34 protein-coding genes, 1 tRNA gene and 1 pseudogene (1 of these 36 running past the window's edge) are annotated in these 57,295 nt (G+C 65.7%); 25 read left to right on the forward strand and 11 right to left on the reverse strand.

The genetic code is table 11. The features are described 5' to 3' along the window. Positions 1–538, forward strand: partial view of a glycosyltransferase gene (locus JS531_RS08505; protein ID WP_214315059.1) — the end only. It extends 581 nt beyond the left edge of the window; the window shows 538 of its 1,119 coding nt (coding positions 582–1,119); its start codon lies beyond the left edge, outside the window; the stop codon is at positions 536–538. 9 nt (positions 539–547) lie between these two features. Here the strand turns inward: JS531_RS08505 and JS531_RS08510 are convergent, their stop codons facing one another. Both JS531_RS08510 and JS531_RS08515 read right to left on the reverse strand, forming a co-directional pair. Next, on the reverse strand, positions 548–1,411 hold the full coding sequence (locus JS531_RS08510; RefSeq protein WP_240542131.1) for a glycosyltransferase: 864 nt from the start codon (positions 1,409–1,411) through the stop codon (positions 548–550). An 80-nt stretch (positions 1,412–1,491) separates the two neighbouring features. Next, a complete protein-coding gene (locus JS531_RS08515; RefSeq protein WP_214315060.1) occupies positions 1,492–1,881 on the reverse strand; it encodes a DUF4235 domain-containing protein in 390 nt (129 codons plus the stop codon). Between the two features lie 167 nt (positions 1,882–2,048). On the opposite strand from JS531_RS08515, the gene JS531_RS08520 reads away from it, so the two are divergent. After that, the gene (locus tag JS531_RS08520) at positions 2,049–2,759 is read left to right on the forward strand and encodes a histidine phosphatase family protein (protein WP_214315061.1); all 711 of its coding nucleotides are present in this window, start codon (positions 2,049–2,051) and stop codon (positions 2,757–2,759) included. 57 nt (positions 2,760–2,816) lie between these two features. Here the strand turns inward: JS531_RS08520 and JS531_RS08525 are convergent, their stop codons facing one another. After that, positions 2,817–3,836, reverse strand: coding sequence for a LacI family DNA-binding transcriptional regulator (locus JS531_RS08525; protein WP_214315062.1), 1,020 nt, complete (start codon positions 3,834–3,836; stop codon positions 2,817–2,819). A 163-nt stretch (positions 3,837–3,999) separates the two neighbouring features. Next, positions 4,000–5,796, reverse strand: coding sequence for a glycoside hydrolase family 13 protein (locus tag JS531_RS08530; protein ID WP_214315068.1), 1,797 nt, complete (start codon positions 5,794–5,796; stop codon positions 4,000–4,002). A gap of 473 nt (positions 5,797–6,269) precedes the next feature. On the opposite strand from JS531_RS08530, the gene JS531_RS11150 reads away from it, so the two are divergent. The 4 genes from JS531_RS11150 (at position 6,270) to JS531_RS08545 (ending at position 12,499) form a co-directional block, all read left to right on the forward strand. Then, entirely contained in the window at positions 6,270–6,722 is a 453-nt protein-coding gene (locus tag JS531_RS11150; RefSeq protein WP_240542132.1) for a hypothetical protein, read from the forward strand. A 30-nt stretch (positions 6,723–6,752) separates the two neighbouring features. Next, positions 6,753–9,485: a SpaA isopeptide-forming pilin-related protein gene (locus JS531_RS11325; protein WP_346427774.1), complete on the forward strand. Its 2,733-nt coding sequence runs from the start codon at positions 6,753–6,755 to the stop codon at positions 9,483–9,485. Between the two features lie 59 nt (positions 9,486–9,544). Continuing rightward, positions 9,545–11,356, forward strand: a complete 1,812-nt coding sequence (locus JS531_RS08540; protein WP_214315069.1) for a SpaH/EbpB family LPXTG-anchored major pilin — start codon at positions 9,545–9,547, stop codon at positions 11,354–11,356. Positions 11,357–11,536: 180 nt separating this feature from the next. Next, entirely contained in the window at positions 11,537–12,499 is a 963-nt protein-coding gene (locus tag JS531_RS08545; RefSeq protein ID WP_214315071.1) for a class C sortase, read from the forward strand. A gap of 164 nt (positions 12,500–12,663) precedes the next feature. On the opposite strand, the gene malQ is transcribed toward JS531_RS08545, so the two are convergent. Both malQ and JS531_RS08555 read right to left on the reverse strand, forming a co-directional pair. Next, positions 12,664–15,012 carry a 4-alpha-glucanotransferase gene (gene malQ, locus JS531_RS08550; RefSeq protein ID WP_214315072.1) on the reverse strand — a complete coding sequence of 783 codons (2,349 nt, stop codon included), beginning with the start codon at positions 15,010–15,012 and terminating at the stop codon, positions 12,664–12,666. A gap of 209 nt (positions 15,013–15,221) precedes the next feature. Next, complete coding sequence (locus tag JS531_RS08555) at positions 15,222–17,000, reverse strand: alpha-amylase family glycosyl hydrolase (protein ID WP_214315073.1); 1,779 nt, start codon at positions 16,998–17,000, stop codon at positions 15,222–15,224. Between the two features lie 255 nt (positions 17,001–17,255). Between JS531_RS08555 and JS531_RS08560 the strand changes: the two genes are divergently transcribed. From JS531_RS08560 to JS531_RS08585, 6 genes are all read left to right on the forward strand, one after another. Further along, complete coding sequence (locus JS531_RS08560) at positions 17,256–18,488, forward strand: extracellular solute-binding protein (RefSeq protein ID WP_214315074.1); 1,233 nt, start codon at positions 17,256–17,258, stop codon at positions 18,486–18,488. A gap of 277 nt (positions 18,489–18,765) precedes the next feature. Continuing rightward, positions 18,766–20,139, forward strand: coding sequence for a sugar ABC transporter permease (locus tag JS531_RS08565; RefSeq protein ID WP_214315135.1), 1,374 nt, complete (start codon positions 18,766–18,768; stop codon positions 20,137–20,139). Continuing rightward, positions 20,139–21,035 (forward strand): ABC transporter permease subunit, encoded by an 897-nt coding sequence (locus tag JS531_RS08570; RefSeq protein WP_214315077.1) that lies wholly within the window; start codon positions 20,139–20,141, stop codon positions 21,033–21,035. Before JS531_RS08565 ends, JS531_RS08570 begins: the two co-directional genes overlap by 1 nt. A 190-nt stretch (positions 21,036–21,225) precedes the next feature. Continuing rightward, positions 21,226–23,493 (forward strand): alpha-amylase family glycosyl hydrolase, encoded by a 2,268-nt coding sequence (locus JS531_RS08575; RefSeq protein WP_214315079.1) that lies wholly within the window; start codon positions 21,226–21,228, stop codon positions 23,491–23,493. Beyond that, on the forward strand, positions 23,486–24,313 hold the full coding sequence (locus tag JS531_RS08580) for an HAD family hydrolase (protein WP_214315081.1): 828 nt from the start codon (positions 23,486–23,488) through the stop codon (positions 24,311–24,313). Before JS531_RS08575 ends, JS531_RS08580 begins: the two co-directional genes overlap by 8 nt. A 63-nt stretch (positions 24,314–24,376) precedes the next feature. After that, entirely contained in the window at positions 24,377–25,150 is a 774-nt protein-coding gene (locus JS531_RS08585) for a TraX family protein (RefSeq protein ID WP_214315083.1), read from the forward strand. Positions 25,151–25,173: 23 nt separating this feature from the next. On the opposite strand, the gene JS531_RS08590 is transcribed toward JS531_RS08585, so the two are convergent. Beyond that, the gene (locus tag JS531_RS08590; RefSeq protein WP_214315085.1) at positions 25,174–26,199 is read right to left on the reverse strand and encodes a LacI family DNA-binding transcriptional regulator; all 1,026 of its coding nucleotides are present in this window, start codon (positions 26,197–26,199) and stop codon (positions 25,174–25,176) included. Positions 26,200–26,523: 324 nt separating this feature from the next. On the opposite strand from JS531_RS08590, the gene pulA reads away from it, so the two are divergent. From pulA to JS531_RS08640, 10 genes are all read left to right on the forward strand, one after another. Next, positions 26,524–31,680, forward strand: coding sequence for a type I pullulanase (gene pulA, locus JS531_RS08595; RefSeq protein ID WP_214315087.1), 5,157 nt, complete (start codon positions 26,524–26,526; stop codon positions 31,678–31,680). Between the two features lie 285 nt (positions 31,681–31,965). Then, the gene (gene dnaK / locus JS531_RS08600; protein WP_214315089.1) at positions 31,966–33,846 is read left to right on the forward strand and encodes a molecular chaperone DnaK; all 1,881 of its coding nucleotides are present in this window, start codon (positions 31,966–31,968) and stop codon (positions 33,844–33,846) included. 11 nt (positions 33,847–33,857) lie between these two features. Next, positions 33,858–34,556, forward strand: a complete 699-nt coding sequence (gene grpE / locus JS531_RS08605) for a nucleotide exchange factor GrpE (protein WP_214315093.1) — start codon at positions 33,858–33,860, stop codon at positions 34,554–34,556. Positions 34,557–34,666: 110 nt separating this feature from the next. Further along, positions 34,667–35,695, forward strand: a complete 1,029-nt coding sequence (locus tag JS531_RS08610; protein WP_214315095.1) for a DnaJ C-terminal domain-containing protein — start codon at positions 34,667–34,669, stop codon at positions 35,693–35,695. Between the two features lie 183 nt (positions 35,696–35,878). Next, entirely contained in the window at positions 35,879–36,496 is a 618-nt protein-coding gene (locus tag JS531_RS08615) for a MerR family transcriptional regulator (protein WP_214315096.1), read from the forward strand. Between the two features lie 226 nt (positions 36,497–36,722). After that, a complete protein-coding gene (locus tag JS531_RS08620; protein WP_214315097.1) occupies positions 36,723–37,403 on the forward strand; it encodes an HAD family phosphatase in 681 nt (226 codons plus the stop codon). Positions 37,404–37,747: 344 nt separating this feature from the next. After that, positions 37,748–38,434 carry a VTT domain-containing protein gene (locus JS531_RS08625; protein ID WP_214315098.1) on the forward strand — a complete coding sequence of 229 codons (687 nt, stop codon included), beginning with the start codon at positions 37,748–37,750 and terminating at the stop codon, positions 38,432–38,434. 409 nt (positions 38,435–38,843) lie between these two features. Then, entirely contained in the window at positions 38,844–40,199 is a 1,356-nt protein-coding gene (locus tag JS531_RS08630) for a DUF4143 domain-containing protein (RefSeq protein ID WP_214315103.1), read from the forward strand. Between the two features lie 171 nt (positions 40,200–40,370). Beyond that, positions 40,371–40,443: transfer RNA gene (locus JS531_RS08635), tRNA-Ala, on the forward strand. A gap of 913 nt (positions 40,444–41,356) precedes the next feature. Beyond that, on the forward strand, positions 41,357–42,286 hold the full coding sequence (locus tag JS531_RS08640) for an AEC family transporter (RefSeq protein ID WP_214315105.1): 930 nt from the start codon (positions 41,357–41,359) through the stop codon (positions 42,284–42,286). Positions 42,287–42,314: 28 nt separating this feature from the next. On the opposite strand, the gene JS531_RS08645 is transcribed toward JS531_RS08640, so the two are convergent. Then, the gene (locus JS531_RS08645; RefSeq protein ID WP_214315107.1) at positions 42,315–43,505 is read right to left on the reverse strand and encodes an ATP-binding protein; all 1,191 of its coding nucleotides are present in this window, start codon (positions 43,503–43,505) and stop codon (positions 42,315–42,317) included. Positions 43,506–44,122: 617 nt separating this feature from the next. On the opposite strand from JS531_RS08645, the gene JS531_RS08650 reads away from it, so the two are divergent. Beyond that, positions 44,123–47,353: an RICIN domain-containing protein gene (locus JS531_RS08650; protein WP_240542133.1), complete on the forward strand. Its 3,231-nt coding sequence runs from the start codon at positions 44,123–44,125 to the stop codon at positions 47,351–47,353. Between the two features lie 64 nt (positions 47,354–47,417). On the opposite strand, the pseudogene JS531_RS08660 reads toward JS531_RS08650, so the two are convergent. Together JS531_RS08660 and JS531_RS08665 are read right to left on the reverse strand one after the other, a co-directional pair. Continuing rightward, positions 47,418–47,981 (reverse strand): annotated as a pseudogene (locus JS531_RS08660) (DUF4411 family protein). Continuing rightward, the gene (locus tag JS531_RS08665) at positions 47,978–49,147 is read right to left on the reverse strand and encodes an ImmA/IrrE family metallo-endopeptidase (protein ID WP_214315113.1); all 1,170 of its coding nucleotides are present in this window, start codon (positions 49,145–49,147) and stop codon (positions 47,978–47,980) included. Before JS531_RS08665 ends, JS531_RS08660 begins: the two are co-directional and overlap by 4 nt. A 192-nt stretch (positions 49,148–49,339) precedes the next feature. Here JS531_RS08665 and JS531_RS08670 point away from each other — a divergent pair, with 192 nt between their 5' ends. Beyond that, positions 49,340–52,615 (forward strand): RICIN domain-containing protein, encoded by a 3,276-nt coding sequence (locus tag JS531_RS08670; protein ID WP_214315115.1) that lies wholly within the window; start codon positions 49,340–49,342, stop codon positions 52,613–52,615. A gap of 124 nt (positions 52,616–52,739) precedes the next feature. Here JS531_RS08670 and JS531_RS08675 read toward each other — a convergent pair whose 3' ends face one another. Continuing rightward, positions 52,740–55,811, reverse strand: coding sequence for an Ig-like domain repeat protein (locus JS531_RS08675; protein ID WP_214315117.1), 3,072 nt, complete (start codon positions 55,809–55,811; stop codon positions 52,740–52,742). A 366-nt stretch (positions 55,812–56,177) separates the two neighbouring features. On the opposite strand from JS531_RS08675, the gene JS531_RS08680 reads away from it, so the two are divergent. Continuing rightward, positions 56,178–57,146, forward strand: coding sequence for a glycosyltransferase family 2 protein (locus JS531_RS08680; protein ID WP_214315119.1), 969 nt, complete (start codon positions 56,178–56,180; stop codon positions 57,144–57,146). Positions 57,147–57,295: the final 149 nt, after the last annotated feature.

Raw genomic sequence — 57,295 nt, forward strand, 5'->3', positions numbered from 1 at the left:
ATCGGAACCGTCCGAATCATCCGAACCGTCCGTGCCGTCCGGACCGGCCGCCTATCAGGTGCGTTCGCTCTCGTTCGTCTCCTGCCTGATGAACGCGGGCGCCATCCTGACGCTCGGCCGTCTGCCACGCGCCGCGTACTTCCTGTGGAACGACGATTTCGAATTCACCTCGGCCCTGCTGCGCCGCGGCATCGGCTACTATGTGCCGGCCAGCGAGGTGGTGCACAAGACGAAGGTGTTCGGCTCCTCGGACGCCGATCCAGGCGCCCGCTTCTACAACGAGGTGCGCAATAAAATCTGGCTGTTCCGCTTTTCGCGCGGCAATTTCTCCGGTTCGGAGCTCGTCGAGTTCCTGCTGAAGACGGCCCGTCGCTGGGTGCTGACCTGGCTGCGGTCGTCCGACCGTGCGACGATCGCCGACTGCTTCCGTCGCGGCCGTCACGACGGCTTCCGCACGAAGCCGGCGTCGAACGCCGAAATCTTCGCGGACGTGCCTGAGGTCGTCGAAGCCATTCGCGTCGTCGAACCCGAACGATAGCGCGCTCTCTCAGCGCCTCCCGCGATTGCGCAGCGCGGTGAGCGCGCGGTACGCGGCCCGACGCGCGCGCGTGGGGACGAGACGGTAGACGGCGCGGACCGTCACGTTGCGCAGGAACTGCGTGCGCGTGACGAACCCGTCGGCGAGGAACCGACGCTGCAGCCGGACCTCCTCGCGGAACATGTCGCGTCCGCCGCGGCGCTCGTAGGCGCCGGCATCCACGCGGTAGAGCACGAGCGGCGCGCCCACGTTGCGCATGCGCGCGCCGCGCAGCAGCATCCGCTCCCACAGCAGATAGTCCTCGAACCGTCCGGCATGCTCCGGATAGCCGCCGGCGGCGAGCACCGCGGATTTGCGGAACACCACGCTGGGGTGGTGCAGCGGGGATTGCAGGCGCGCGTAACGGGCCAGCTCCGGGCCGCCCGCCGGCAGCGTGCGCACCTGGCCGAGATGCGTCTCGTCGCCGCTGAATTCGCGGATGGCGCTGCCCGCCACGTCGATCGCGCCGCCCTGGAACAGCGGCAGCTGGGTGGCGAAGCGGTCCGGCAGCGAGATGTCGTCGCTGTCCGCGCGGGCCACGAGCTCGTGGTCGCAGTGGGCGAGTCCGACGTTCAGCGCGTGCGCCAGCCCGTCGTTGTGCTCGAGCGGGACGATGGTGAAGCGTGTGATGTGGCGGGCGGAATCGTCGTCCGCCAGGTCGTCGAGGTACCGCTGCATGTCCTGCGGCACCGGTCCGTCGCGCACGATGACGCATTGTTCGGGCGGCAGCGTCTGTTCCACCGTGGCCGACGCCACCGCGCGCTGCAGGTGCGCCAAGGTCTCGCCTTGGTAGACGCTCATGAGCACGCAGAACGGTTGCACGGTTTCAGTCATGCCCACCAGTGTAACCGCCGGTTCCTGTGAGCGGATAGGTCCGGGGGATGATTCACAGGAGGTCTGTGTAGGCAAGTCCGTCAGCCGCGACGGCGGCGACGGCGCTGCATCCGCGCCACCACCTGCTTCGAGCCGCGGTCGGCGAGCTGAGAGACGGCCGCGCCCACGGCGGCGGAGACGGCGGCGAACGCGATGCTCATGAGCAGGCCCTGCGGGGCGTCGGCGTCGAGCCCCTTGCGCAGGTTGCGTCGCGCGGTGCCGCGGCGCCACGTGGTGTCGAGCAGCTTGCCCGCCACGAGCCCGGCGATGGACGGCAGCGCCCAGGTGAACAGCTTGTCGCCCAAGGTGTCCGGGTCGTTGAGACGTTGCTCGCGCAGGGCGTCGACCTTGCGGTCGATGCGGTGGAGGGCTTCGACGGCGGCGTCGGCTTCGGAGGGGGTGCTGGTGGAGCGGTGTTTCGCGGCGTTCATGCGTTCCAGTCTAGTCCGCGCCGGCCCGGGTCGCGTGGCTCCGCGCCCGTTCCGCCGGTCGTTGCGGGACCCCGGCCGGTCGCCTTGACGCCCGTCCGGCCTTCCCGCGCGGGAGGAAACGGCAACAGGGTTGGAGCCGGATGCGGGGACGGGCTACAGTGGGTGTCATGAGTGAACATGTTGAAGGCGGCACTGTGGCCGTCGACGCCCGCGGTGGCTCCGGCTTCCTGGTGCTGCTGCGTCATGGGCAGACCGCGTGGAGCGAATCGGGACAGCACACCGGGCGCACGAACGTGCCGCTGACTTCGGTGGGACGGGAGCAGGCCGCGGCGGCCGGGGAACGCCTGCGCGCCGCGTTCCCCGGAGGGTTCCGTGCCGACTGCGTCTTCTCCAGCCCGCTGAAGCGTGCGCAGCAGACGGCCGAACTGGCCGGGTTCGCGGAGCACGGCACGCTGGACGGCATCGCGGAGTGGGATTACGGCCGTGCGGAGGGTCGCACGCGCCAGCGCGTGCGCGAGATGAGCGGATTCGACTGGGACGTCTGGCGTGACGGCCCGCAGTCGCTGCCGGCATCGATGGACGCCGATTGGACCGAGCGTCTGCCGGAGGGCGGCGAGGTGCAGGTGCACGCCGGTACCGGCGAGACGGTGGAGGAGGCGGCCGCGCGCGCCCGCGGCGCCATCGCGCAGGTGACGCCGCTGCTGGAGGCCGGACATGACGTGCTGCTCGTCGCGCACGCGCACATCCTGCGCATCCTCACTTCGCAGTGGCTGGGCGTGGACCCGCGGTTCGCGCGCCTGCTGCGTCTGGACACGGCCCACTATTCGGTGCTGAGCCGCTACAAGGGCGACAACGTCATCGAACGCTGGAACTGTTAGCGTCGGTATCGTCGGCCGACGGTCCGGACGGCTGACGGCACCGCCGGCCGCCGGCCGTCAGTCGGACGGCCGCGTCGTGCTGGAGCGGACGATGAGCTGCGGCGGGATCTCGTGGAACGGCTGGTCCACGTCGCGTCCGTTGATGAGGTCCATCGTCATGCGTGCGGCGGTGTGCGCCATGTCCACCGGGTCCTGGCGGATGGTGGTCAGGCCGATGTCGTCCGTGTAGAAGCTGTCGTCGTAGCCGATGAGCGACACGTCGCCCGGCACGGACAGGCCGTTGCGTTCCAGCTGGAACATGAGCGGCAGCGCGATGCCGTCCTCCTGGCAGGCGATGGCGGTGGGCATGTCCGGCAGGCTCATGAGCTGCGTGACCACGTCGCCGATGCGGTAGTGTCCGGCGTCGTCCACCTTGCAGACGATGACCTGCGGTTCGATGCCCTCCTGCCGGCAGCGTTCGGTGAACGCGTCGAAACGGCCGCGCACGGAGAAGCTCAGGGACACGTCGCGGTCGGTGCGGATGTAGGCGATGTTGCGATGCCCCAGGTTGATGAGGTGGCGTGCGGCCAGCGTGGAGCCCTGCTCGTCGTTGATGGTGACGGCCGCGGCGAAGCCGTGCTGCGCGGCGTCGGCCGTGTTGATGCCGATGATCGGCACGCCCACGGTGGCGAGCTGCGCGGTCTCCTCGTTGTCGATGTCGAAGGAGACGACGATGACGGCGTCCGCGTTGCGGCGGACGGGCAGCATGTCGAAGAACTCCTTGCGCTCCTCGATGCTGGACACCTGGAAGACGGAGATGTCGTAGCCCTCCGCGTGGAAGACGTCATTGAGGCCTTCGATGACGGATGCGGTGAACCACAGGCGGATGTGGCCGCTCATAAGCACGGCCACGCGCAGCGCGCGCCCGGATTTGAGCGCGGCCGCGGAACGGGAGAGGGAGAAGTTGAGCCGGTCGGCCGCGGCGAGCACGCGTTCGCGCGTCTTCTCCGAGACCAGCGTGGGGCGGGTGAACGACCGCGACACGGTGGAGATGGAGACGCCCGCCGCCTTGGCCACGTCCTGGATGCTGCTGCTCATGGGACCCCCTGTTCGTGCCGGTGAATCGGATGGGGAGCGCCGTCGAGCCATGCCGGCACCCCGTTATGCTAACGAATGCAGTACCAGTGTACACGCGTTGCCGTGTGCGGTCACATCGTTGGAATGACGGGGTTCGCGGGCTGTGGGGCCGAGGGTGTGCGCCTCAGTACGCGAGCCATGCGGCGGCGTCGGCCGGCAGGCGGTCGTCGTCGGTGAGCGGGGCGGAGGCGAGCAGCAGCGCGGCGTCGGCCGGCAGGGATACCGGTTCCGCACCGAAGTTGGTCACGCACACGAGCGTGCGGCCGTCGGCCGTCGGACGGGCGTACGCGATGACCTCGTCGCCGGAACCCTCGTCGTCCAGCCATTCCACCGTCGACGTGTCGCCGGTGGCGGTGAGCAGCTTCGCGCGCAACGCCAGCGCGCGACGGTACAGGTTGAGCATCGAGGCGCCGTCGGCGGCCTCGACGTCGGCCGCGAAATCCTTGAACCACAGGGGCTGCGGCAGGTGCGGCGCGGCCGCGGGCGTGCCGTCGGGACGCGTGGCGGGGGAGAAGCCGAACGACGTGGCAGCGCCGTCGGCGAACGCGGGGTCCCAATCGGCCGGAACCGGGCCGTCGTCGGACCCGTCGGCGTCCGCATCGCCTGCGGTCCACGGCAGCGGCACGCGGCAGCCGTCACGGCCCTTGTCGGTGAAGTTGCGGCGCGTGTTGAACGGCGTCGGATCCTCGAGCCGGTCCCACGGGATGTTCGCCACCTCGAACAGGCCCAGCTCCTCGCCCTGGTAGATGTACACGGATCCGGGCAGCGCCAGCTCCAGGAGCGCGGCCGCACGGGCGCGGCGCGTGCCGAGCGTGCGGTCCTCGGTGTATGACGTGCCGTCACGCAGCAGCCAGTCGTGCGCGAGCTGGTGGTAGACCGGACCCTTCACCTGCGGCAGGCCGTAGCGGGAGGGGCTGCGCGGCACGTCATGGTTGTTCATCACCCACGTGGTGGTCGATCCCTGCGTCTCCGCGGCCGATTCGAGCCCGTGGCGGATGGCGGAGCGGAACTCGTCGGCGTCCCAGTTCGCCTCGGCGAACTCGAAGTTGAACACCTGGCCCAGGCCGGCCGGATCGGCGTACAGATGCTGGTGTTCGGGCACCACCCACGCCTCACCCACGGCGAAGCGCGGCGGATCGTACTCGTCGAACACCTCGCGCCATTCGCGGTAGATGTCGTGCACCTCGCGGCGGTCCCACAGGGGGCTGGTGAAGTCGTGGCACAGCACCTGCTGCACGGTGTCCGCGGGCATGTCTTCGAGCGGCGTGGAATCGAGGTCCTTGGCCAGGCCGTGCGCCACGTCGATGCGGAAGCCGTCGGCGCCGTGGTCGGACCAGAAGCGCAGCGTGGTCTTGAACTCCTCGTGGACGTCCGGGTTGTCCCAGTTGAGGTCCGGCTGCTCCTTGGCGAAGATGTGCAGGTACCACTGGCCGTCCTCCACCCGCTGCCAGGCGGGGCCGCCGAACAGGGACTGCCAGTCGTTCGGCGGCAGTTCGCCGTTCGACCCACGCCCCTCGCGGAAGATGTAGCGGTCGCGCGCGGCCGAGCCGCGGCCGGCGGCCAGGGCCTCCTGGAACATCGCGTGCCTGTCCGCCGTGTGGTTGGGCACGATGTCGACGATCACCTTGATGCCGGCCCCGTGCGCGGCGGCGGCCATCCGGTCGAAGTCGTCCATGGTGCCGAGGCGCGGGTCGACGTTCCGGTAGTCGATGACGTCGTAGCCGCCGTCGGCGAGGTCGGAGGGGTAGAACGGGCTCAGCCAGATCGCGTCGACGCCGAGGTCCTCGAGGTAGCCCATCTTCTCGGTGACGCCGGCGATGTCGCCGAGCCCGTCACCGTTCACGTCCTTGAAGCTGCGCGGGTAGACCTGATAGACGACGGCCTGCTTCCACCAGTCGCTGCGTTGGTTGTTCGCGGTCATGCGCGTTCCGTCCTTTCCGTGCGCCTTCCGTGTGCGGCTCCTCGCCGGCGCGTCTCCCGCGTCCGGCGACGATTCGATGACAACGATAGCAGCGATGCGGCTTCCGGCGTGCGTCCGTCTTATGCGGGCGCCGTCCGAAGGGTGGGCGCGGTCTCCGATGGTGACACGCCGAGGAATGACGACGTTGTCATCGAGGGCAAACCGTTGGCATGACAGGGGTGTGACCCGTTACACGGGATTGCCACGACGGTACGTCCGATTGCTACTGCATACGTTTGCGGTATGATGTGGCACATACGAACATGCGACATGCGAGGAGCCCTGAAACTCCAATGTTTTTGAGGCTTGCAGCTGCGACTACAAGCTGTGACAACGTATGCCTTTTCGTCAAGCACACCGAGGTGCGCACGACGAGGTTCGCACAAACGACAGGACAGGATCCCTCCTTCGTGACGTCGTCGTCGGAGGTGGGCATGAGCAGATGGGAATACGTTGAGATGGGTGTGAACCTGCGGAACGATGCACGCCGCGGAGCATGCCGGGCGCTGGCCGCCATGGCGCTGGTTGCGGCCATGGTCGCGGCGCCATGCGCGTTCGCCGTGCTGACGCGCACGGCCTCCGCCGCCACCATCGACGGGCTGCCCGCCGGCGCCCTCTGCACACCCACCGAACAATCCATGGGCACCGACGTCGACATCTCCAAGGACCGCGATCCCGGCGTCGCCACTTGGGTCGGCGGCAACATGTACATCGGCAGGAAGCCGACGGACAGCGCCTCGTGGAAGAACGGCACCGGCCCCGACGGCTCGTACGCCGTGGAGGCCGAGGGTCTGACGGTCGTCAACGGCAAGCTCATGATGAAGCCGCTCAAGAACTCGTGGGCCGGTGCCGGTTTCCGCTTCGGCATTGTCGGCTTCGGCACGTAGTTCCGTCCCGCGCGGAACAGCACCGCCCTGGTGGTCGGCGGCAACACCTCCGACACCGCCCTGCCGGACTGGTCGAACGTGCAGGCATGGTCCCATACCGGCTTCCTGCGCGACAACGGCCATATCGCGTCGATCGCCGGCGAGAGCTCCGACCTCTGGGGCAAGACGGGCACGAAGTCCCTCGACAAGAACCCGGCCAATACGGACGCCTCGGTCAACTGGAACGTGGACGATCCGATGACGCACGTCACCGTCAAAAGCGGTGACAACGACACCGACACCAGCGACGATTCCAAGAACCTTTCCGAATCCGAGTACTACCAGGACTACGTCGTCGAAGACATCTCCGCCCCGCTGGCCTTCCAGACCAAGACCGGTACGGTGACACAGGACGTCTCCACGCTGGACACGCTGACCCGCCACAAGTACAACTACTACACCGAGGGGAATGACTCAGGCAGCTCCCTCCAATACGTTTTCAAGTACAACGGTGACACCAAGAACGGCACCGGCCGCGGTCTTGCGGCCACCGACTCGTACACCAACCGTGAGAAGCTCATCACGTTCACCGGCACGAACAATCCGACGATGGAAGTGTTCGACCTCGATGCGAGCATGCTCACTGATTACATCGGCAACACCCGTTACCGTGGCGTGGCGTTCGCGTTCACGAACATCGCCGACACCGCGTCCGTGGTGATCAACGTGACCGGCAACAACAAGAACATCTCCTTCCATAATGGTTGGCAGTTCTGGTGGAACGGTCAGGAGATCTCCGACGGTTATTCCAACTACAACAGCAAGAGCACCGATGCGAATCTGAAGAAGAAGTCGGAGCTGTACGCGAAGGCCGCGCAGAAGATCCTGTGGAACTTCCACGACACGAACAACCTCGCCATCTACGGCGGCATCGCCAACGAGGGCACGGATAAGTACACGGAGGACGACCCGGCCGCCGCGATGCTGGGCAGCATCATCGTGGTCGGCAACGCCGAATCCGGCGAGGACGGGAAGGACGCGGACAACACCACCGGCAACTTCGAATCGCACGTCACCACCAACGGCCGCGTGTACACCGAGGGCGACTTCTCCATGTACAACCCGTATTATGCGGCGGAATTCGGTCAGGCTGGCGCGAAAGATGGCGATTCTTCATCCGTCATCGACATGGACCAGGAACGCCACAACTTCCCGTGGAACGGCTCCTACACCGAATCCTGCGCCGCCATCGCCTGGACCAAGACCCGCGAGGACGGCACCTCGAAGCTCGCCGGCACCACCTGGGCCGTGTACGGCACGTACGACGACGCCGTGAACGGCACGAACCCGCTGCTCACCGTCAAGGACAACGACTTCCATGACAAGAACGCCAACGGCGGCGAATTCACCGTCGAAGGCCTCGCGCCGGAAGCCAACTACTTCATCAGGGAGACCGGCGCCGACGAAGGCTTCCAGCTCAACGGCGCCATCTACCATGTGACCACCGGCAAGGCCTCGGACAAGGCCGCGGCCGTCACCCAATCGGTGACGAAGAACGCGGACGGCACGCTCGAGACCGGCACGGCCGGCATGAAGAACGGCCACATCACCAACAAGCCCACCGAAGCGACCTGGAACAAGACCGACGTCAACGGTGCCAAGCTCGCCGGATCGCAGTGGAAGCTCGTCGGACAGGGCACCACCTACTGCGTGGCCGACGACGTGACCGTCGACGCGAACGGCGCGGTCAGCCCGTCCGGCACCACATTCAAGGACTGCCCCGACGGAGCCACGAAGACCTCCGACCACGCCACCGGAACGGACGGCACCGGCGTCATCACCGTGAAGGAACTGCCTGCCGGTAGCTACACGCTCACCGAGACCAAGGCCCCCGCCGGCTATCAGGTCTCCAAGGACACGTACACGCTCGTCGTCAAGGCCGACGGCACCGCCTCCACCATCACCAAGGCGGACGGCTCCGCGCTCGCCGGCGACGCCGTGGCCGACGAATCCCGGCCGGTCGCCCTGCGCGTGCCGGTGCGGAAGAGCGTCAAGTACACCGACTGGCCCACGTCCGGCGGCAAGTACGTGGCGTTCCGGTTCGCCATCACCGGCGCCTCCGCCGACACCAAGGGATGGCCCGTGCCCGAAGGGTGTGACGGCTTCGCCGACTGCGCCATCGACCTCGCCCCGGCGGACGACGCCACCGACACGACGCAGGTCGCCGCCCTGTTCGGCAAGCTCACGTTCACCGACGCGCAGCTGGGCGACAAGCCCGGCGACGACGGCGACTACGCGAAGACCTACACGTACCTCATCGCCGAAACCGTCCCCGACGCGGCCGACCGCGTGCCGGACCTGCGCTACTCGAAGGCCGTGTACCGTCTCGCCGTCACCGTGAGCCGCGCCTCCGACGACTCCGGCGCGTACGCCGGCCTCAAGGCGCACGCCGTGCTGACGCGCATGAAGGACGACGACGGGAACGCCGCAACCGGCGACGGCGTCGTCGTGGGCGACTGGACCGTCACGTCCACCGACGCCCGAACAGACACGTCCGGCGAGGCCGGCGGCGCCGCAGATGTCACGGACGCCGACGCGGCGCACGCCGCCGCCTTCGTCAATACGAAGGCGCTCACCGGACTGCCCATCACCGGCACCGACTGGACCGGGCGGCTCGTGCTCATCGTCGGCGGAGGATTCGTCCTCGCCGCCGTGGCCCTCGCCCTCGGCCGCAGGCTCGCCCTGAACCGGCGGCGCGACGAGGCGGGCGGATCGCAGCGGTGACCCGCCGCCCACATCACAGATTTCGGATTCGTAGGAACCCACAGGAAAGGAACACAGGAATGAACAAGGTACTCCATCGGGTGATCGCCGGAGCCGCGGCCCTCGGCATCGCCGTGAGCGGCTTCGCGTTCGGCGCGGCCTCCGCCTACGCGGCGGACGGCGACCCCACCACGGGAGACATCACCATCAACAAGTCGGCCAGCGACCAGATCGACCACACGTTCGACGGCTGGCACCTCGCCTCGCTGACCAACGTCACCAAGGACGCCGACGGCAACATCAAAGGCTTCCTCATCGACACCGACGACTCCATGGTCGGCACCATCGTCTCCGCGATGACCGACGCGCAGAAGACCGCGTACGAGGCCGACGCCAACTACTACAACACCGACGACGCCAAGGCCAACCCGATGGGCTACCTGGTCGACCAGGTGTTCAAGGACCAGTCCGGCGCCGCGCTGAGCGAACTGACCAGCCCGTGGGGCGGCGACAGTTCGCCGCTGCGTGCGTTCGCCAAGTCCCTGAGCGAGAAGCTCGCCGCCCAGGGCGCGCCCGCCGCCGCGTCCACCACGCTCAAGACCGGCACGAACACCGGCCTCGCCCAGGGCCTGTGGTTCCTCAAGGACACCACCGCCACGAACGACGTGAAGGGCGCCAACTCCATCCCGATCATCACGCCGACCACCTTCGATGGCGCCGACAGCTGGGGCACGGTGACGCTGAAGAACACCACGCCGAGCATCGACAAGCAGCTCGTCGACGGAGACAAGGACAACGGCTACACGCCGAACAAGCAGCCCGACTACGCCGTGGGCGACACCGTCTCCTACCAGCTGAGCTCCACCATCCCGGTCTACACCGGCTACGACATCGACCCGACCATGACCGACTCCGCCAAGACCCGCGTCTTCCAGATCACCGACACCGCGTCCAAGGCCCTGACCGTCGACGCCAAGTCCGTCATCGAATCCGTGAAGGTGGGCAACACCACGCTCAACGCCGGCACCGACTACGACGTCGCCGTCGCCGACTACGCGGGCGACGAAGCCGCCTACGCGGGCGGCCACGTGACCACCATCGACCTCAAGAAGTACGTGAACAAGGCCGCAGGCTCCACGTCCGAGAAGAACGGCATCGACGAGGGCGCCACCGTCACCGTCATCGTCAAGACCACGCTCAACAAGTCCGCGCTGCTCTCCGAGCCCGGCAACGTGCAGGGCAACCCGAACAAGGTGGACCTGACCTACTCCAACAAGCCGGAGAACGTGTCCGACGCCCACAAGGTGCCCGGTCCGGAAGTCAAGGTCTACGCCTACAAGTTCGGCATCCACAAGACCGACAAGGCCGGCACCACCGTGCTGCCCGGCGCCAAGTTCACCATCAAGGCCGTCTCCGGCACCACCAACCATGACGGTCAGTACCTCGGCTCCTACGGCGAGAACGGCTGGAGCTACGTCGGCACCACCGAGCCGGCCGCCGACGCCACCGAAGGCGTCTTCGTCACCGACAAGCACGGCGACATCGCCGTCGAAGGCCTCGACGCCGGAACGTACGAAGTCCACGAGATCGCGCCGCCCGCCGGCTACACCGCGCTCGGCCTGCCGACCTTCCAGTTCACCATCACCCCGAAGGTGGGCTCCGAATCTGGCGGCCACAAGACCATCACCGAGGAGCAGTTCGAGATCGCCAAGACCAGCGACTACGTGAAGCTCAACGACCAGCACGGCACCCAGCTCGACGTGTGGAACGCCAAGAACATCACCGAGCTGCCGAAGACCGGCGGCGCCGGCCTCGTCATGATCGTCGGCCTCGGCGCGGCGTTCATCGCGGCCGCCGGAGCGTTCGCCCTGCGCGCACGCCGCCGCGCCTGACGCGCATCCCGACGCGCAGGACGCATCGCCCGCGCATCCCGACGAGCCGGTGACGTGAGACCATTCTCCTTCCACACGTCACCGGCATCCCGCCTCCGGACCACGGCTTCCTGTACGGCCGCGGTCCGGAGGCTCTCCCATATCAGGACGACCCACGACAGCCACCACGAGGAACGCACCATGAGCAACGACATCCGCACCGCGCACGAGGCCGACGGCACGGCCGCCGCACGCCGCGCGCGGCACGGACGCATCGGACACACCCAATCGAAGGTCTTCAGCATCCTCTCCGTCCTCTCGCTGCTCATCGGACTCGTCATCATCGGCGCGCCGTTCGTCATGCGCGCCGTCAACGAGCACCGCCAGACCGCCGTCATCAGCCGCTCGGAACACACCGTGGCCGCATGGCCCTACCCCAAGGCGGAGGACGAGCTCAAAGCCGCGCGCGCCTACAACCGGAAACTCGCCGCAAGCGGACAGAACGTCATCGGCGAAGTGCACGACCCCTTCACCAGCGACACCGGACGATCCACCACCTCCGACGTCGACGCATCCCTCGCCGAACAGGACACCACCTACCAGCACCTGCTCGACACCGGCCAAGGCGTGATGGGCACCATCCGCATCCCCTCGATCGCCGTGAACCTGCCCATCTACCACGGCACGGGCGAGGACGCGCTCGCCGCCGGGGCCGGACACCTCTACGGCACCTCGCTGCCCGTCGGAGGGAAAGGCACGCACGCCGTCATCACCGGGCATCGCGGCCTGCCCAACGCGCTCCTGTTCACACGCCTCGACGAGCTGAAGACGGGCGACGCGTTCTACATCGACGTCATGGGCGAGGAACTCGCGTACCAGGTGGACCGCATCGACGTCATCACGCCGGACGACTCCAGCAAACTGCGCATCCGCAAGGGCGAGGACCGTGTCACCCTCATGACCTGCACGCCCTACGGCGTCAACTCGCACCGTCTGCTCGTCTCCGGCGTGCGCGCCTCCGTGCCGGACGACGTGCCCGCCGCGGACGACGTCCACGGCGTGAACACCACCACGCTCGTGCTGGCCCTGCTGGGTGTGGTCGTCGCGGTGCTGCTGGCGCTGGCCGCCTGGTGGGTGCTCAGGCGGCGCGGGCGCCACGGGTGAGCCGCGCTCCGTGGCCGGGCGGACCCCGGCGGCACCGCGCGCCTCGTGAACCACCGCATATGACAAAGCCCGGAATCGGCTTTCGGCCTGATTCCGGGCTTTGCGCGTGATGCGCGTTCGGTTTGCGATCCCTGAGGACGGGCGGGAATCGCAAACCGGGGGCGCTACTCTCCCCGCATCACCTCGGCCAGGGACAGCACGCGCGGATCCTTGAACACCTCGTCGGTGTGCACCACGTGGCCTTCCGCGTCCTGCAGTGGGATGCGCCAGTTCGGATACTGGTCCGACGTGCCCGGCTGGTTCACCGAGGCGTGCTGGCCGGTGCCGTCCACCAACGCCGCCTGCCGCAGCAGCGACGGCGTCTCGGTGAGCATCGCGTGCATCGCCTCCACGATCTCCTGCTCGTAGGCGGGCATGTCCTGCTCGGCCGCGTCGGCGTCCGCCGCAGGCAGCCATCCGCCCTCGACGAGCATGTCCAGCATGGCGCGGCGCTCGGCGCGCGCCAAGGCCGCGAAGCCCGCCACCGGGCCGTCCAGCAGATGCAGCCGCTCGCGCAGCTTCACATGCTCGAACTCGAGATAGCCGGCCGTGGGCGGCAGGTCGTGCGTCGTCACCGAGGCCAGGGTCTGACGGCGGTAGTCGGTCGGCGGCTTGTACGGGTCGCCTGCGTTCGGCGAATCATCCACGCGGGAGAACCAGGCCACATCCGTGCCGAACACGCCGTGCGAGGACAGCACCTCGTGCACGTAGTCGGGCACGGTGCCCAGATCCTCGCCGACCACCACGCCGTCCGCGCGCGTTGCCTCGATGGCGAGCACCGCCAGCATCGCCTCATGGTCGTACGTCACGTACGCGCCGCCCTTCGCACCCTTGCCGCGCGGAATCCACCACAGACGGAACAGGCCGAGGATATGATCGATGCGCACCGCGCCCGCATGCGCGAACATGGCGTGCACCATCTCCCGGTACACGCGGTATCCAGTCTCCTCGAGGTAGCGCGGGTGGAACGGCGGCTGGCCCCAATCCTGGCCCTGCTGGTTGTAGAAGTCCGGCGGGCAGCCCACGGTGACGCCGTCGGCCGCGAAGCGCTCCGGATACCACCAGGCGTCCGCGCCGAGGGAATGCACGCCCACGGCCATGTCCATCATGAGGCCCAGCGCCATGCCGGAATCCTTGGCGGCGCGCTGCGCGGCCGTGAGCTGCTCGTCGGCGATCCACTGCAGCCACCGGTTGAACTCGAACAGGTCCCGATGCTCCTCGACGAGCGCCTTCACCTCCGGCGAATCACGGTTCGTGCGGTGGAACCACGAGGGTTCCTCCCACGGTGCGCCCCACACCTCGAACGCCACGCACCACGTGGCGAAGGCGTCCAGATCCGGGCCGGCCGCGCGTTTGAACGCCTCGAAGCTGGCTTCGCGCTCCGGGCTGCGGGGCGCCTCGAAGATGAGGCGCAGGGCCTGGCACTTCGCCCGCCACGCCTCGTTGAGGTCCATCGGCTTCGCGTCGTCGTTGCGGTAGGAGACGAGCGCGTGCAGCTCCCGCACGCGGGCTGTGGCGCGGGCGTCCATGCGGCCGGAGGTATCATCGCCGGCCGGGTCCTCCGCCGCGGCCACGTATTCGGGGATGTCCTGCGGGCGGATGTACGTGGCGTTGAGGAACCGGCGCGATTCCGGCAGGTACGGCGAGGGTTCCAGCGGCGGGACGGGCGCGCAGGCGTGCACCGGATTGATGAGCATGAAATCGGCGCCGGAGCGCTCGCCGGCGCTGGCGAGCAGGCGCTTCAGGTCGCCGTAGTCGCCCACGCCCCACGATTCGCGCGACCGCACCGAATACAGCTGCGTCATCCAGCCCCAGCGCGGATGCTCCGCGATGGGCTTCGGCAGCGGGATGCGCTTGGGCGCCACGATGAGCGTGGCCGATTCGCCGGCGGCCTCGCCGCCCGTCGTGTCGGTTCCGGCTGTGTTGCCCGTGCCGTCCGCGGCGTCCGCATCCTCGCGCAGGGCGACGCGCAGCGTGTGGTAGCCGATCGGCAGATCGGCCGGCAGCGTGAGGAACCAGTCGGTGCTGTTGAGATCCGGCAGCAGGTCCGACTGCTCGTTGCGCAGCGTGGAGCCGTCCTCCAGTGTGAGGGTCACGGCCGGTTCCGCGCCTTCCGGGCAGTGCAGGCGGATGACCGCGGGCGTGAGGCGGCGTCCGGTCTCCGGCTGCGCGTCCTCCGAGGCCGGGTTCTCCTCCGCGACGGTGACGACGATGGTCTTCGAAGGCAGCACGCGGCTGGCGTCCCGTTCGTCGAGGGCCGCCTGCGAGCGGGCGATGGCCTCCGGCGAGGAGGCGTCGACGCCGAGCGCGGCGAGCACGTCGACCAGCACGTCGTCGGCGATCTCCACGTAGTCCCCGAGCTGGTCGATGTACGAGGTGGCCACGCCGCTCGCCTTGGCGAGGCGGATGAGTGGCCGCGCCAGTCGTTCGGCGCTTTCCGTGCGCGCGGATGGTTGATGGGATGTTGCGGTCATGAGTGCTCCTTGGGATGCATGGGTGCGGCTTCCACGCCGCCTTCCCGGTACGGTCGTCCGCGGCGTATCGGGCTGGATGATGGATTGATGAAGTGACGTTGCCCTTGACCATAGCGCGGAATGACATCGTTTGCAAAAGTGTGTGTCGGACGGGGCGGAACGGTCGGCCACGGGACCGTCGGTCCCGTGGCCGCGTCATCGGAGGGGCGTCAGCGCAGCACCGCGAAGGATTGGGGCGGCAGCAGCAGTTCTCCGGCCTCGATCGACGGCTCGCCGATGGACAGGGCGATGGAACGAACCCCGTCCGAACCGTCCAACGGCAGGCGCAGCGCATCCCGGCCCGGATTCATCGCGACGATGACCGAATCGGGGGAGGCGGCGCCGTCCCCGGAGGCGCACGCGGCCGTGCGTCGGAACGCGAACAGACGCCCGTCGCCGGAGAGCACCTCGAACCCGGCGGGCGAGGCCAACGCGGGCGCGGCGTGCCGGAACGCGAGCACCGCGCGTACCCAGTGCCACAGCGAATCCGGATCGGCCATCGCGGCCGCCGCCGTGACCGGCGCGGTCTCCCCGTCGCCGTCCGCAGGCTCCTGCACCGGCAGGTACAGGTCATCGGCCGGGGCCGTGGAGAAGCCGAGGTTCGGCAGCGAGGCGTCCCACTGCATCGGCGTGCGGCTGCCGGTGCGCACGTAGCCGCCCTCCTTGGTGGGCAGCGGGCGGTACGGCAGGCCGATCTCGTCGCCGTAATAGACGAACGGGCAGCCCGGCATGGTCAGCAGCATGCCGTACGCCACCTTGAGCTCGCGCGCGGTGAGACGCTGCGCCAGGCGCGGCGTGTCATGGTTGCAGGTGATGAGGTCGAACCGGCCGCCCGCGCGCTCGCAGTCCCTGAGCTGCGGGACGTACTGGTCGAGGAACGGGCGGATCGAGGCGCCGGAGTCCGCGTTGAAGTAGCTGGCGTCGCCCTCGTGCTCCAGCGGCGCATCCGTGTTGCGCAGCAGCATGTTGTAGCCGTTCGGCTCGCCGTTCCAGCGCCAGTCGAGGTAGAAGTCCATGTCGAACCCGGCCTGCATGGATTCGGCCGGGCGCCCCCATTCGGAGACGAACGCGGCGCCCGGGAACTCCGGGCGGATCTTCGAGAACAGGTATTGCCAGGTGCGGATCGTCGCCGGTTTGCCCCAGTCGTCGTGCTTGACGAGGCTGTCGGCCATGTCCACGCGGAAGCCGTCCGCGCCGCGGGAGAGCCAGAAGCGCATCACGTCGAGCAGCGCCTCGCAGGTGGCGAGGGCGTCCGGGCCGAGCGCCGGCTTCTGCCACGGCTGCTTGGGGTGTGCGAAGCCGTAGTTCAGGGCCGGCTGGCATTTGAAGAAGTTGAGGATGTAGGTGCCGTCGCGTTCGGTCTCGCCGCCGATGAACGGCAGCCCGTCACCGCCGGAGATCCAGCAGTCGGTCCAGATGTAGCGTTCGGACACGTCGTCGGTGGTGCCGTCGCCGTCCGTGACGACGCGGCGGGCCGGGTCGGGGCGTGCGGAGGCCCGGAACCAGGCGTGCTCCTCGCTGGTGTGTCCGGGCACGAGGTCGAGCAGCACGTGCATGCCGCGTTCGTGGGCGGCCTCGAACAGGGCGACGAGGTCGTCGTTGGTGCCGTAGCGTGCGGCCACGTGGGTGTAGTCGCGCACGTCGTAGCCGGCGTCCTTGAATGGTGAGTCGTAGCAGGGGTTGATCCACAGGGCGTTGCATCCGAGGTCGCGGATGTAGTCGAGGTGCGCGGTGATGCCGGGGATGTCGCCGATGCCGTCGCCGTCCGTGTCGGCGAAGCTCTGCGGGTAGACCTCGTAGAAGCAGGCGTCGTCCAGCCATTGCGGGCGTCCGCCGTGCGGCGTTTGCAGGTCGGTCTGCTCCGCGTTCTGCGATGCGGCGGTGGGGGCGTGCTCCCTCGGGGTGCCGTCGGAGGGTTCGTGCTGGGCGTGTCGTGTGGGTTCGGTCATGGGAAACTCCTGTGTTCGTGCGGTTTTCGGCCGGTGCATGACGGCTGCGCCGGAGGCCTGCAACCATCATATGCCAACGTATGCAAAAAACGTGCTATAGTTGCAGTCAACGATGTTCCGCAGCGTTGCAAACGAAACATTTCAAAGCCATACCGAACAAATGTGAACGTATGCAACGCGGCGTTCAGCACAGGAACTGAACACGCGGGCATCAGGAGATCGGAAACACCGAACCGAGAAAGGAACGGATCAACGATGATCAACTGGAAGAAGGCCATCGGCCTCGCCGCCGCAACCGCCATGCTGCTGCCGCTCGCCGCCTGCGGCTCCGACAACGCTTCGAACGGAGGCTCCTCCGAAGGTGGCGCCGTCACCCTGAAGGTCTGGGCCCCGCAGGAGGACCAGGACGGCAAGAACTCCTGGCTGAGCCAGGTGGAGGCCGGCTTCGAGAAGGCCCACCCCGAATACCAGATCACGTGGAAGAACGACGTCGTCTCCGAGGGCGACGCCTCCAAGACCGTGCAGACCGACCCGTCCTCCGCCGCCGACGTCTACATGTTCGCCTCCGACCAGCTCGGCACCCTCATCGACTCCGGCGCCATCGGCCAGCTCGGCACCGACGCCGCCAAGCAGGTCAAGGAGCAGAACGGCGACCTCGAGGTCAGCTCCGTCACCGGCCCCGACGGCAGCCTGTACGGCGTGCCCTACACCGACAACACCTGGTTCATGTACTACGACAAGTCCGCGTTCTCCGCGGAGGACGTCAAGAGCCTCGACACGATGGTCTCCAAGGCCGCCGTCGCCTTCCCGCTCTCCAACTCCTGGTACATCGGCGGCTTCTACGACGGCCTGAGCCTGTTCGGCGAGAAGGGCAACAACGCGAAGGCCGGCATGGTCTTCCCGAAGGACTCCGCCGACATCACCACGTACCTGGCGAACCTCGTCGCCAACCCGAACTTCCATGACTCCGCCGACAACTCCGGTCTCTCCGAACTGCAGGCCGGCACCGTCAAGGCCTACTTCTCCGGCACCTGGGACGCCGCCACCATCAAGAAGGCCCTCGGCGACAACTACGCCGCCGCGCAGCTGCCGACCTTCACCGTCAACGGCGAGACCAAGCAGATGAAGTCCTTCGCCGCCACCAAGGCCGCCGCGTACAACCCGAACGCCTCCAACCCGAAGGCCGCCGCCCAGTTCGCCGCCTACCTCGGTTCCACCGAGGCGCAGAAGCTGCACTACGAGACCCGCCAGATCCCGCCGACCGGCAAGTCCCTGTCCGACCTGACCACCGACGACATCGCCGCCAAGGCCCAGTCCGACACCATGGCCAACACGGCCATCCTGCAGTCCGGCCTGTCCGGCATGAATGACTGGTGGACCCCGGCCGAGACCTTCGGCAAGGCCCTCGTCAACAAGGAAGTCACCGCCGACAACGCCAAGGCCAAGACCGACGACTGGGTCAAGCAGGTCGGCAAGTACGCCGAGTGAGCATGACGGCCGGGACTCCGGTCCCGGCCGCACAGACCCCACCGGCCGCGCCGGCCGCTAGGCCGGCCGCCAACTGGCTTCCTCTTATCTCTTTACCTCTCCTCCTCCTTCGTGACAGGGCCCGGGCGACATGCTGTTGACGCAGACGGCGCCCGGGCCCTGTCGCGGTTCCTTCATGTTCCTTCCCATCCACTCGATCCATTCGAACCATCCATCCAATCCATTCACTGAGAGGCGGTAGGGTGCAATGACATCGGCAACCCTTTCCCCACGCGAGATGAAGCGCCGTCGCAAGCTGGGCGCGGACTACGTGGCCCCCTCGCCGTATTCGGTCCGCAACGCGCTGACCCGCGGCGACATCTTCACCAAACTGTCGGCGGTCGTGTTCGGCCTCGGCAACATCGTGCGCAAGCAGTTCGTCAAGGGCATCGCGCTGCTGGCCCTCGAGATCGCGTTCATCGTCTTCATGATCGTGGGCGGCGCGGAATACCTGAGCAAGCTCCCCGGCCTGGGCGACCAGAAGCAGGGCAAGAAGCTGGTCGACGGCTTCTGGGTCTACACCGCCGGCGACAACTCCGTGGTCATCCTGCTGTACGGCGTGTGCACGCTCGTCATCTGCGCGCTGTTCGTCTACCTGTGGACCATCTCCCTCAAGTGCGCATACAAGGCCGAATGCCTGACGCGCGAGCACGGCAAGGCCCCGAGCCTCTCCGACGACCTGCACACGTTGACCAACCAGAAGGCCAACCAGCTGCTCATGTTCCTGCCGACGCTCGGCATCCTCGTGTTCACCGTGCTGCCGCTCATCTTCATGATCTCGATGGCGTTCACCAGCTACGACCACAAGCACCTGACCCTGTTCGACTGGGTGGGCTTCCGGAACTTCGCCGAGGTGTTCTCCAACAGCGGCGGCACCGTCAACGCCGGACTGTTCATGTCCGTGCTCGCCTGGACCCTGGTGTGGGCGTTCTTCGCCACCTTCCTCAACTTCTTCTTCGGCATGTTCTTCGCGATGATCATCAACCGCAGGACCACCCGCTTCAAGGGCTTCTGGCGCGCCTGCTTCTCGATGTCCATCGCCGTGCCGCAGTTCGTGTCCCTGCTGGTCATGCGCACCATGCTGCAGCCCACCGGCGCCATCAACCGCCTGCTCATGGAATGGGGCTGGATCGACTCGGCGCTGCCGTTCTTCACGAACGCCACGTGGGCCCGCGTCACCGTCATCGTCATCAACCTGTGGGTCGGCATCCCGTACACCATCATGCAGATCACCGGCATCCTGCAGAACATCCCGGCCGACCTGTACGAGGCCGCGAAGATCGACGGCGCCAACTGGTGGCAGATCTTCGTGAAGATCACGATGCCGTACATCATCTTCGTGCTCACCCCGTACCTCATCACCACGTTCACCGGCAACGTGAACAACTTCAACGTCATCTACCTGCTCTCCGCGGGCAACCCGACGCCCGTCGGCTCGTCCGCAGGCAAGACGGACCTGCTCATCACCTGGCTGTACAAGCTCACGGTGGACAAGAACGACTACAACCTCGGTGCCGTCATCGGCATCATGACCTTCATCGTCCTCGCGGTGGTGTCGCTCGTCACCTACCGCAATTCCGGTTCCTACAAGAATGAGGAGGCATTCCGCTGATGAGTGACCACAGCGTTCAGAAGGCCGAATCGCACGGCCTCATGCACGACGCCAAGAAGCGCCGCATCCTCGGCGACGTCCTGTCGCACCTGTTCCTCGCCGTCATGGCGGTCATCTGGCTCATCCCGATCGTGTGGGTGTTCGCGGAGAGCTTCAACAAGAACACCGCGCCGTACACGAAGACGTTCTTCCCCACCGAGTTCTCGCTGGACAACTACGTGGCGCTGTTCACGGACAAGTCGGTGCTGAACTTCCCGAAGATGTTCATGAACACGTTCATCGTCGCGGTGTTCGTGTGCCTGATCTCCATGTTCTTCGTGCTTTCGGTGGCTTACTGCATGAGCCGCCTGCGCTTCCGCACGCGCCGCACGTTCATGAACGTGGTGCTCATCCTGGGCATGTTCCCGGGCATCATGGCCGTCTCCGCCATCTACTTCATCCTCAAGGCCGTGGGCCTCACCGGCGAGGGCATGACCACCATCGCCCTGATCCTGGTCTACTCGGCTGGCTCCGGAGCGGGCTTCTATGTGATGAAGGGCTACATGGACACCATTCCGACCTCGCTCGACGAGGCCGCCATGCTCGACGGCTGCACCCGTCTGCAGGTGTTCACCAAGATCATCATCCCGATCTGCAAGCCCATGATCGTCTACCAGGCCATCATCGGCTTCCTGACCCCGTGGCTCGACTTCGTCATGGCGAAGGTGATCTGCCGCACGCAGTCGAACTACACGGTGGCCCTGGGCCTGTGGCTCATGCTGGACAAGGAGTACATCCAGAACTGGTACGCCCGCTTCGCCGCCGCGGCCGTGGTGATCTCGATCCCGATCGCCATCCTGTTCATCGTGATGCAGCGCTTCTACCAGGAGTCCATGAGCGGTTCCGTCAAGGGCTGAGCCGTAATGGACAGTCCGGTGGACTGTCCGTAGGCTCAGCCTGAGTGAGGCGACAGCCGAACGAAGGCAGGATTGGGCCCGGCCGTAGGCCGGTCCGTTCTTGCAGGACTGACACTCGCTTCGCATTCGCATCATCGCGGCGCTCGCCGGCCTGTCCGGCGGGCGCCGCGTTCCATGAAAGGAGACTTCGATGGAGAAGCCCGAGCAGATTCTGGCCGTGGCCGACGGCACGCCCGCCGAGCCGGCCCTGCCGTGCCCCGACTATCCGGTGTACGCCGGCGACGACCTCGGCGCCGTGCCGGACGACGCGGGCACCACGTTCCGCGTGTGGGCGCCTTCGGCGAGCGGCGTCACGCTGCGTCTGTTCGCCGCCGGTTCCGCCGGCGAACGCCCCGACGCGTCCGATGCCGCGTCCGACGATGCCGCGTCCGTCGACGCGTCCGTCCCATTCGCCGTGCGCGACCTCGCCCCCGGCGTGGACGGCACGTGGTCGGTGCGCTGCGACGGCGTGGGCCACGGCGTCTACTACGACTACGTCGTGCGTTTCTCCGACGGCACGGCGAACCGCACGGCCGACCCGTGGGCGCGTGCGGCCGGCGTGAACGGCCGCCGCAGCATGGTGGTGGACCTGCGTCGCACGGATCCGGACGGTTGGGACGCGGACGTGCGTCCGCACATCGCCAGCCGCGACCTCGTCATCTGGGAGACGCACATCGGCGACTTCAGCAACGATCCGCACAGCGGCGTGCCGGCGTGCCATCGCGGCACGTATCTCGCGTTCACGCACGACGGCACCAGCGTGGACGGCGAGGGGGATTTCCCCACGTGCGTGGCGTATCTCAAACGTCTCGGCGTGACCGCCGTGCAGCTGCTGCCGTTCTACGACTACGGTTCCGTGGACGAGTCGGTCACGCCGCCGGCGTGCGTCGGCGCGTGCGGCGACGCCTGTGGAACGTCGCGTGAGACGTCCGGCGACGCGCGTGAAACCACCCGTGAAACACCTGCGTGCGCATGTGAAACCATCCGTGAAACACCCGACCGCCCGTTCAACTGGGGCTACGACCCGCTCAACTACAACGTGCCCGAAGGCTCGTACAGCACCGACCCGTTCCACGGCGAGGTGCGCATCAGGGAGTGCAAGCGCATGATTCAGGCGCTGCACGCCGCCGGCATCAAGGTCATCATGGACGTGGTCTACAACCACATGTTCTCCACGGACAACTGGTTCGAGCGCATGATCCCCGGTTACTGCCTGCGCCGCCGCGCCGACGGCTCGTTCGCGGACGGCTCCGCCTGCACGAACGACGTGGCCACCGAGCATCCGATGATGCGTAGATACATCGTGGACTCGGTGACGTACTGGGCGCGCGAATACCATATCGACGGCTTCCGTTTCGACCTCATGGGCCTCATCGACGTGGACACGATGAACGCGGTCCGCACGTCCCTGGACCAGCTGCCCGGCGGCGCCACGATCCTCATGCACGGCGAACCGTGGTCGGCCCGCCGCACGGCCCTCGAACCGGGCGCCGGCGTGGTGCTGGCGGACAAGCGCGGCATGCCGTATCTGAGCCCGCGCATCGGCGCGTTCTGCGATTCCACGCGCGACGCGGTGCGCGGCCACGTGTTCTTCCAGAAGGAGCCCGGCTATCTCACCGGCGCGGCCGCCGATTTCGCGGACGACATCCGCCATGCGTCGGACGCGTGGCGCGGCACGATGCACGAGGCCGCGTCCGTGGGACAGGTCATCCAGTACGTGTCCGCCCACGACGACCTCACCCTGTGGGACAAGCTGTGCGCCGCGATGCGCCGCCTGCCCACCGAGGCCGATTACGCGGCCGACGACGTGGATGCCGGAGGCCGGTGCGCGGACCTCATGCGTGCGAACCGTCTGGCCGCCGGCATCGTGTTCACCGCCGCCGGTGTGCCGTTCCTGCTGTCCGGCGAGGAGTTCGCCCGCACCAAGCACGGCGATTCCGATTCGTACCGCAGCCCCGCCTCGCTCAACCGGCTCGACTGGCGCCGCGCGCGGCGCCTGAACGCGCTGGTGGCCCATTACGCGACGCTCATCCGTTTGCGTCGCGGCAATCCCGCGTATTTCGGCGGCGCGCGCACAGTCGTGCCGCGCACCGACGAGACGGTGGCGTTCCGCGTGGGCGACGACTGTGTGGCCGTGAACCCGGTGGGGGAGACGCGCATGCAGTCCACGGTGGCGTTGGAGACGCCCGCCCCGTACGACGAGGTCTCGAGGATCGCGCCCGACGACTGGCGGTGCCTCTATTGCGCCGCCGACGGGTTCGCGTCCGGTCCGGCCGCGGCATACGATTGGACTGTTCCGTCCGATGCCGAGGGTGTGTCCGGCGATGCGGCCGTCCTGCCGCTGCCGTCCGTGGAGGATCGCGAGATGCCGTTGCCCCCGTACAGCATCACCGTGTGGAGGAGGCGCCGTCATGGTTGAGTACGTCCCGGAACGCCGTTATGACACGGTGTTCTTCGACTTGTATGGCACGTTGGTGGACATCCGCACCGACGAGGAGTCGCCGGCCGCGTGGGAGGCGCTGCGCGAGATGCTGGAGGACCATTCCGGCGTGACGTTCCGCGACGCTGCCACGCTCAAGGCCCGGTTCGACGCGCTGACCTCGTTCGTGTGGGCGCGCGAGGTCGACCTGCGCGGCGGGAACGCCGAACCCGACCTGCTGCCCGTCTACGCGGCGTTGGCGGCGGAGGACACCGTCGTCGACCCCGACTTCAGGGACCCGCGGGCGGTTGCGATGGCCGACGTGGGCGACCTGACCAACATGGGGCCGATGGTGCTTCCCGTGGCCCTTCAGCTGGCCTGGACGTTCCGTCGCGCCAGCACCAGCCTGCTGCGCCTCTACCCGGGCGCCGCGGCCATGCTCGCGCGGCTGCGCGAGGCGGGCCTCACGGTGGTGCTCGTCAGCAACGCGCAATCGGGCTACACGCGGCCGGAACTGCGTGGGCTGGATTTGGAGCCGCTGTTCGACAACATCGTCATCTCCAGCGAGGTGGGCGTGCGCAAGCCGTCGCCGCGCATCTACCGCATCGCGCTGGATGGGGTCCTGGCCGACCCGGGCCGCACGGTGATGGTCGGCAACGACGAGCGGGCGGACATCCTCGGCGCGAAGGGCGCAGGCATCGACGGTGTCTACCTGCGCACCGCGATCTCCCCGCAGAACGATCCGCAGGCCAGCGCGCACGCCGTCCTCTCCCTGGACGGCCCCGATTATGCTGGGCTCATGAAGTACCTGGGCGTCTGAACGCCCGGGCCATGCCGGCCGGACGGGCGATGCCGGAAGGCGCACGAACGCAACGGAGGAACGATGAACGACATCGAAATGGAACGGCAGCGCAAGCAGGCCGCGGGCGGCAGGCGCCGCAAGGGCCTGTCCGTGTTCCGGCTCAAGACAATCGCCGCGGTGTTCATGGCCCTGTCTGTCGCCTCCACCACGCTCGTGCCGCTGCTGGTCGGCCCGCCCACGGCGGACAACATGACCGGCCTGACCGTGGCCGTGGTGTGCGAGGTGGCCTCCTGGTGCGCGGTGCCGATCTACGCGTGGCTGCTGGTGAACGGCCTGAACCACACGCGAAGCGTCCCCCGCTATGCGCTGCGGCTGCTCGTCCTGGCCGTGGTGTGCGAGGCGCCGTACATGCGCCTCATGACCGGGCATTGGTTCGACATGCGCGCCCACAACCCGGTGTGGGGCCTGCTGGTCGCGCTCGTGGTGCTCGTGGCCGCCGATTGGATCGCGAAGCGGTACGCGGGCGCGCCGCGCGTGCTGCTCACCGTGGCGGTGGTCGCGGCCGGCGTGCTGTGGGATCTGCTGCTGCGCGTGGGCGTGAGCCAGCAGGTCATGTACACGGGCGTGCTCACCCTGGCGTTCGCGCTGGTGTTCCACTACCTCGGCGCGCATGAGAACACGATGATGTTCACCGCCGGCCTGCTGGGTGCGGTGATGTGCATCACGCCGGGCGTGGGTGTGGCGTTCCTGCACTACCGCAACGACGAGCCCGGCTGGCGTCACGCGTGGACGAAGTGGGTGTTCTACGCGCTCTACCCGGTCATGCTGTTCGCCGGCTGCCTGATGCTGGGCTGACGGGTGGGCCGCCCGTCCCGCGGCTAGTCCTCCACCGGGGCGTCGGAGCCGCGCAGGATCAGCTGCGCCTCCACCACTTCGTGCGGCTTGAGCAGCGACTTGCCCTCGATGAGCTTCAGCGCCTTGACGGCGGCGGAACGGCCCATCGCATACGGGTCCTGACGCATGGTGGTGAGGTTGATGGTGTCCGCGTAGGGGCTGTCGTCGAAGCCGACGATCGAATAGTCGCGCGGCGTGCGGTGCCCGTAGCGGCCGAGCTTGATGACGAGCGGAATGGCCATCATGTCCATCTGGCAGCAGATCGCGTCCGGGAACTCGTCCAGCGCGAGCAGCGCGGAGAGCGCGGAGTCGGCGAATGCCGGGCCGCGCGGCACGGACAGCACGCGCCAGTCGAGGTCCATGTTGCCTTTCTCCTGCGCGTTCCGGCAGGCGCGGATGAAGCCGCGGGCGCGCGCGTCGATGGAGGAGTCGAGCAGGGCGGCCTCGGAGCATGGGTAGACGATGCGTTTGTGGCCCAGGTTGATGAGATGCTGGGTGGCGGTGAACATGCCCTTCTCGTCGTCGATGCTGATGGTCGCGTCGAAGCCGTCCGCGGAGGGCGTGTTGATGCCGATGATCGGCACGTGGATGCGTTTGAGCTGCTCCACCTCGTGCGGGTCGATGGCGAACGAGGCCACGAACACGGCGTCCACGTTGCGGCGGATGGGCAGGTCGCCGAAGAACTCGCGGCGGTTGGCCTCGGTGTCGATGTGCTGGAAGAGGGAGATGTCGTAGCCGGCGGGGTGCATGACCGATTCGATGCCGGCGAACGTCTGCGTGTTGAACCAGCTGGTGATCTCCTCGTTCATGAGCATGGCCACGCGGTTGGTGCGCCCGGATTTGAGCGCGGTGGCGGAACGGGAGATGTTGAAGTCGAGGCGGTCGGCCACTTCGAGCACCTTGGCGCGGGTCTTCGCGGAGACGAGCTCCGGACGGGTGAAGGCGCGGGACACCGTGGAGATGGAGACGCCGGCTTCACCCGCCACCTCGTGGATGTCTGACTTGGCCATGGTGCTCCTCCTTGCCGTGTGGTGCGTGCCGTCGCGTGGTCCGTCCGCCGGCGCGTGCGGTTGCGCCGTGCCGTTCCGGCCGTCTCGTCCGTGTCGCCCGTACCTGTGGGGCGATGATACTTCGGTGTGTCGTCGGATGACACGACCCTCATACGCTGCAAACGTTCGCGAAACGTCGCGGGTCGGATTGTCAAGCATGTTACAGTGAGTACTGCACATTGCTGCAAACGTATGCACTCGATGGGGAGACCAATGGAGATACATCGGCCGCATCCGCGGCAGGCATACGTGTCACCGAACACCAGGGAAGGAAGGACCTCGCCGATGAGGGACAGGAAGCACACGGGGACGGGAGGATCCGTCCCCATCGTCCGAAGACTGGTCGCGGCAGGCGCGGCGGTGGCGACGCTCGCCGCCGCGCTGACGGCCACGCCGGCCGCGCTCGCGGCCGCGGACACGACGGGCGCGGCGCAGACCGTCGCGCAATCGCAGACCACCACGCAAACCGTCGCACAGACCGCCGCACGATCGGACGCCCACAGCGACGTCATCGCCATCGCGTTCCAGAACAACTGGAACTCCGTCGCCGCCGAATGCACGCAGACCTACGGGCCGGAAGGCGTGGGCTACGTGCAGGTCTCGCCGCCCATGGAAAGCATCAAGGGCACCGCCTGGTGGACCTCCTACCAGCCGGTGAGCTACAAGCTCGACTCCAAACTCGGCACCGAAGCCGAATTCCAGAACATGATCAAGGTGTGCAACGCGGCCGGCGTCGAGATCATCGCCGACGCGGTCATCAACCACACCAGCGGCGCCGACCAGGGCACCGGCACCGGCGTGGCCGGCAGCACCTACGACGGCGATGGAAACTTCCCCGCGATCCCGTACACCAAGGAGAACTTCCACAGCTGCATCAAGAACATCGGCGACTACACCAACGCCGACGAAGTGCAGAACTGCCGCCTGACCAGCCTCCAGGACCTCGACACCAGCCAGGAGTACGTGCAGGACAAGCTCGCCGACTACATGAACCACCTGCTCGAACTCGGCGTGTACGGGTTCCGCGTGGACGCGGTCAAGCACATCGCCAACGCGGACGTGAAGGCCATCAAGGCCAAGCTCGCCGAGAAGTCCGGGCGTGACGCGGACAGCATCTTCTTCGAACAGGAGGTCATCGGCAACGCGAGCGAGGCCGCCGCCATCCAGCCCATCAACTACGTGGGCAACGGCAAGGTCTCCGAATTCAACTACAACGCGCACCTGTCCGCCGCGTTCGCCACCGACATCACCAGCGAGACCAAGGGCCTCGGCAAGATCGGCGGCGACGGGTGGCTCGACTCCAGCCAGGCCGCCGTCTGGGTGACCAACTGGGACACCGAACGCAACTCGTCCGCCCTCACCTACAGGAAGGGCTCGAAGTACCTGCTCGCCAACGCGTTCATGCTCGCGTACGACTACGGCCAGCCGCACATCTACTCCGGCTACTACTTCGACAACAACGACGACGGCGCGCCCGGCGCCACCGACACGTCCGTGCCGGACGTGACCTGCCCCACCGACGGCTCCATGACCGCCGGCACCTGGCAGTGCACCCAGCGCTGGACCGCCGTCCGCGGCATGATCGGCTTCCACAACGCCGTCTCCGGCACCAAGGTGACCGACTGGAAGGCGTACGACGCGAACGTGCTCGGCTTCGGCCGCGGCACGAAGGGCTACCTCGCCATCAACAACAGCGCGAAGGCGTCCAAGCAGACCTTCCGCACCTCGCTGCCCGCCGGCGAATACTGCAACGTGTACGCCGTCGGCGACTGCTCGCAGACCGTCACCGTGAAGGCCGACGGCACGTTCGAGGCGACCATCGCCGCGAACTCCGCCATCGCCATTCACGTGGGCGCCACCCCGTCCACCTGGACCGGCACCGCCAAGTCCGACCCCACCGACCCGGACCTGACCGTCAACGACGCGGCCGTCACCGCGGCCACCGACACCAGCCGCACCATCTACTACAAGCTGCCCGCAGGCTGGAAGCAGGCCTACCTGCACTACGGCATCGGCGAGAACTGGGCCGAACAGGGCCACGAACCCATGCAGGACGCCGGCGACGGCTGGGTGAAGCTCACCGTCGACCCGAAGGGCCAGTCGTTCGAATACGTGTTCACCGACGACAACGGCAACTGGGACAACCCGAACGGCGGCGGCAACTACACCGCCAAGGGCCACTGGACGGCCGTCGCCGACCATGAGGCCAGCGCCGGCGTGCCGGAAGACCTCAACGCCTACCAGCCGAAGACCAAGGTCGTCGTCCACTACAAGGCGGCGGACGGCGACGCCGTCGCCGACCGCGGCGTGTATATGTGGGGCGCCGACAAGGACGGCAAGACGCTCGACGGCGCCTGGCACGCGTTCACCGGCACCGACTCCTACGGCCAGGTGTTCGAAACCACTGTGGACGGCGCGTACGAGGCCGGCAAGATCGGCGTCATCGTCACCACCGAGAACTGGAACAAGGTCGGCGGCGACCGCATGATCGACGGCTCCAACGGCACCGCCGAGATCTGGGTGGACGGCTCCCAGCCGGACACCACCCTCACCGCCGCGCCCGACGGCTACCGGAAGACCGCCGACGTCATCGACGTGACCATCCACTACCACCGCCTCTCCGACGACTACGCCACCGACGACGGCCTGAAGGCGTGGGACATCTGGGGTTGGGCCGACGGCGTCAACGGCGCCGCATACCCGTTCTCCTCCCACGACGACTACGGCCTCATCGCCAAGTACACCCTCAAGGGCAGCGCCATGGGCACGCCGCAGTTCATCGTGCGCTACGGCGGCGACGGCTGGGAGGCCAAGGACCCGGACGCCGCCGACCGCACCATCCCGCAGTCCGCGATCACGGTGAACACGGACGGCACCGCCTCCGCGGAGATCTGGCTCGTGCAGGGCGACGCCACCGTCTACACCAACGGCACGCTGTACAACGCCGCCGGCACCATCGTGTCCGCGCAGATGAGCGACTTCACCACCATCACCGCCAAACTCAACAAGACCATCCCCGCCGAAGGCCTCGCCGACAAGGTGACCCTCGACGGCGCGGCCATCAAGGGCGTGAAGGCGGACGGCGCCACCGTCACCATCACCGTCGACGGCGAACTGGACGTCACCAAGACGTACACGCTCGCCATCGAAGGCTTCGGCAAGCAGACCGTGACCCTCGGCGCCGTCGTGCGCTCCGACGCGTTCGACCGGAAGTACGCGTACGACGGCGACGACCTCGGCGCGACCTACACGGCCGGCAAGACCACGTTCAAGCTGTGGGCGCCGACCGCCACCGCGGTGACGCTGCGCATGTACCGGTCCGTCGACCCCTCGTCCGACGTCGTCAACGTGCGCCAGTCGCTCGACAAGGCCGGCGACAAGGGCGTGTGGACGTTCGCCGTCGACGGCGACATGGCCGGCTACGCGTACGACTACGAACTCACGTTCGCCGACGGCACCGTCAACGTGTCCGCCGACCCGTACGCCACCGCCGCCGTGGCCAACGGCTCGCGCTCCGTCGTCCTCTCCGGCAAGGAGCAGGGCAATGCGGGCAAGCGCATGAAGTCGTTCGGCGACCCCACCAACGCGATCGTCACCGAGGCGAACGTGCGCGACATGACCATCTCGCCCACCTCCGGCGTAAGCGAGCAGAACCGCGGCAAGTACCTCGGCTTCGTCGAGGAGGGCACCACGGTGAACGGCGCGAAGGGCGCGGCCGCCACCGGCGTCGACTACCTCAAGAGCCTCGGCGTGACGCACGTGCAGATCATGCCCGTCTACGACTACGGCTCCGTGGACGAGACCGGCGACCTGTCCTACAACGCCCAGGGCGCGCAGAACTGGGGCTACGACCCGGTCAACTACAACGTGCCCGAAGGCTCCTACTCCTCCGACCCGAGCGACCCCTCCGCCCGCGTCAAGGAGATGAAGCAGATGGTCAAGGGGCTGCATAAGAACGGCCTGTACGTGGTGATGGACGTGGTGTACAACCACGTGTACAACGCCTCCACGCACGCGTTCAACCAGACCGTGCCCGGCTACTACTTCCGCTACGACGCCAACGGCAACCTGCTGAGCAACTCCGGCTGCGGCAACGACGTGGCGTCCGAACGCGCCATGGCCCGCAAGTATATCGTCGACTCGGTCACGTACTGGGCGAAGGAGTACAACGTGGACGGCTTCCGCTTCGACCTCATGGGCCTGCTCGACCAGACCACGATGAAGGAGGTGCGCGCCGCGCTCGACAAGATCGATCCCGGCATCCTCGTCATCGGTGAAGGCTGGGACATGACCGACGCGCTCGGCGACCAGGAGACCACGCAGGCGCACGCCGCCAACGTGCCCGGCGTCGCGTTCTTCAACGACTCCATCCGCGACGCCATCAAGGGCAGCGTGTTCTCCGACGGCGACACCGGCTTCATCACCGGCAAGGGCGGCCAGGAGGGGCTCATCGCCTCCAACGTGCTCGGCTGCCCCAACGGCAAGTCCGGCATCGGCGGCGGCGCATGGTGCGGCAACGCCGACTACGCGAACGCCGGCCAGGTGGTGCAGTACGTGGAGATCCACGACAACCTCACCCTGTACGACAAGCTCGTCAAGAGCGCGCCGAACGACTCCGAGGAGACGCGCCTCGCCCGCGCCAAGCTCGCCGACTCGCTCATCCTCCTCTCCCAGGGCGTGACCGACATGCAGTTCGGTCAGGAGTTCCTGCGCACCAAGGGCGGCGACGGCAACAGCTACAACGCCGGCGACGCGGTGAACGCCATCGACTGGAACCGCGTGGTGGAACAGGCCGACTCCGTCGACTACGTGCGCGGGCTCATCGCCCTGCGCAAGGCCATCGGCGCGCTCCACCTGAGCGACTACGCCGACATCGCCAAGAACATGACGGTCATCGCCCAGTCCGACGGCGTCGTCGCCTACCGTCTCACCGACGGCAAGGACACGTACGTGGTGGCGTTTAACGCCAACGGCTCCGCCGCGCGTGTGACCGGCGTGGACGCCGGCGAGTACACCGTGCTCGCCGCAGGCGGCAAGATCGCGGCTTCCGGCGTGGCCTCGGGCAAGGGCCTCGGCACGGTCGCCGTGGGCGACGACGGCCTCGAGGCCGGCGCGCTGTCCGCCACCGTCGTCAAGGCCGGCGTGAGCGACGGGTCCGGTGACAACGGTTCCGGTGACGGCGACAAGGGCGACGGCGACAACTCCGGCGACAAGGGCGACGGTTCCGACGGTTCCGGCGATGGTTCCGGCGACGGCTCCGACAAGGGCGACGCCGGCAAGCCATCCGATGGCAAGCCGTCCGCCGACGGCAAGTCCGACGGCAAGCCGGAAGGCCTGTCCAGGACCGGCGCGTCCGTGGCCGGCGCGGCGGCGGTCGTCACGATCGCGCTCGCCATCGGCGGCGTCACGCTCGTGCTGCGTCGTCGCGGCCTGCGCGACTGACGGCTACGGGCCCGTCGGCTGACGTTCCGATCGCACGGCCGACGGGCCGTACGCCCACCTGTTCCGCCGGTCTCCGGCGCCGCCGAGGCGGCATCCGGGGTCGGCGGAACCCTGCTTTCAAAACCTGAGCGACATTCGCTCAGGTTTTTGTGTCGAAAGTGGGAATAAACCTTGCATGTCGGAAGTTGAGTGGTGTAGGCTCAAGTTCTGGAAGGTCCGAGAGACGGTCCCACCGGAACCCGGGCGAAGAACGTAAGAACGAACAACAACAAAGGAGCACACATTATGGCACGTGCAGTCGGTATCGATCTGGGAACCACGAATTCCTGCATCGCCACCCTTGAGGGCGGCGAGCCCACCGTCATCGTCAACGCCGAAGGCGCCCGCACCACGCCGTCCGTGGTGGCGTTCAGCAAGTCCGGCGAGATCCTCGTCGGCGAGGTGGCCAAGCGTCAGGCCGTCACCAACGTCGACCGCACCATCTCCTCCGTCAAGCGTCACATGGGCACCGATTGGACCGTCGAGATCGACGGCAAGAAGTGGACCCCGCAGGAGATCTCCGCGCAGATCCTCATGAAGCTCAAGAGGGACGCCGAGGCTTACCTCGGCGAGCCCGTCACCGACGCCGTCATCACCTGCCCGGCGTACTTCAACGACGCCCAGCGCCAGGCCACCAAGGACGCCGGCAAGATCGCCGGCCTGAACGTCCTGCGCATCATCAACGAGCCGACCGCGGCCGCGCTGGCCTACGGTCTGGAGAAGGGCAAGGAGGACGAGCGCATCCTGGTCTTCGACCTCGGCGGCGGCACCTTCGATGTGTCCCTGCTGGAGATCGGCAAGGACGACGACGGCTTCTCCACCATCCAGGTGCAGGCCACCAACGGTGACAACCACCTGGGCGGCGACGATTGGGACCAGAAGATCATCGATTGGCTGGTCTCCGAAGTCAAGAACAAGTACGGCGTGGACCTCAGCAAGGACAAGATCGCCCTGCAGCGTCTGAAGGAAGCCGCGGAGCAGGCCAAGAAGGAGCTGTCCTCCTCGACCAGCACCTCCATCTCCATGCAGTACCTGGCCATGACGCCCGACGGCACCCCGGTGCACCTGGACGAAACCCTGACCCGTGCGCACTTCGAGGAAATGACCTCCGACCTGCTCGGCCGCTGCCGCACCCCGTTCAACAACGTGCTGCGCGACGCGAACATCTCCGTGGGCCAGATCGACCACGTGGTGCTCGTCGGCGGCTCCACCCGTATGCCGGCCGTCAAGGAGCTTGTCAAGGAGCTCACCGGCGGCAAGGAGGCGAACCAGTCCGTCAACCCGGATGAGGTCGTGGCCGTCGGCGCCGCCGTGCAGTCCGGCGTCATCAAGGGCGACCGCAAGGACGTCCTGCTCATCGACGTGACCCCGCTGTCCCTCGGCATCGAGACCAAGGGCGGCATCATGACCAAGCTCATCGACCGCAACACCGCCATCCCGACCAAGCGTTCCGAGGTGTTCTCCACCGCCGAGGACAACCAGCCGTCCGTGCTCATCCAGGTCTACCAGGGCGAGCGTGAGTTCGCCCGCGACAACAAGCCGCTGGGCACCTTCGAGCTGACCGGCATCGCGCCGGCCCCGCGTGGCGTCCCGCAGATCGAGGTCACCTTCGACATCGACGCCAACGGCATCGTGCATGTGTCCGCCAAGGACAAGGGCACCGGCAAGGAGCAGTCGATGACCATCACTGGCGGTTCCGGTCTGCCGAAGGACGAGATCGACCGCATGGTCAAGGAGGCCGAAGCCCACGAGGCCGAGGACAAGAAGCGCAAGGAGGAGGCCGAGACCCGCAATCAGGCCGAGGCGTTCGCCTACCAGACCGAGAAGCTCGTCAACGACAACAAGGACAAGCTCTCCGACGACGTCGCCAACGAGGTCACTGAGAAGGTCAACGCCCTCAAGGAAGCCCTCAAGGGCGACGACATCGAGAAGGTCAAGACCGCGCAGAGCGAGCTCATGACCTCCGCCCAGAAGATCGGCCAGGCCCTCTACGCCCAGCAGGGCGCCGAAGGCGCGGCCGGTGCCGCGGGCGCCGCGGGCGCCGCGTCCGGTTCCGCCTCCAACGGCGGCGACGACGACGTGGTGGACGCCGAAGTCGTGGACGACGACGACAAGGACAACAAGTAAGGTCCCGTCCGATGGCTGAGTTCAACAAGGACGACTACCTGAACGACCTGCCGGATCCGGACGACGCGAAGAACGCCGCGTCGTCGGCTCCGGCCGACACCCCCGCCGACGCGGCCGCCGCCCAGAGCGGCGCCGCCCCGGCGGGCGATGCCGCCAAGACGGACGCGTCGAAGGCCGACGCATCGAAGACCGAAGGCAAGGCCGACGACGCCAAGGCCGAAACCGCTTCCGCGGACGACGCGAAGGACGGTGACAAGGCCGAAGGCGACACCCTGACCCCGCTGGGCCAGGCCAAGAAGGAGGCCGCCGAATACCTCGAGGCGCTGCAGCGCGAGCGCGCGGAGTTCATCAACTACCGCAACCGCGCCAAGAAGGAGCAGGAACGCTTCCGCCAGCACGGCATCATCGACGTGCTCACCGCACTGCTGCCCGCGCTCGACGACATCGACCGCATCCGCGCCAACAGCGAGATGGACGACTCCTTCAAGGCCGTCGCCGCGAAGATCGACAAGGCGTTCGAGAAGTTCGGCGTCGAGAAGTTCGGCGAGGCCGGCGAGGAATTCGACCCGACCAAGCACGACGCCATCCTCCACAAGCCCGACGCCGCTGCCGAGAAGGACACCGTCGACACCGTGGTGGAGGCCGGCTACCGCATCGGCGACCGCGTGATCCGCGCCGCCCGCGTCGTCGTCGCCTCACCGCAGCACTGATCCGACACCAATCATCCGGCTCCCCTCCAACCAGGGGAGCCGACGCATACATGACAGACTTCGTACACACGAAACACGCACACAACACGCACACACGAAAGGAGACATGAATGGCTGAGAACGAATGGCTGAGCAAAGACTTCTACAAAGTCCTTGGTGTCTCCAAGGACGCCACCGACGCCGACATCACCAAGGCGTACCGCAAGCTGGCGCGCAAATACCACCCGGACCTCAACAAGACCAAGGAGGCCGAAGAGAAGTTCAAGGACATCTCCGAAGCCTACGACGTGCTGAGCAACAAGGACCAGCGCCAGAAGTACGATGCGATCCGTCAGTTCGGCATGGGCGGGGCCCGCTTCGCCGGAGGCTCCGGCCAAGGCGGCTTCGACGCCTCCGGATTCTCCGACATCTTCGGCTCCATGTTCGGCGCCGGAGCCGGTGCCGGCATGGGCGGCAACGGCTCGCGCATCCGCTTCTCCACGGCCGGCGGCGGCAACCCGAACCTCAACGACATCTTCTCGATGTTCGGCGGCGCGGCCGGCGCCGGCGCGGGCACCCAGGGCGGCTCGCCCTACGGCAACGCGGGCGGCTACTCCTACGAGGAGCCGCCGCAGCCCCAGAAGGGCAAGGACCGCAACTCCAAGGTCAGCCTGAGCCTGCGCCAGGCCGCCAAGGGAGCCACCGTGTCCCTGTCCGTGGACGGCTCGAAGTTCAAGACCCACATCCCCGCGGGCATGCGCGACGGGCAGAAGATCCGCCTCGCCGGCAAGGGCCACGCGGGCCTCAACGGCGGCAAGCACGGCGACCTGTACCTGCAGGTCAGCGTGAAGCCGGACCCGGTGTTCACCATGCGCGGGCATGACCTCGTGATGGACCTGCCCGTCACCGTGGGCCAGGCCGTGACCGGCGCCAAGGTCGAGGCGAAGGACATCGACGGCGAACCCGTCACCTTCAAGGTGCCCGCCGGCTCGTCCAGCGGCACCGAAGTGAAGGTCGCCGGCAAGGGCGTGCAGTCCGGCAACACGCCGGGCGACCTCATCGGCCGCGTGATGATTCAGGTGCCCGCCAAGCCGGGCCTCGGCGTCAAGCACGCCGCTAAGGAGTTCGACAAGGCCGCAGGCGACTATCTGAACGCCTGAACCGTCGAACGCCGGTCCACACCGACATGCCCGGCCGGTCCATCCCGTGGTGCGGATGGGCCGGCCGCGGTCATGCCGGTTCCCGCCCTGTTGCTTGCAGGGTTTGCGGCATGCGCCCGGCATGCCGCCGCATATACGTACGCATACACGTAGAACGCACCACACGCTTCAAGGAGGTGAACGATGGCGAGAATCGCACGCCAGACGCGCCAGCTGTACGCGATGTGCGCGGCCGCGATCGTGCTCGGACGCGCCGACCTCGACGGCGCCGATGACGCCGGATTCGACCTCGAACTCGCCGTCTTCACCGTGGGCCAGGCCGCCGAACTCGCCGGCATCCACCCGCAGACCCTGCGCCAATACGACCGCATCGGACTCGTCGTGCCGCAACGCACCGAAGGCGGCGCGCGGCGCTACAGCCTGCGCGACATCGACCGCCTCGTCCAGGCGCAACGGCTCAGTCAGGACGAAGGCATCGGCATTGCCGGCGTGGTCCGCATCCTCTCCCTGCAGGAGGAGAACCGGCAGCTGCGGCGTCAGGTCAGGCGATTGCAGTCGGCCGGGACGGAAAGCGTGTTCGCCGCCGGACGCGACGGCGACATCGTCGAAATGCAACGCTCCAACAGCGCACGCATGTGGCGTCGCGCCATCCGCACCCAGCTGCGGGAGCTGCCGGGCGGCAGCCAGTCGTACGCTGCCGGACACGGCGGACGCGACGGACGTGGCGGATACGACGGACGCGACGGCGCGGGATACCGCGGCGACGACCCGGACGCCAAATCGCTCGTCCTGTGGCGGTGACGCCGCGGACGCGACGTGGCGGCCCACGTACGTGACGCACGACTCTGTACGGTCGTGACATCGCCGTGTCCGATTCCGCGATTCCCCACGCCGTGTCCGTCGTACCCGTTTGGTGAGATGATGGCGGAAGCCATGCGCGATCGGAGCGCATCGCAAGGCGGGAGACCGCATTGCGGGCGGTCGGATCGCCGACGCACACGCGCATCGCACGACGGACGGAGGAAACATGCAGGTCAAAGCCGTGTTCTGGGATCTCGACGGCACGCTCATCGATTCCGAACCCCTCTGGCATGACGGCGAAATCGAGATCGCCGAAGCCAACAACGGACACTGGACCGAGGAACTCGGCTGGGAATGCTCCGGCACCCCCGTGCCCGACGTGGCCCGCAAGATGATCGAACACGGATGCACGTTGAGCGTCGAAGCGATTGACAAGCAGCTCAAGCAGTACGTGTTCGACCACGAAAAGGCGCACATGCCGTGGATCCCCGGCGTGCTCGACACCCTGCGCTCCCTCAAGGAGGCCGGCGTGCCGTCCGTGCTCGTCAGCACCTCGCCGCGCCCGATTGTGGAGAACGTGCTCGACGCAGCCCCCGGCCTGTTCGCCGGATACGTGTGCGGCGACGACGACGCCAAGCACAAGCCCTCGCCCGAACCTTACCTGCTCGCCGCATCCAAGCTCGGCATCGCACGCGAGGACATGGCCAGGTGCGTGGTGTTCGAGGACACGCTCGTGGGCCTCACCGCGGGCGCAGCGTCCGGCGCCACGCTCATCGCGCAGACCTGCACCATCCGCACCGACACGTCGCAGGGGCCGCAGTTCAAGTCCATCGACGGTTACGAAGGCGTCGACGCGGAGGCCGTCGACGGGTTCGTACGCGAACGTCTCGCAAGCGACGGCGAGTGAGGCTGGCCGGGGCGGATCGCGGACGGGCGGATCGTGGACGGGCGGTGACGCCGCGCGCACGCGTGCGTGTGTGTCGTGCGTACGTGCGGCGTGTGTGCGGTGTGTGCGGTGTGTGCGGCGTGTGCGTGGTCGTCGGTCTTCGCGATTCCTTCGCTTCCCGGTGATTTTTCCTAGTGGTTTCTTATGGGGGCTGCTGGTATCGTGATGGACGGTCCGCATGCCGACGTCCGCCCGCCGTCCACCTGACCGGCGCCCCGGCGGCCAGACGGCGATCGGCGGCCCGCCCCACGGGCTCAGGCCTTGGCGGCATGAACCATCGCTGAACAGGAATCACACAGGAAAACATGGGTTTCGTACATTTCATCATCGAACTGCTCAAGGATCCGCGCGCGGCCATCGCCAGCTGGATCGCCATGGGCGTGGCCCCCACGCTCGGCTTCATCTTCCTCATCATCTTCATCGAGACGGGCGTGGTGTTCTTCCCGTTCCTTCCCGGTGACTCCCTGCTGTTCGCCGCCGGCGTGTTCGCCGCGCCCGACGCGCAGACCGGCCAGGTGGCCCTGCCGCTGCACTTCCTGCTGCCCGTGGTGTGGTGCGCGCCGATCATCGGCGACCAGTGCAACTACTTCATCGGCCACTTCTTCGGCCGTCGCATCATCGAATCCGGCAAGGTCAAGGCCATGACGCCCGAGCGCATCGCCAAGACCGAAGCGATGATCGAGAAGTGGGGCCCGCTCGCCGTGTTCCTCGGCCGATTCTTCCCGTTCATCCGCACGTTCATGCCGTTCATCTCCGGCATCTCCGGCATGCGCTGGAGGCGGTTCACGCCGTTCTCCGTGCTCGGCGGCTTCATCTGGTCGTCCCTGTTCACGCTGCTCGGCTACTTCTTCGGCAACATCCCCGCCGTGCAGCAGCACTTCGAGCTCGTCATCGTGCTCATCCTGCTGGTCTCGCTGATTCCGACCATCGTGGGCCTCGTCAAGGCCAAGTTCGGCAAGAAGAAGCCGGCCGAGGCCGAAGCCGCGGAGTGAGTATGGGGCGAGTGTGGCGCGCGTGGCACGAGTGCTGGGGCGTCTCGTGAGTGTGTGACGGCCGTGGCACGAGTGCTGGGCGTTTCGTGACATTCAAGGCCCGACCCTTTGGGGTCGGGCCTTTGTCGTACTCGCGGTTGTGTTCGCGCCGGGGCGCGCCGGATCGTGCCGGGGCGGAGGGGCGGAGGAGTGGGCCGGGCTGTCTCCATCCATGCCGGGACGGAGGAGTGGACCGGGCTGTCCCCGGTCGCGCCGCCCCCCCTCGATTCGGATTTCTGTAGTTGGAGAATTCGGATTTTGGTAGTTGAGATTTTCGGATTATTGTAGTTGGAGAATTCGGATTTTGGTAGTTGAGATTTTCGGATTATTGCAGTCGTGAGATCCGGGCGTCGAGGAAGGGGCAGGAATCATGGTCATACCCGAGTCTGCGGGAAGTGGAACGCCGATAGGAGAGAAGACCGCGGGTCGGCCGGAGGGCATCAGGCCTGCCGGATACCGTCCCCGCATCGTCGATGAGCAGATCGAACGATACATGCGCATCTTCGGCGCGGTCGAAATCGCCGGTACCAAATGGTGCGGCAAGACCTGGTCCGCGCGTGCGCATGGTGCCAGCATCACCTACGTCGATCGCAACAACAATCTGGCCGTGGCCAAGGCCGACCCGTCGCTGATGCTGATTGGCGACCGCCCGCACGTCATCGATGAGTGGCAACTCGCGCCGGGCATCTGGGATGAGGTCCGTCATGGCGTCGACGACGAGCCTGGAGAGAAGGGGCGGTGGCTGCTCACCGGCTCATCCACGCCGCTCAAGCAGGAGATGCCGCAGCACAGCGGTGCGGGGCGAATCGGACGCATCCGAATGAATCCGATGACTTTGGCGGAATCGGGCATCTCCAACGGCGCGGTCAGCCTTGCGGCCTTGTTCGACCACCGTTTCGCGTCGGCGCGTTGCGAGACCGATACGCGTACGTTGCTGGATGCCGTGTGCCGTGGGGGATGGCCCGAAGCGGAGGCTATGCCCGTCGCCGACGCGCAGATCCTGATTCGCGAATATGTGCGGCTGACGTTGTCGGAGGGGGTTGCGAAGCAGGGAAGGAATCCGGATGTCGCGCGTCGGCTGCTGGACTCGCTCGCCCGCAACATCAGTCAGGCGGTCACGTTCAAGACATTGCGCAAGGATATGTATGGGGCGGAAGAAAACCTCGACGATTTCGTATCCGAACGCACGGTGTCGGAATACGTGGCGATGTTCGAGAACATGTTCGTCATCGACCCGGTGCGAGGATGGGTGCCTCCGGCGCGTGACCCCAAGCGGCTGCAGACCAAACCGCGCCGGTATTTCGCCGATCCGTCCATCGCGGCCGCCGTTCTCGGCGTCGGTCCCGCCGCGCTGCTCGATGACTGGCAGACGTTCGGTCTGCTCTTCGAAAACCTGTGCGTACGCGATCTGCTGGTCTACGCCCGCGCTCTGCCCGACATCGGCATGGAACCGGTGCGGTACTACCATGACGATTCCGGATTGGAATGCGACGTCATCATCGAACTGGCTGATGGGCGATGGGCGGGAGTCGAAATCAAAGCAAGTGAGGACAAGGTGCCTGCGGCCGCGGCGAATCTGAACCGCATGCGTGAGAAACTGCTGCGCAATCCCGGGGCCAGGACGCGCGAGCCGGAGTTCCTGGCTGTTCTCGTCGGCGTGGGGGAGTTCGCCTATCGTCGGGAGGACGGCATCTACGTGATACCCGTTGCCACATTGGGACGATGATGGCGGCCGTGCCGAAGCCGGCGAGATGGTGCTGGTGCTGGTGGTGCTGGTGCCGTCGTTATCGGTGATGACATCGTCCATGTGGGCAAATTCTCCGTGTGTCGAGTTGCGGGATTGTGAAAAACGACTATTATCAAACGAGTTGTCCTGCAGAGCAAGACAACAAACCAAGGGGCTGTAGCTCAGTTGGTAGAGCGCTTCGTTCGCATCGAAGAGGTCGTGGTTTCGATTACCATCAGCTCCACAAACCCTCCGGAATTCCACCTCCGGAGGGTTTTTCTTTTTCCGCTTGGCCGTCAGAGCGGCTGGCGGGTCCTCGCGGCTGCTGCTCGGCCAAGTCTGCGAACGGTCCGCTGGTACATCACAGCACAGCCCATCATTGGGGTGTTGTGTACCGCGGACTCGTGGCCCCGGAGTGTGGATTGTGCTTGTTCTTGCGTTCCGGCCCATGACCTGTTGGCCCGGAGTGCGTGAGGGGTGTTGTGTTGCGTTCCGGTGTCACGATTCGTGGCCCCGGAGCACGGAATCGGGCTTCGTGTCAGTTCCGGACCAAGACCTGTTGGTCTGGAGCGTGTGAGTGGCTGATTTCCTCGTTCCGGGTGCATCGGTCTGTGTGGTATGTGGACCCGGAGTGTGGATTGTGCTTGTTCCTCCGTTCCGGCCCATGACCTGTTGGTCCGGAGTGTGTGAGGGGTGTTGTTCCGCGTTCCGGTGTCACGATTCGTGGCCCCGGAGCACGTGACGGGCGCGTTTCCTCATTCCGGCCCGGGAACCGGTGGTCCGGAGCGCGTCGGTGACCGGTTTCCTCGTTCCGGGTGCATCGGTCTGTGTGGTATGTGGACCCGGAGTGTGGATTGTGCTTGTTCTTGCGTTCCGGCCCATGGCCTGTTGGTCCGGAGCTCGTGAGGGGTGCTGTTCCCCGTTTCGGTGCCACAAATCCCATGGTGCGAAGTCTGGATGGAATCTGGAACATGTCCGCGGGCACATGCTGGACGTCGCATCAACCCGTGTCCCATGACTGCATAGCATGGGGACGCGGAAGGCACGATTCGAATCGCCGCCCCCAGACGCCCTCAGACGCTCCCAGACGCTCCAGACGTCCCAGGCGCGCCCAGACGCGCCGCTTGACAACCCCAAGGAAACCCGAGAACCCACCCATGCTGTTCCAATCCGGCGCGCTGCTGCTCGCCATCATCGGCCCGTACGCGCTCAAACATCTGCACATCTTCGGCGAACGCGACTACAAGGTGGCGCAGGGCCTTGTATTCAATCTCACGTTGCCGTGCGCGATCATCCTTTCGTTCGCCACGAACAAGCATGACATGCGCATGCTGTGGATCGTGCTGTTCGGCTTCTTCGCCTGTGCCATCCCGCTGTTCGTGGTCTACGCGGGCTCGCGCGGCGATGAGCGCAACTACCGCGCGTTCCAGATGCTCAATGCGTCCGGCTTGAATCTGGGCGCGTTCTGTCTGCCGGTGGTGCAGACGTTCATGGGTGCGTCCGCGGGCCTGCCGGTCATCATGTTGGATATCGGCAACGCCACGGTGGCGACGGCCGGTTCGCTCACCATCACGCGCACGCTGCTGCACATGGACGACAATTTCAAGAGTCTCCCGTTGAGTCTGCGTCTGCGCAACATCGCGCGTGATTTCCTTGGTTCCATCAGCTTCGACATCTACATGCTGATGCTCGTGTTCATGTTCCTGCATATCACCATTCCGCAGCCGATCGTCACGCTGATCACGCCGTTCGCCAATGCGAACGCGTTCTGTGCGATGGCGATGATCGGTCTGATGATGGAGGTTCCGGACAGCCGCAAGGACAGAGTGGAGCTCGCCAAAGTGATCGCCTGGCGTGCGTTGTTCGGTGTGCTGATTGCGCTCGCCGCGTGGTTCCTGCTGCCGTTCGACATGCGTATCCGTGAGATCATCGTCCTCGGCGCGTTCGCCCCGATCACGATCTTCTCCACGAAGTTCACGGATTCGCTGACCGGCAATGCGAAGCTCGCCGGCTTCTCCCTGACCGTCACGGCGGTCATCAGTCTCGTCGTGATGACCGCCTTGCACGCGCTGCTGCCCGGCGCGTAGCGACTAGTGTGGCGACTGGCGTGGTCGTCTATTCCAGCAGCCAGTCGATGATGTTGGCTTGTCTGATGCCGGCGTGGTCGTCCGTTCCGATGTGGTCCATGGTGAGTAGTGTTTTGGGATGGTTGTCGTCGATGGACTGTAGTGGTTTGAGTTCTCTGGAGAGCGTGGATTCGTCCATGACGGTCAGTGAGACTTGGTAATAGCGGTCACCTTGCGGGTCCGGTGTGTAGAAGTCCACTTCGGTGGTGCCTATTTTGCCGATATGTACGGTTCTGAAACGGCGGAGCAGTTCCAGATAGATGACGTTCTCGATGCGGTGGCCGAGGTCACCGCCGGTCTTGCCGAGGAACCAGAATCGGAACCCGGGGTCTCCCAGATAGTATTTCTCAAGGGTTTTCAGATAGTTCTTGCCTTTGATGTCGTATCTGTCGGCCCGGAACAGCAGGTAGTTTTCGCGTAGGGCCGCGATGTATTCGCCTACCGTTGTGGGGGAGACGCTGCGGTGGGTTTGTTTCATGGCGTCTGCGATGCCTTTCACGGAGGTGATGTTGCCGACGTTGTCCGCGAGGAATGAGGCGACTTCGTCGAATGCGATGGTGTCGATGCGTGGGTGGCGCTGTGCGATGTCCTTGACCAGGATGGTGTTGAACACGCCGCCCAGATAGTCGGCGATGTCCTGATCGTGGTCGAGCGTGGCCGCGTAGGGCAGTCCGCCGTACAGCAGGTATCGGTTGAAGGATTGTTCGGGGAGTTCCGTCTGGGGGCGGGTGCTGCGGTATTCCTTGAATGACAGGGGGAGCATGCGGAGTTCCACGTATCTGCCGGTGAGTCGTGTGGCCAGTTCGCTGGAGAGCAGGTCCGCGTTCGAGCCGGTGAGGTATAGGTCCACGTCGTCGCGTACGTAGAGGCCGTCGGCGGCGCGTTCGAATTCTCGTACGTGTTGGATTTCGTCCAGGAACACGTAGTTCATGGCGCCTGGCGTCAGCCGGGAGACGATGTAGTCGTAGAGGGGTTTTGCCTCGGTGGGGTAGTCGTCGTCCATGCTTTCGAAGTTGATGGCGATGATGCGATTCGAGTCCACTCCTTTGGTGAGGAGTCGTTCTCGGAAGAGTTTGAGCACGGTGGATTTACCGCAGCGGCGCAGTCCGGTGATGACTTTGATGACGTCTTTGTCTTGCCAGCGTTCCAGCCAGTCCATGTATGCCGGTCGTTCGATCATGATGTGGCTGTTCCTTCCCCTCTGGATGCCGTTTGCTGTTATCCTTGCAAAACCTATCAGTTTTCTGATAAGTATATAGGTTTTTATGAAGTTCTACCACTTTTTTGGTAGAACTTTTCGTTTTGCGGATTTGAATGCTGTGTTCTGGTAGAAATCGCTTTTTCGTGCGGGCATTGAGACGCCCATCGAGGCACACAACCGAGTCTGCTGGGCATGCTTGGCGTGGATGTCCGCTTCCAGACCATGCACGTGGGTGGGCAATTGTTGCGTGACGCCGTGTTGCGCTCGCTGAATGCCGCTGGGCCCATCGGCGCGCGTGCATTGTTGGTGGAGCCGGCTATGGACAGGTCCGTCGCGTTCTACGAACACTATGGGTTCCGTCATATCGCCGGATCCACGCGTATGTTCACGCCTCTGAATCTTCCCGCGTCGGCGCGGTAGGTGCGTGACTCGCGCCGGTCGTCGTCCGGCCGTGTGCGCGATGCGGGAATGCCCTACCCCCGTGCGAGAATCGGGGGAGTGTTTGGCGCGCGCGTCCGTCCGGATGGGGATGTGCGGTGCATGGTCTGTTGTGCGGTCCGATGCATGGTTCGGTGCGCGGTGAAAGGAATGGCGTGATGGCGAAGAGGATGACGGGTGCGATTGCGTTCGCCGCGTCGGTGGCGTTGGCCGCGGGGGTGTGCGTGGCGCCGGCGTCCGCGTTGGAGGACGTGGCGTTGGGCGGCGCGACGGGTGCGACGACGGGTATGACGTCCGATGCGTCCGCGTCCGCTTCCGCGGGCTCCCGTACGTCCGGTTCCGGCTTGTCCGCGTTCGCGGCCCAGCCGGTCGCCGCGTCGGACGCGACGGCGGCCGACGCGATGCCGGACAATCCTGACGCTGCCCTGCCGGACAAGGTCGCGTCGGACATCGCGGACGACGACACCGTGGTGTCGGAGTCGCATGCGTTGACCGACGACGGCGAGTTGAAGGACATTCAGACCGGTGAGACGGTGACCGACCCGCAGTTGGTGGGTACGTCCGGCGAGCAGCCGGATCCGTTGGCGAAGACCGACGGCGCGTCGTTCATTCCGGTCGACGCCGCGGAGGTGAAGGACAAGGTCGCCGCGAACGGCGGCGACGTGGAGGGCGATGCGTCCGCGTCCGGCGAGTCCGATGGTGCGTCCGATTCGTCCGACAAGTCCGATGACGCCGCGTCCGACCAGTCCGCGTCCGTCGCGCCGACCCGCGCCTCCGACACCGCCCGTGTGACGACGGCCGCGCTGCAGAACAACGAGTACGGCGCGTACTGGGGTTCGTACAACGGCACGCCCGCGTTCTTCAGCAAGGGCGGCACCCTGTTCGTCCAGCAGGCGAAGGGCGTGGTGGACGTGTCTGAATGGCAGGGCGACATCGACTGGCAGAAGGCGAAGAACGCCGGCGTGGAGGGCGCGATCATCCGCATCGGCTACGGCTGGGGCAACGGTCTTGACAAGAAGGCGCAACGCAACATCAACGAGTGCAAGCGTCTCGGCATCCCGTTCGGCGTCTACCTGTACTCGTACGCGTATGACGCGTCCACGGGCGCCAAGGAGGGTGCGAACGTGGCGAACCTGCTCAAGCAGGCGGGCGTGAACCCGGGCGACATGTCGTATCCCGTGTACTACGACCTGGAGGCGTGGTCGTGGACCGGACACGCGCACCCCACCAATCCGAGCGTGTACGAGGGCATCGTGAACGCGTGGTACACGCAGATGCGGAACGCCGGCTACACGAACCTGAGCGTCTACTCGTACACGAGCTATCTCGCCAACGAGCTCAACAGTTCCAGCATTCACGCGAAGACCCGCTGGGTGGCCCAGTACGGCGCCAGGATGCAGTACACGGCGTGGCCGTCCAACGACCGCGGCTGGCAGTACACCAGCTCCGGCACCATCAACGGCATCAGCGGCAAGGTCGACCTCAACGCGTTCGGATACAAGACGTACCAGGCCGCCACGGACGTGCGCACCTTGGATGCGATTGCCGTGCCGAACGGCACGTACTACATCAACTCCGCCAAGAAGAACTCGGCGGGCGTCGAGATCGCGGGCGGCAACACCGCGAACGGCGTGAAGACGCAGCTGTACGATGCCAACAGGACCAAGGCGCAGCAGTTCACGTTCACGAAGCAGTCGGACGGTAGCTACGTCATCAAGAACGTCGGTGCCGGCAGGGTGCTCGACGTCTCGGGCGGCAACGCCGGCAACAACGCGACCGTCCAACAGTACGACGCGAACGGCAGCGCGGCCCAACGCTGGTTCATCCGCGACTCCGGCGCCGGCTGGTACCTGCAGTCCGCGCTCGGCAACTGGGTGCTCGACATCGCCGGCGGCAACACCGCGAACGGCACCACGGTGGCCTTGTACGAGCCGAACGGCTCCGACGCGCAGAAGTTCTCGCTCGCGTCCGTCTCCGCTTCGACGCGCGTGCCCACGGGCACGTCCGTCCGGTTGCGTTCCGTGAAGAACACGACGTACGTCATCGACATGACCGGCGCTTCCACGACGAACAACGCGAAGACGCAACTGTACGCGTGGAACGGTTCCGCCGCGCAGATCTACCGGTTCAAGGAGATCGGCAACGGCGTGTACGAGATCGCGAACGCGAACTCCGGCAAGACGCTGGAGACCGCGGGCGGCCGCACCGGCAACTCGGTGGCCATCCAGCAGTACACGTCCAACGGCACGGCGGCGCAACGCTGGTCCGTGGTCGACGTCGACGGCAAGCTCACGTTCCTCAGCGCGAAGTCCGCGAAGGCCGTCGACATTCCGGGCGGCACCGTCATCTCCCAGGCGAAGCTTCAGACGTACACGTACAACGGCACCGTCGCCCAGCAGTGGCTGCTGGACAAGCAGCAGACGCCGCGTGAGCGCCTCGACGCGGCCGCGGCCGCGAACAAGGGCGCGCTCGCGGATGGTACGTACAAGGTCGCGTCGGCCGCGAAGGCCAGCCGCGTGCTGGATGTTTCGGGCGGCAGCACGGCGAACTACGCGAACGTGCAGCTGTATGCGGACAACGCCACGGACGCGCAGCGCTGGGTGGTCTCGCATGACGCGAAGGGCTATGTGACGTTGAAGAACGCGAAATCCGGCAAGGTGTTGGACGTTTCGGGCGGCAGCACGGCGAGCGGTGCGAACGTGCAGCAGTTTGCGTCGAACGGCACGTGGGCGCAGAAGTGGATCGCGGTGAGGAACGGCGACGGCACGGTGACGCTGCGGTCCGCCGCGGTGGACGGCATCGTGCTGGACGTCGCCGGCGGTTCCACCGCGAACGGCGCCAACGTGCAGCAGTATGCCTCGAACGGCACGAAGGCGCAGCGGTGGACGTTCACCGTGGCCAAGACGCTGCGCGGCAGGTTGGACGAGTCGGCTGCGAAGAACCGGTCCGCGCTGGCGGATGGCGCGACCTACGTGTTCGCGGCGAAGGCGAAGACGAGCCGTGCGCTGGACGTGTCCGGTGGCTCCGCGGCGAATTATGCGAACGTGCAGATCTATGCCTCGAACGGCACGGCCGCGCAGAAGTGGCGTGTCTCGCATGATGCGAAGGGCTATGTGACGTTGAAGAACGTGAAGTCCGGCAAAGTGCTGGATGTGTCGGGCGGTTCCACGTCTAATGGTGCGAACATCCAGCAGTTCGCGTCGAACGGCACGTGGGCGCAGAAGTGGATCGTGGTCAGGAACGCGAACGGCAGCGTGACGTTGCGTTCTGCCGCCGCGGAGAACATGGTGGTGGATATCGCGGGCGGTTCCACCGCGAGTGGTGCGAACGTGCAGCTGTACGCCGCGAACGGCACCGCCGCCCAGCAGTGGGTGGCTCAGCGGAAGTAGGCCGCGGTGCGGTAGGTGCTGTGAACGGCTGCTGATTTATCGGCGGGATTGGCGGGTGGCTTCTTTAGAAGCCGCCCGCTTTGTTCATGAACGTGAACAGGTCGATGCATTGCACACCGAACATGTTCGCGACTGTGGGAATCTTCAGGTGTTTCCACGGACGGTCGTTCATGTTTTGGGACTTCTCGAACGTGATGATGGTTGATTGGAACTGACTGGCCGCTCCAATCAACTATGGGTCCGCAATGCTGATGTTATCCCAGTCCCGAATCGCTTTGGGTTGGTAGCCGCTGGAAGGTAGGCCGATTGCTTGTATGACGTGGTGGAATCCGGTGACGATGCGGACATCGTTCTCCGTGGCAATGACGTATGGCGTGATGGAGTCCAGCCAGATATCCAATTGGTCGGAATCGCGCCCTCCGTATGTTTCGTCGCGCACCTTATCCAGCACTCCGACGGCTCCTTGCTTCACCAACGTCTTCAGTTGATTCCAGAAAGGCTGAGACAGCTTGAAATCCGGTGCGTAGTACGTGTTGTACGGCTTGATGAGACAGTTGGTGTCGATGAGATACTTTGGCGCGACGTCCGAGAACAGTGATGCCTGCGTAGATCCGTTGGTTGTACTCATAGCCCTGCCCTCTTCAGCAGTTCAGGGAAGGTCCGTCGGTTCGTGCCGGTAAGTCGGTATGCCTCGACGTAGGAGGTACGTCCTTCCGCGACGGAGGCCACGAGATGGTCCAACAGGCGATTATCGAATCGGCTGAGTTTGGTGTTGTAGTAATTGCCTCCAGGGGAAGACGTCGCGGTCTGTCGCGTAGCCCAGCGTTGTGCGGCATCGGTGATGCGTTCGTATTCCGTCTGGCTGATGGAACCGCTGTTGAGCGCACGGAGCGCGATGCTGGTCCAAGATGCGGGGAATATCTCGTGCATCTTTTCGATGCGCTGCTCAACGGGCACCCCGCTGTGAGTGACCCGATGCCATTCGGCTGTGAATTCCTTGGTTGGCATCAGTATTTCCGCGGCGACCGCATTGCAGGCCTGCTCAAGACCGCTGGTGGCACGAGGTGGTGTGCCGTCGTTGAACAGTTCATCCTGCCCCAGCCACAGGTGGGCGAATTCGTGTACCAGGGAGAACAGCCGTGCGGTCTCCGGTTCGTCCGCGCGATTGATGAATATCAGCGGCGCGTATTCGTCGACAAGAGCGAAGGCCCGGAACTCTTCGGGGTTGAGTTTTCTGTGGGTGTTGTTTCCCACCACTCCGTTCATCATGACGATGATTTGCGTCTGAGCCGCGCGTTCACGAAGGAGCGTGAATGCTTCCTCCGCTTTGCGCGTTCCCAGCTGTGTGTACCAGGTCTTTTCGATTCCCAGTGTCTTGCGAATGGAATCGGCTATGCGAACCACACCAGACTTCACGGTCATGGACCCGATGAATGGCAACGGTTCGCCGCCGTTGTCGATTTGATCCTGTCTGGCCCAGTCCTGGATTCTGGACATGTCGGCGACCGTATCCACAAGGTCGCGGGACGGCGTCTTCAATGGTCCGTTGCCGATGGTGCGGTGCTCGAATATCGCCGGGGTGTCGTCTATGGGCTGCGTGAGGAAGAAGTAGCTGAAGGGGATGTGCAGTTTGCGGCTTACCTCGTTGATGTCCCTGATGTTCGGCTGACGTTCCCCGGATTTCCACTGCTGGACGATGCGTCTTTGCGGATCGTCGTGATGATCGGCGGGACTTATGCGCAGCACCCAGTCCAGCACTTCGGGGGCGAGGCTCACGTCCACGGTTGCAGTCATGCGAGCATCTCCTTTCCTGATGCGACGACAAGGGGTGAATTACTTCCGATTGTACGGGGTTTGGCTGGGAATGCGTCTGCGACGTCGCAAAGTCGCGGGCGCGGAAGTAGCTGTCGGCCCGCGGCGTTGTAGGTTTCCGTCGATACGATGGAACGGTGTGGCCCGCCGATGGCGTGTGCGGGCGAGGGAATCGTGAAGTCGGAAGACGGGAGAGACGTCGTCATGCGTGGGAATCCGTGGAAGATTGGGGTGGGCGCGCTCGCCGCGCTCGTGATGATGGTGCCGGCGGCGCCGGCCATGGCCGACGGGGTGTCGGCGTCCGATGCGGCGCGTATGGCCGTGCGTACGGCGTCCGGCGCGTCCGGCGCCGTGACGGCCACGGCCGACAAGGTCGCGGACACGTCCGCCGACGGCGTGACGAAGGTCGCGAAGACGCACACGCCGAAGACGGCGGAAGAGGCGTTCACGCCGGAATCGGCCGCCGACGGCGGTTCCGACGGCGTCAAGCCGTATTCGTTGGACGAGGACGACGGTGCGCAGCCGCAGTCCGGCGAAACCGTGACGGCGCAGGCCGACGTGTCCGGTCTGGCCACGGTGGGCGTCACGTGGACGCAGCAGGACATGACCGACGCGGACGAGGCGCCTACGTACGAACTGCGGTATCTCACCGGCGGCACGTGGAGCGACTGGGTGGAGCTGCCCAGCGTGGACGAGGATTCCGGCACGATGGGCATGAGCCCGTCCTACTACGTGGGCGCGGCCACGAAGGCGGAGGCGAGGCTCACGCCGAAGAGCGGCCAGACCATCACCGAAGCGAAGCTCGTCGTCATCGACTCCGGCTATTCGGCGGCGGGCGACGCGGAAGGCGGCGCCTACGTCGAACAGGACGGCACGGACGGCGGCCGCACGGCCGCGTCGGCTGCGACAACGCGGACCGCGACGGCCGGCACGAAGGCCACCACGAAGAAGGCCACGGTGACGAACGCCGCGGCCGTCACCGCGACCGGCACGATTCACACGCGCGAGGAATGGTGGGTCAACGGCAACCCGGCGATGACGTGGAAGCCGGACCGCAGCGGCCATTGGAAGGGCGCGATCGTGCACCACACGGTGGACCGCAACAACTACACGCAGGCCGAGGTGCCGGCCATGATCAACGGCATCTACCTGTACCACAACGTGCACAACGGGTGGGGCGACATCGGCTACCAGCTCATCGTGGACCGGTTCGGCGGCATCTGGGAGGGACGCGACGAAGGCGTGGCCAACCAGATCGTTCCCGCCAGCCAGGTGGTCGGAGCCCAATCCGTGGGCTTCAACTACGACACGTTCGGCGTCTCCATGCTCGGCAGCTACCATCTCAGCGTGGCGCCCACGGACGCGCAAGTCAACTCCGTAGCCGCAGCAATTGCGTGGGAGTTCGACGCGCTCGGCATCACCGACCCGTACGGCACGTTCCAATACAAGGGCACGCAGGCGCGCATCACCGGCCACGGAGACCAATCGCATTGGGCCGGCGGCAACCTCAACCGCACCCAATGCCCCGGACAGCAGGTGTGGAACCGCATGGGGGAGATCAGGGACAAGGCGCAGTCGTACTTGCAGAGCGTTTCGAAGATGCCGAAGGTGAGTCTTGCGGACGGCGACTATTACATCAACGCGGTGGCGAAGGACTCCTCCGGCGTGGAGATCGCCGAGGGAGCCACGGATGACGGCGCCGTCACGCAGCTGAGCAAGGCGACCGGCGGCGAGAACCAGCGGTTCACGTTCACGAAGCAGCAGGACGGCAGTTATGAGATCAAGAACGTGGCCACAGGCAAGGTGCTGGATGTGGAGAACGGCGTAGGCGCCAGCCAGGCTACGGTCCGCCAGTGGACGGCGAACGGCAGCACGGCCCAGCATTGGTTCGTGCGTGACTCCGGCGCCGGTTACTATCTGCAGTCCGCGTTGGGCGAGTACGTGCTCGACCTGTCCGGCGGGTCCACCGCCGACGGCACGAAGGCATGGCTGTACGCGCCGAACAACAGTGCGGCGCAGAAGTTCGGCTTGGCGTCCGTGGATGCGGACGTGCCCGCCGGCAAGACCGTGCGCATCGTCTCCGCGGCCGACAAGACCAAGGTGGTGGACGTCTCCGGCGGTTCCACTGCCGACAAGGCCGGTGTGCAGCTGTACGGCTGGAACGGTTCCGATGCGCAGCTGTACCGGTTCAAGGCCGTGGGCAACGGTGTGTATGAGATCGCCAATGCGAAGTCCGGCAAGGTGATTGAGGCCTCCGGTGGTGGCACCACGAACGGCACGCCGTTGCAGCAGTATGCGTCCAACGGTACGGCGGCGCAGCATTGGATGGTGCGTACGACCGGTTCCGATGCCGTGTTTACGTTCTTCAACGTCAAGTCCACGAAGGCCATGGACATCTCGGGCGGCAATACGGCCAGCGGCACGCGCCTGCAGGTGTACACCGGCAACGGCACGAAGGCGCAGCAGTGGACGTTGGATCAGCGTCAGACGTTGCGTGAGCGCTTGGATGCGCTGGCTACGGCGAACAAGGATGTGGTCGCGGACGGCACGTACCGGGTGTCCTCGGCCGCGAAGAACAGCATGGTGCTGGATGTGTCGGGCGGCAGCACGGCGAACTATGCGAACGTGCAGTTGTACGGGTGGAACGGCACGGATGCGCAGATCTGGCGTGTTTCGCATGACAAGGCCGGTTATGTGACGCTCACGAATGCGAAGTCCGGCAAGGTGCTGGATGTGTCGGGCGGCAGCACGGCGAATTACGCGAATGTGCAGCAGTTCGCGGGCAATGGCACGTGGGCGCAGAAGTGGATCGCGGTGAAGAATGGTGACGGCACGGTGACGCTGCGGTCCGCTGCGGCTGAAGGGCCGGTAGTCGACGTGTCCGGCGGTTCCACGGCGAATGGTGCGAACGTGCAGATCTTCGCCTCGAACGGTACGAAGGCGCAGCGGTGGACGTTCACCGCCGCCAAGACGCTGCGGGCCCGTCTCGATGAGTCGGCAGCGAAGAACAAGTCGGTGCTGACGGACGGTGGCACGGTCACGTTCGCGTCCAAGGCGAACACGTCCAAGGTGATGGATGTGAGCGGAGGCTCGCGCGATTCCGGTGCGAATGTGCAGATCTTCGCGTCGAACGGCACGGCCGCGCAGAAGTGGCATGTGAGCCATGATGCGAAGGGCTACGTGACGTTGACGAACGTGGGCTCAGGCAAGGTGTTGGACGTGAGTGGTGGTTCCACCGCAAATGGCGCGAATATCCAGCAGTTCGCGGGCAATGGCACGTGGGCGCAGAAATGGATTGCCGTCAGGAACGCGAACGGCAGTGTGACCCTGCGCTCGGCGGCAGCGGAGAACATGGTAGTGGACGTGGCCGGCGGGTCCACGGCGAACGGCGCGAACGTGCAGCTGTACGCCGCGAACGGTACTAAAGCCCAGCAGTGGGTGGTGAAGTAGCGCGGTAAAAGCCATGGACGTCGGCATGCGGTGGCGCGGTAAGAACCGTGGCTCCGGCTGACCGGCCATGCGAAGGGCCCTGACGGGTATCACATCCGTCAGGGCCCAACTATTGAATCCGCCGCTACTGGCGATGGCGCCCGCGGCGCTTGAGCAATGCTGTACCGATGGCGCCCATGATTAGGGCTGCAGCCAGGAGACCCGTCACCGCAACACCGGTTTTGGACAATCTGCCGGTTGCCGAGGAACCGGCCTTCCGGTTCGTGCCGTTGCCTGTGCCGCCGTTATCGGGTGTGGTCGGCTTGCCGGAGGCCGTCGTGCCGCCAGTCCCATTGCCGGTCCCACCGGTCCCGCCTTGACCGTCGCCACCGGTGTCTGTCTTCTTCGTGACGGTTACCGTGTACAGCGCCGACGATGTGGCGAATGCGGTGTCTCCGTTGTAGGTGACGGTCAACTTGTGCTCGCCTGCGGTCAGATCCGTCGGCAGGGTGATGGAGACGGTGCCGTCTTCGCCCAGCGTGCCGCTGGCAAGCGTCTGGCCGTTCTCGGTGAGAGTGACTGCTCCGGTGGGCTTCGCGCTCTGGCTGATGCCGATGACCTCGACCTTCACGGAAGTGTCGGAACCTTCCTCGACTGTGGACGGTCCGGAGACCATGGTTCGGCTGTCCGCCAGGTTTCGTCCGGCACATGGGTCCGGGTCGGCGCCCGGGTCCGGAGCGGATTCCGCATCCTTGCCATTCGTATCCACCACGCCGTCATCCTCGCGGATGGTGAACGGGGCGAACGTGTTCTTCGTGATCGCGCCGGATACTACGGCGATGGTCGATGTGAACGATGTGGTCGGCTGGGTGGATTTCGCGGTATCCCCGGTCACCGGCACATCCACCACCACGCAGTCCTGTCCGGGTTGGAACGTGAACCCGGTGGCGGCGGGGGCTGCGTTCGGACCGTCCTTCACTTTCGAGATCACTTCGAATCGGCCGGTCACCGGTTTCGTGGATTTGCGGTCCAAGGTGATACCGACCTTCACGGAACGGGAGCCGTTGCCTTCGTTCACGTACGTACTGCCGACGCTCACCTGCGGCAGGCTGGGTGCGGGCGTGGAGGAGCCGGCGGAGGGGTTCGCGAATGCCAGATCGGACAGGTACGCGGTACCCGTGTCCGTCAGGGAGGAGAAGCGTACGGCGGTCACGTTCGTCAGGTCCACGCCGGTGAATGCGCTTAATGGGATGGACGCCTGTCGCAGTATCGTCTTGCCGATGTAGTCGCCGCCGTCGCCGGGCAACGGGGAGAGCGCGTCGGAATAGTCGGCCGTGGAGACGGAGGCGGAAGCGCCTGCAGCGTCCGTCAGCATGATGGATAGGTCGGTCGCCGCGTTTTCGAACGCTCCGGGAGCGGCGCGGAAGTTCAACGACTGGTATCCGGATGCGTCACGGGAGGCGGAAGGCACGTCGACCGTCAACGAGGTATCCTTCGCGGTCCAATCGAACTTCATCACCGCGGTGCCGGGGGAGGATTTCGCGAACCGCATGGCTGCCCAATGCGGGATGCGTGAGGATGGCAGGTCCGCGCCGCAGCTTTTCGCGTCACTGCAGATCATGGCCGTGGCCGTATCGGATGTGGACGTGGTGGTGGTCGGGCTGGTGAACGGGTTGATGGACGCCTGTGCGTCGCTGGGCGTCTGAACGGTGGAGGAGACCTTCGCTGTGCCGTACACGGAGTTCGTCACATTGCTGCCGTCGAAGAACGGCAGATACTGCTGGTCTCCGCCCATGGTGAACAGGAACCAGGATTGCAGGATGCCGTTGCCCACGGCACGTTCCTGTTCGTCCGTGAGGCGCTCGCTGGTGGGCGAGTTCACGCCGCACACGGGGTTGGTCTGGTCTTCGTCCGCATAACCCCAGTCGTCGCTGGCCGCATGATCGTACTGGCCGGGCGTCCAGACGGTGTTGAAGAAGTTGTGGTTCGCGCCGCGTACCAGCACGGTGGAGCGCAGTACGCCGTCCTGGAACGAGGCGGATGTGTCGTCGATGAAATGCTGGCCTTGCAGGTTGCTCACGTCGCCGTCGCAGTATGGCAGGGTGGTCATCAGGGAGACGCCGGGGAGAGTGAGGCGGCTGAAGTCGACGGGCGCCAGTGCGAATACGGATCTGATGGCGTACGGCTGGTCTAGGGTCTGGTTGAGTTGCGCGGCGCGCACCACGCCTTCTCCGCCACGGGAGTGACCCATGAGGCCGATATTGCTGAGGTCGAGACGGCCGGTTAGAGCGGTGCCGAGTCCGTCCACGCTGCCGGCGTTCGCGCGTTTGAGATAATCGAGATGGTCGAGGACGAGCCAGCCGCGTGCGGCGGCGCCGTAATCCGAGGCCAGCTGGTTATCGTTCGCGTTGATGGCGTTGGCGCTGATGGATACCACCGCATAGCCGCGGGACGCCAAGAGTTTGGCCGTGTACTCGTAACCTAGATAGCTGGGCACGTCCACTTGGCCGTCCACGCATGGGTATCGGTTGGGGTTCTGCACGCCTTCCTTGACGGTGGCGCAGGAGGTGTGACGGCCGTGGAGCAGGACGACGAGCGGACTGGGCGTGGTTTTGTTGGAGGGGTAGTAGGCGATGCCGCGGAATTCGCCTTTGATGCCGCCGATGTCCTTGAGGTCGATGGCCTGATCGCCCAGATCATAGGTTTGTTCGGCCACTTGGTATTGGCCGGGTTTGTCCAGGTCCGTGTCGACTACGGTTTTGGCGATGCCGTCCGGTTCCGCATCCGGTGTTGCGTTCGGCGCGCTTTTGCGCGCCTTGGCTTTGCTTCTCGGTGTGATGCCGGTGTCGTCGAAGCCGATGGCGAACGTTTTGGCGGCGGCAGCTGTGGGGTTGTCGGTGATGAGGGTGACTGCGGAACCGTCCAGGGTTTCGTGTGCCGCGCCTAGGTCGGTGCCGTCCGCGTAGATGTGCGGTGCCGCGTCACGCATGGGCAGGTCACCGGTGATGGTGACGGAGACTTGGTAGCCGCCGGCGACTTTGGTGACTGTCCAGTTGTCGCCGGATGAGATGGTCTGGCCATTTGCCGATTGCGTTTCGGTGGGCGATTGGGGTGCTGCCGTTGCGGTCAATGGCGCGATGCCCAGCGAGATCGCCAATGTCAACGCTCCTGCGATGGCGACGAGCCGCTTTCCGTGTGATGTGATGAACAGTCCCATGCTTCTTCCTCTCTGTGAGACCGGTGGAGAGGAGATGGGAACGGTTGCGCGCATATGCCACGGCATGCAGGCATGCGCGATGGTCTATGCGCGGAAAAACGTCTGGTTGGTTCGGCGGTGCTGTTGCATCGGACTCTCTCCTCTTCACCGTTCATGGTGCGGGTAGGAGGTTTCCGGAAGCTTGCCGAACGATATCGGCTGGATTGCGTTGGCATTACGCGGTGAACCGGCTGCACGAAACAATGTCATCCGGTGGAAATGTTCAGCAGGTGGGTGACCATTGTAAATGAGAATACAGCCTGTGATGAATCACACTCCGTTGGGTTACCATATATCTGGTTGATTGACTGTGTATTGAGGTGAGATATGGACGTAAAGGTCGGAGAACAGCTAGTTTCCGATAGACGGACGATTACGGTGCTGATTCCTTGCTATAACGAGCAGGAATCGTTGCCGTTGCTGTTCGAACGTATGGATGCTCTGGTGGGTAATACCAGTGACATCGAATATACGGTGCTGTTCGTGGATGACGGTTCCAAGGATGAGACCCGTCCATTGATTAAGCGGTACGCGCGGGAACACGCGTATGTGGAGTACATCTTTCTGTCGCGTAACTTTGGCAAGGAGAAGGCCATGTATGCGGGCATCGAGAACGTACATACGGATGGCCTGGTGATCATCGACGCCGACCTGCAGGATCCGCCGGAGTTGATTCCTCAGATGGCTGAACTGTGGCGTCAAGGCTATGACGATGTGTACGCACGCAGACGTTCCCGTGAGGGGGAGAGCTGGTTGAAGAAGGCGACCAGCCGCTGGTATTACGATCTTCTGCAGAAGGTGTCCGGCGTGGCCATCCAGAAGGATACCGGTGATTTCCGTCTGTTGGACCGCAAGTGCATCGATGCGTTGAAGCGTCTCAACGAGTCCGAAAGGAACTCCAAGGCGTTGTTCAGCTGGATCGGGTTCAAGAAGATTGAGTTCCTGTACGACCGCGACAAGCGCGTGGCGGGTAAGACCAAGTGGAACTACATGAAGCTGTTCCATCTGGCCATGGACGGCATCACCAGCTTCACCACGATGCCGTTGAAGATTGCCACATGGGCGGGCAGTCTGGTGTCCTTCGCAGCCATTGTGTACGCCATCGTCATTCTGGTGCGAACACTGGCTTGGGGCGTGGACGTACCTGGTTATGCGTCCACCATGGTGGTGGTGCTGATTCTCGGTGGCATCCAGCTGCTAAGCCTCGGCATTATCGGCGAGTACCTCGGGCGTGTGTTCATGCAGACAAAGAATCGGCCTAATTATCTTGTACAGGAGCAGCACATTGTCAAGTGAACAGATGCCTGCAATTCGCTACGGGGGGGGTGTTCCTATGTTTTTGTCAATTCCGTAGGGGGTTGATGTGTCGGGTTTTGTTTGGTTGTCGTGGGCGTGCTTCGCCTTGCCGGTGGCGGCTGGTGTGTTCGTTCTTCGTGGTGTTCAGG

This window comes from Bifidobacterium sp. CP2, assembly GCF_018555635.1.
GTDB lineage: Bacteria > Actinomycetota > Actinomycetes > Actinomycetales > Bifidobacteriaceae > Bifidobacterium > Bifidobacterium saguinibicoloris.

Coding starts and splice junctions, on each gene's coding strand:
- JS531_RS08575 (WP_214315079.1), top strand. CDS start 21,226: ATGGAGAAGCCCGAGCAGATTCTGGCCGTGGCCGACGGCACGCCCGCC.
- JS531_RS08680 (WP_214315119.1), top strand. CDS start 56,178: ATGGACGTAAAGGTCGGAGAACAGCTAGTTTCCGATAGACGGACGATT.
- malQ (WP_214315072.1), bottom strand. CDS start 15,012: ATGACCGCAACATCCCATCAACCATCCGCGCGCACGGAAAGCGCCGAA.
- JS531_RS08665 (WP_214315113.1), bottom strand. CDS start 49,147: ATGACTGCAACCGTGGACGTGAGCCTCGCCCCCGAAGTGCTGGACTGG.
- JS531_RS08520 (WP_214315061.1), top strand. CDS start 2,049: ATGAGTGAACATGTTGAAGGCGGCACTGTGGCCGTCGACGCCCGCGGT.
- JS531_RS08615 (WP_214315096.1), top strand. CDS start 35,879: ATGGCGAGAATCGCACGCCAGACGCGCCAGCTGTACGCGATGTGCGCG.
- JS531_RS08570 (WP_214315077.1), top strand. CDS start 20,139: ATGAGTGACCACAGCGTTCAGAAGGCCGAATCGCACGGCCTCATGCAC.
- dnaK (WP_214315089.1), top strand. CDS start 31,966: ATGGCACGTGCAGTCGGTATCGATCTGGGAACCACGAATTCCTGCATC.
- pulA (WP_214315087.1), top strand. CDS start 26,524: ATGAGGGACAGGAAGCACACGGGGACGGGAGGATCCGTCCCCATCGTC.
- JS531_RS08510 (WP_240542131.1), bottom strand. CDS start 1,411: ATGACTGAAACCGTGCAACCGTTCTGCGTGCTCATGAGCGTCTACCAA.
- JS531_RS08565 (WP_214315135.1), top strand. CDS start 18,766: ATGAAGCGCCGTCGCAAGCTGGGCGCGGACTACGTGGCCCCCTCGCCG.
- JS531_RS08630 (WP_214315103.1), top strand. CDS start 38,844: ATGGTCATACCCGAGTCTGCGGGAAGTGGAACGCCGATAGGAGAGAAG.
- JS531_RS08525 (WP_214315062.1), bottom strand. CDS start 3,836: ATGAGCAGCAGCATCCAGGACGTGGCCAAGGCGGCGGGCGTCTCCATC.
- JS531_RS08530 (WP_214315068.1), bottom strand. CDS start 5,796: ATGACCGCGAACAACCAACGCAGCGACTGGTGGAAGCAGGCCGTCGTC.
- JS531_RS08545 (WP_214315071.1), top strand. CDS start 11,537: ATGAGCAACGACATCCGCACCGCGCACGAGGCCGACGGCACGGCCGCC.
- JS531_RS08560 (WP_214315074.1), top strand. CDS start 17,256: ATGATCAACTGGAAGAAGGCCATCGGCCTCGCCGCCGCAACCGCCATG.
- JS531_RS08515 (WP_214315060.1), bottom strand. CDS start 1,881: ATGAACGCCGCGAAACACCGCTCCACCAGCACCCCCTCCGAAGCCGAC.
- JS531_RS08645 (WP_214315107.1), bottom strand. CDS start 43,505: ATGATCGAACGACCGGCATACATGGACTGGCTGGAACGCTGGCAAGAC.
- JS531_RS08620 (WP_214315097.1), top strand. CDS start 36,723: ATGCAGGTCAAAGCCGTGTTCTGGGATCTCGACGGCACGCTCATCGAT.
- JS531_RS08540 (WP_214315069.1), top strand. CDS start 9,545: ATGAACAAGGTACTCCATCGGGTGATCGCCGGAGCCGCGGCCCTCGGC.
- JS531_RS08640 (WP_214315105.1), top strand. CDS start 41,357: ATGCTGTTCCAATCCGGCGCGCTGCTGCTCGCCATCATCGGCCCGTAC.
- JS531_RS08650 (WP_240542133.1), top strand. CDS start 44,123: ATGGCGAAGAGGATGACGGGTGCGATTGCGTTCGCCGCGTCGGTGGCG.
- JS531_RS08580 (WP_214315081.1), top strand. CDS start 23,486: ATGGTTGAGTACGTCCCGGAACGCCGTTATGACACGGTGTTCTTCGAC.
- grpE (WP_214315093.1), top strand. CDS start 33,858: ATGGCTGAGTTCAACAAGGACGACTACCTGAACGACCTGCCGGATCCG.
- JS531_RS08555 (WP_214315073.1), bottom strand. CDS start 17,000: ATGACCGAACCCACACGACACGCCCAGCACGAACCCTCCGACGGCACC.
- JS531_RS08625 (WP_214315098.1), top strand. CDS start 37,748: ATGGGTTTCGTACATTTCATCATCGAACTGCTCAAGGATCCGCGCGCG.
- JS531_RS08585 (WP_214315083.1), top strand. CDS start 24,377: ATGAACGACATCGAAATGGAACGGCAGCGCAAGCAGGCCGCGGGCGGC.
- JS531_RS11150 (WP_240542132.1), top strand. CDS start 6,270: ATGAGCAGATGGGAATACGTTGAGATGGGTGTGAACCTGCGGAACGAT.
- JS531_RS08675 (WP_214315117.1), bottom strand. CDS start 55,811: ATGGGACTGTTCATCACATCACACGGAAAGCGGCTCGTCGCCATCGCA.
- JS531_RS08590 (WP_214315085.1), bottom strand. CDS start 26,199: ATGGCCAAGTCAGACATCCACGAGGTGGCGGGTGAAGCCGGCGTCTCC.
- JS531_RS08610 (WP_214315095.1), top strand. CDS start 34,667: ATGGCTGAGAACGAATGGCTGAGCAAAGACTTCTACAAAGTCCTTGGT.